We start from the raw sequence: 57,671 nt of genomic DNA, 5'->3' as shown, positions 1-57,671 counted from the left end.
GAAACCGGCCGCCTTGCCCGCCATCAGACCATCGAGAATCGGCTGCAGGCTGTCGCGCCCCGTGATCTGCTGCATGCAGGCGCGGTCCAGCGAATCGAGGCTCACGTTGATGCGGTCCACGCCCGCCGCGCGCAAGGCCACGGCGTGCTTGCCCAGTTGCGTGGCGTTGGTCGACAGCGACAGGTCCTGCAGACCGGGCAGCGCCGTCAGCTTGCGCGCCAGTTCCGGCAGATTGCGCCGCAACAGCGGCTCGCCGCCCGTCAGGCGCACGCGGCGCGTGCCGAGGCGAACGAAGATGGCCATCAGGCGCTCGATCTCGTCGAACGTCAGCCAGTCCTTCGGCTCCTCAAAGCCGCGAAAGCCCTTGGGCATGCAGTAACTGCAGCGCAAGTCGCAGCGGTCGGTGACGGACAGCCGCACATAATCGATCGAACGGCCAAAACGGTCCTGCAACTTGACGCTACCCATGACGCTACTCCTGATTCTTTCGTGATTGTAAAGGCTGGGGCACGATCTGGCTGTGCCCCAGAAGGCCTAGCGGCCTACGCCTTTCGGCCTACGCACTTCTACCTACTGAACCAGCGGACTGGCCGTGCCTTCGACGCTTGCACCTTCCAGTTCGATGCCCGCGATCTCGGCGCGCCCCACCAGCAAGTGCAGATACTGGTGCACGGCGCGCTGCCACGCGGCGCGCGACAGGCGGTCGGCGATCTGCGCCTGCACGGCCTCGTAGGCGATGGCCTGGCCTTCGACCCGGCGCAGCACTTGCACGATGTGGTAGCCGAAACGCGTTTCCAGCAAATGGCCGGCCAGCGCGCCCTCTTCCAGGCGGAACAGCAGCGCGTCGAATTCCGGCACACTCTGGCCCGGCGACAGTTGGCCCAGATTTCCTCCCAGGGCGCCCGACGGGCAGTTCGAATACTGCGCCGCCAGCTCGCCGAAGCGCTCGGGCGCCAGTTTCAAGGCGTCGAGCACGGCCTGCGCCGTCGTGCGCAGCAGTTCCAAAGGCGCCTCGGGCGTCACCTGGAACAGGATGTGGCGCGCCTCGACCAGCGCCCCGCTGCAAAACAGCTGCGGGCGCTGCGCATAAAAGGTGCGGCAAGCCGCATCGTCGGCGGGCGGCACGCGCACTTCCTGCGCGAACAGCGCTTCGATGCGGTCATCAATACTGCCGCCCTGCACGCCGAGGCGGTCGGCTTCGTCCAGCAGCAGCCGGCGCAGCACCAGTTCATGCACGGCCTGTTTCAACGGATTGCCGGCACCATCGTGATGCGGCAGTTCCTGCGCGATGTCGGCATCGTCGATATCGATGCCATTGACGGAGATTCCCATGATGTAGCTCCTTTCTTAGCGGCGGCGAACCAACTGGTAAGCGCGGCCCAGGTAACCGATGGCGCCAAAGCCGCTCCACACGTGCACCAGACGGGTGAACGGGAAGATGACGAACAGCGACATGCCCATGAACAGGTGCAGCTTGAACACCAGCGGTGCATCGACGATGAAGCTGGCCGCGTCGCCGCGGAAGGTCACGATGTGCTGCGCCCAGTTCATCAGCAAGACCATCATGTGGCCATCCATGTGCGACGCCGAGACAAAGATCGACGACAGGCCCAACAGCAAGGTCAGCAAAATCCACAGCATCACCAGCTTGTCGCCGGCCGTGGTGACGGCGCGCAGCCGGTCGTTACTGAAGCGGCGCACCAGCAGGATCAGGATGCCGACCAGGCACAGGCCGCCCATCACGCCGCCGGCCGCCATGGCCACGCCCTGCTTCAGGCTGTGGGACACGCCCAGCGTGTCCCACACCCAGACGGGGGTGAGCAAGCCGGCCGCATGGCCGAACAGCAGGCCGATGATGCCGAGGTGGAACAGGATATTGCCCAGGCGCAGGCTGCCGCGGTGCAGCAGCTGGCTGGAATCGGACTTCCACGTATATTGCTCGCGGTCGAAACGGATCAGGCTACCCAGGAAAAAGATGGCCAGCGCGATGTATGGATAAATGCCATACACAAATTGATGCAAATAATTACTCATGATGTACTCTCCTCATGCGGGCGCAAGCGGCCAATTAAGCAGCGCGCCGCGGCTGCGGGTGAAAATGCACGGGATGGACGCCGCCCGGAACTTGGCCCGGACCTTGGCGCAGCAACGGCTCGACGCCGTCCGCACCGGGACCGAAGGTTTCCAGCGCTTCGTCCATGTCGCGCACCGGCGGTTCGGCCAGCATTTCCGCCGCCACGGGGCTCAGGCGTTCGAGCACGGTGAAGACGGGCGCATACGGACTGCCGTTGGCCGTCAGCTTGCGGCCGATGTGCGCCAGCACGTGGACGGCGTCGCCCAGCAGCGGCGCCGAAACTGCCTCGTCGAGCTGCGCCAGGAATTCCAGGAACAGCGGCACGAAGTCGGGCAAGTCGTCGCCCACCATTTGCAGGCCGTGGCGCTTGTATTCCTCCATCAGGTCGACCATGGCCTGGCCCCGGTCACGCGATTCGCCGTGGATATGCTCGAACAGATGCAGCGAGTGCGACGGATTGCGGTCGAACGTGGCCACGTACTGCTGCTGCAGGTCGATCAGGCTGCTGCTTTCCAGGTGCGCCAGCAAGGGCCGCAGCAGCGCGTGCTGTTCCGGCACGGCCGCCAGCGCGGCGTCCAGCTGCGGCAGGTGGGCGATCAGCTCGGGCTCCGGATACAGCAGCAGGCGCGAGAGGATTTGGTAGTGATGCATAGCGTGTTCCATATCAGCTCCTTAAGCGCCTGGCGCCGTTTTGCGCGACTTCGGCATCTGCATGAAGATGGCCGAACCGTGTTTTTTCTTGCCGAACAAGGTCGGTTCGCTGGTGCCGTCCGAGCAGCCGTTGCCGAAGCTGAAGCCGCACGAACCCTTCTCGTTGAAGCTGTCCTCGGCCATTTCCTTGTGGCTGCTGGGGATGACGAAGCGGTCTTCGTAATTGGCAATGGCCATGATGTGGTACATGTCCTCCACCTGCGCCTTGCTCAAACCCACTTGCTTGAGCACCGTGAGGTTCTCCACCTTTTCAACCGTCTTGCTGCGCATGTAGGCACGCATGGCCAGCATGCGGTCCAGCGCCGTGACGATGGGCGGCTGGTCGCCGGCCGTCAGCAAATTGGCCAGGTACTGCACCGGAATGCGCAGGCTTTGGGTGTCCGGCAGCATGCCGTTCACGCCCAGCTTGCCCGATTCGGCGGCCGCCTGGATCGGCGACAGCGGTGGCACGTACCACACCATCGGCAAGGTGCGGTATTCGGGATGCAGCGGGAACGCCACTTTCCACTCGACGGCCATCTTGTAGACGGGCGACTTGACGGCCGCTTCCAGCCACAGGTCGGGAATGCCCTGGCGACGCGCCTCGGCGATGATGGCCGGGTCGTGCGGATCGAGGAACAGGTCGAGCTGCGCCTGGTACAGGTCCTGCTCCTGCGGCACGGAGGCGGCAGCCTCGATCTTGTCGGCGTCGTACAGCAGCACACCCAGGTAGCGGATGCGGCCCACACACGTTTCCGAGCACACGGTAGGCTGGCCCGCTTCGATGCGGGGGAAGCAGAAGGTGCACTTCTCCGCCTTGCCGGACGACCAATTGTAGTAAATCTTCTTGTACGGGCAACCGGAGATGCACATGCGCCAGCCGCGGCACTTGTCCTGGTCGATCAGCACGATGCCGTCGTCTTCGCGCTTGTACACGGAGCCGGATGGGCACGACGCCACGCACGTCGGATTGAGGCAATGCTCGCACAGACGCGGCAAGTACATCATGAAGGTGTTTTCAAACGTGCCGTACATCTCCTTCTGCATGTTGTCGAACAGTTTATCCTTGCTGCGCTGGGCAAACTCGCCGCCCAGGTCATCTTCCCAGTTCGGACCCCACTCGATTTTTTCCATCTTTTTCCCCGTCAGCACGGAGATCGGACGGGCCGTCGGCGGCGTCTGCGACAGCGGCGCGCTTTGCAGGTGCTCGTAGTCGTAGGTGAACGGCTCGTAGTACTCGTCGATGGCGGGCAGGTTCGGGTTGGCGAAGATGTTCGCCAGAATCTTCAGACGGCTGCCCTGGCGCGGCTCGATCTTGCCCGCATCCGTGCGGCGCCAGCCGCCGTTCCACTTGTCCTGGTTTTCCCACTGTTTCGGATAGCCGATGCCGGGCTTGGTTTCCACGTTGTTGAACCATGCGTACTCGACGCCGTCGCGGCTGGTCCATACGTTCTTGCAGGTGACGGAACAAGTGTGGCAGCCGATGCACTTGTCCAGGTTCAGCACCATGCCGATTTGCGCTCTGATTTTCATACTATGCTCCTTCTTCCTGCAACGGGCCTTCGAGCCAGTCAACCTTGTTCATCTTGCGCACCAATACGAATTCATCGCGGTTGGAGCCCACCGTGCCGTAGTAATTGAAGCCGTACGCCAGCTGGGCGTAGCCGCCGATCATGTGCGTCGGCTTGGGCACGGCCCGCGTCACCGAGTTATGGATGCCGCCCCGCTTGCCCGTCATCTCCGCGCCAGGCACGTTGATGATCTTTTCCTGGGCGTGATACATCATCGTCATGCCGGCCGGGATGCGCTGGCTGACGATGGCACGCGCCGTCAGGCTGCCGTTCACGTTGAAGACTTCGATCCAGTCGTTGTCGACGATGCCGGCCGTCTGCGCGTCCGTCTCCGACAGCCACACGTGCGGTCCGCCGCGCGACAGGGTCAGCATGCGCAGGTTGTCCGAATATGTGGAGTGGATGCCCCACTTCTGGTGCGGTGTGAGGAAGTTCAGCGCCAGTTCCTTGTTGCCGTTCGGCTTGGTGCCCAGCAGCGCTTCCGTCGTCTTCGTGTTGATGGCCGGCTTGTACACGCACAGTCCCTCGCCGAAATCGCGCATCCACAGGTGATCCTGGTAGAACTGCTGGCGGCCCGTCAGAGTGCGCCAAGGGATCAGTTCATGCACGTTGGTATAGCCGGCCGTGTAGCTGACTTCTTCGCTTTCCAGGCCCGACCACGTCGGCGAGGAAATGATCTTGCGCGGCTGCGCCTGCACATCGCGGAAGCGGATGCTGTCATGCTCGCGCGGCAGCGCCAGATGCGTGTGGTCGCGTCCCGTGATGGAGGACAGCGCGGCCCAGGCTTTCACGGCCACGTGGCCATTCGTTTCCGGCGCCAGCGACAGAATCATCTCGGCCGCATCGATGGCCGTATCGAGGCGCGGCTGGCCCTGCGACACGCCTTCTTCCAGCACCGTGCGGTTGATGCCGCGCAGGACGTCCACTTCATGCCCCGTTTTCCAGGAAATGCCCTTGCCGCCATTGCCGATGGTTTCCAGCAGCGGGCCGATCGAGGTGAACTTCTTGTACACGTCGCGGTAATTGCGCTCGACCACCGTCATGTTCGGCATGGTCTTGCCGGGGATGGCGTCGCATTCGCCGGCGCGCCAGTCTTTGGGATCGAAAGGCTGACCCAGTTCACCCGGAGTGTCGTGCATCAGCGGCGTGAGGATGATGTCTTGTTGGGTGCCCAGCAGCTCGCCGCCGATTTCCGAGAATTTCTCGGCCAGCCCTTTGTAGATTTCCCAGTCCGACTTCGATTGCCACAAGGGCTGCACGGCTTCGGACAGCGGGTGGATGAACGGATGCATGTCCGACGTGTTCAAGTCGTCTTTTTCGTACCAGGTGGCCGTCGGCAGCACCACGTCGCCATACAGGCAGGTGGTCGACATGCGGAAGTCCAGCACCACCAGCAGATCGAGCTTGCCTTCGGCGGCCGGGCGCACTTTCACCTGTTTCGGCGTGATGCAATCGTCTTCGTCGCTGAGCAAGCCATTCTGCGTACCGAGCAGGTACTTCAGGAAGTACTCGTGGCCCTTGCCCGAGCTGCCGAGGATATTCGAGCGCCAGACAAACATATTGCGCGGGAAGTTGGCCGGGTTGTCCGGGTCGTCGCACGAGAACTGCAACTGGCCCGCCTTGATCTGGTCGAGCGCATATGCGGCCGGCGCCTGCCCTGCCGCCTTGGCGGCCTTGGCCACTTCCAGCGGATTGGTTTGCAGCTGCGGCGCCGATGGCAGCCAGCCCATGCGTTCCGCCTTGGCGTTGTAGTCGAGCAGGGTCAGGTCGCCCGTGCCGCCGGCCGCCGATGGCGAGGCGATGTCGCCCGTTTCCAGCTTTTCGTGGCGCCACTGGCTCGTGTGGGCATAGAAGAACGAGGTGCCGTTCATCTGGCGCATCGGACGCACCCAGTCCTGGGCGAAGGCCAAAGGTGTCCAGCCCGTTTGCGGACGCAGCTTTTCCTGGCCCACGTAATGGGCCCAGCCACCACCGGACTGGCCGATACAGCCGCACATCATCAGCATGTTGATGATGCCGCGGTACGTCATGTCCATGTGGTACCAGTGATTCAGGCCGGCGCCCACGATGACCATGCTCTTGCCGCGTGTCTGGTCCGCGTTTTCCGCGAATTGGCGCGCCACGGTGATGACGTCGGCGCGTTTCACACCTGTGTGCTTTTCCTGCCATGCGGGGGTGTACGGCACGTCGTCGTCATAGCTTTCCGCGACATTGGCGCCGCCGAGGCCACGGTCGATGCCGTAGTTGGCCAGCGTCAGGTCGAACACGGTGGTGACGAGGCCCGTCGTGCCGTCGGCCAGGCGGATGGTTTTCACCGGCACCTTGCGCAGCAACATGTCGGACGCGTCCTTGCCGCCGAAGTAGGCGAAGCCCACTTCCGTGACGGCGTCGCTGTCGTTGATCATGGAGAGCATCGGCACGATGGGCGCGCCGCTGCCGCCGGCCTTCTGTTCCAGATTCCACTTGCCCGACTCGCCCCAGCGGAAGCCGATGGAGCCGGCCGGCGCGGTAATGGCGCCCGTGGTCTCGTCGATAACGAGGGTTTTCCATTCCGGATTGTTGGTTTCGTCGAGATTGTTGTCCAGGTGCGAAGCGCGCAGGAAGTAGTCGGGCACCAGAGTGCCGTTATGCTCCTTGAGCAGCACCAGCATGGGGAAGTCCGTGTACTGGCGCGCATAGTCGCGGAAGTAGGCGCTCTGCCCTTCCGAGTGGAATTCCTTGAGGATGACGTGGCCCATGGCCAGCGCCAGCGCGGCGTCCGTGCCCTGCTTCGGCGCCAGCCAGATGTCGCCGAACTTCACCATTTCGCCGTAGTCGGGCGAGATGGCGACTGTTTTGGTGCCCTTGTAGCGCACTTCCGTGTAGAAGTGGGCGTCCGGCGTGCGCGTCATCGGCACGTTCGAGCCCCACACCATCAGATAGGTCGAGTTGTACCAGTCGGCCGATTCCGGCACGTCCGTCTGCTCGCCCCACACTTGCGGGCTGGCCGGCGGCAAGTCGCAGTACCAGTCGTAGAAGCTCAGGGCCACGCCGCCGATCAGCGACAGGTAGCGCGTGCCGGAGGCATAGCTGACCATGGACATGGCGGGAATCGGCGAGAAGCCGACGACGCGGTCCGGGCCGTATTTCTTGATCGTCAGCGCATTCGCGGCGGCGATGATTTCATTCGATTCATCCCACGTGGCGCGCACGAAGCCGCCCAGGCCGCGGATGGATTTGTACTGCTGCGAGCGCACGGGGTCCTGGCTGATCCAGTCCCAGGCCGTGACGGGATCCATGGTCTTGCGCGCTTCGCGCCACATTTCCATCAGGCGGCCGCGCACCATCGGGTATTTCACGCGCTGCGCCGAATACACGTACCAGGAATAGCTGGCGCCGCGCGGGCAGCCGCGCGGTTCGTGGTTCGGCAGGTCGGGCCGCGTGCGCGGGTAATCGGTTTGCTGGGTTTCCCAGGTGATCAGGCCATTCTTGACGTACACCTTCCAGCTGCACGAGCCGGTACAGTTCACGCCATGCGTGGAGCGCACGATCTTGTCGTGCTGCCAGCGCTGGCGGTAGGCGTTTTCCCAGGTACGGTCTTCATCGACCACGGTGCCATGGCCGTTTGAAAACGGCTCGGCGGGCTTGCTAAAAAATTTCAGGCGGTCCAGAAAGTGACTCATGCTACCTCCACATTGCGCCGCCGACAGCGGCGCCAGGTCTTAAAAAACGCTGCAAGCAGGATGGCTCAAGCGTCGATACAAACAGTCTATCGATGCGCCGCGCCCGGCGGTATTGGCAAGAAGTCGGTTTCCGGCACCAGGAATGCATAGGCGCGTAGTCACCCGGATAGTCACTATTGCCTATGGGCGGCGCGGCGGAGCTGCGGTATACCTGTCGTCATCGTTCAACACAGAGAAAGAGCACCATGCCGATTACCGATTACGCCAGCCTGCTGAGCAGCGCCCGCAACCAGGAGCAGCCGCAACGCCTGCTGTTTACCTTTACCCAGGCGCAGGCCCAGCCTGGCGGCCAGGGCAAGTCCCTCACGCCCGTGATGTGCGCCGACAAGCTGCCCGAGGAACTGGACAGCTTCGAGACATTGAAGGAGGAGTCGAAACAGATGCAGACGCACTGGGACGTGGTCTTCGTGGCGGGACTGGCGGGCCGCGAGGGCCAGCCACCCGCGGCGCAGGAATGCGAAGCGCCCCTGCGCGCCATGGTGACGGCCATCGAGCAAGGCCGCATCGACAGCCTGCTGGCGTTTGACCGCAGCGGGGATTTGTTACGGTTCAGCTGAAGTAACGTAGGTCGGATTAGCGGGGCAACGCCACGCGTAATCCGACACATTGTTGACGGCGCCCTGTTGGATTACGCTACGCTAATCCAACCTACTTGCCCGCATCCGGCCAAGGACGCTCATGCAAATGCCGCGCCCTTTCTATCGGACAGACCAGCGGCAAAAACTGCTGCTGGCGCGCCGAATAGGCCATCAGCGCACCGCTGTCGATATCGAAATACCATCCATGCAATTTCAATAAGCCCTGCTCCACCCGGCGTTTCAGCCATGGGTAGGTGAGCAGGTTGTCCAGCGACTGCAATATGCTGGCCAGCTCGCACGCGTGGTGCTGTTCCGCCGACGAGCGGTGCGCCAGCTCGCGCCGCACCCTTTGCGCCACCGGTTCGGCGATGCGCATCCACTGTCCCACGAAGTCCGTTTCCTGCCCTTCCGCGCGCGGCTGCGGTTCCAGCAACGCGCGGATGCCGCCGCAGCGCGCATGTCCGAGCACGATGACCCTGGCCACTTCGAGCTTGCAGACGGCGAACTCGATGGCCGAACTGACGCCGGGCGGCGCGTCCGGGGTACACGGTGGCACCAGGTTGGCGATATTGCGCACGACGAACATGTCGCCCGGGTCGCTGCCCGTCAGCAGCATGGGGTCGACACGCGAATCGCAGCAGCCGATCAGCAGAGTCGAGGGCCGCTGCCCGTCGCGCAGGCTGTCGTACAGGGTTTGTGGCTCGCTGAAATACTGCTGCTGAAACAGGCTGAAGCCGTTGACGAATTTTTCCAGTTCTTCCATGACTACCTCTTACTGTGTTCAACGCCAGGCAAGCAGGACTCGCCCGGCGTTCTGACGCTAACTAGCAAGGCATAGCCGCATTCTTGCGCGCATAGCACCACCATGTGATCGCGATGCAGCTGACATAAAAGCCGATGAAGCACCACAGGGCCGCGTCGGGGCTGCCCGTCAGCGCAATCGAGGTGCCATAGCTTTTCGGGATGAAGAAGGCGCCATACGCGGCCACGGCCGAGGTGAAGCCCAGGACGGCGGCGCCTTCCTTGTTGGCGTCGACGATGGCTTGCTCCTGCACCGCCTTGCCCTTGCCGGCGGCAGCGCGCTGGTGTTCCGTCAAAAAGATCACGGGGATCATGCGGAAGGTCGACGCATTGCCGACGCCCGTGCCGGCGAACAGCAGCATGAACATCCAGAAGAAGCCATTGAAACTGCCACCCACTCCGCCTTGCGGCATGAAGTACAGCACGCCCAGCACGGCGGCTATCATCAGCAGGAAGGACCACAGGGTGACGCGGGCGCCGCCCAGTTTGTCGGAAATCACGCCGCCGGCCACGCGCGCCAGGGCACCGACCAGGGGGCCGAGGAAGGCGTAATCGAGCGGATTCACGTCGGGGAACTGGATCTTGATCAGCAGCGGAAACGCGGCCGAATAACCGATGAAGGAACCGAAGGTGCCCGTGTACAGCCAGCACATGAGCCAGTTGTGCTTGCGCTTGAAGATCACGGCCTGTTCGGAAAACGAGGCCTTGGCCGACGCCAGATCATTCATGCCGAACCAGGCCAGCAAGGTACTCAAGGCGATGAACGGCACCCAGATGAAGCCCGCGTTTTGCAGCCACATGTCCTTGCTCACGCCATTTTTCACCCAGGTGAGCGAATCGCCGCCCCAGGCGCCGAAGACGGCAAACGTGATCACCAGCGGCACGACGAACTGCACCACCGACACGCCCAGGTTGCCCAGGCCCGCATTCATGCCCAGCGCGAAACCCTTGCTTGCCTTTGGATAGAAAAAGCTGATGTTGGCCATCGACGAGGCGAAATTGCCGCCGCCGAAGCCGCACAGCAGCGCCAGGATCAGCATGGTCGGGTAGCCCGTATTCACGTCCTGCACGGCCAGGCCGATGCCGATGGCGGGAATCAGCAGCGAGCCCGTGGAAATGGCCGTCCAGCGCCGCCCGCCGAAGATCGGCACCATGAACGAATAAAAGATGCGCAAGGTGGCGCCGGACAGGCCCGGCAAGGCCGTCAGCCAGAACAGCTGGTTGTTACTGTAAGTAAAACCGATGTTGGGCAGGTTGACCACCACCACGCTCCACACCATCCACACGGCGAATGCCAGCAGCAGCGCGGGAATCGATATCCACAGATTGCGCGCGGCCGTGGCCTTGCCCGTGTTTTGCCAGAAGCTCGGGGTTTCCGGCTCCCAGGTATTGATCATGTAGCGGCTCATGCTTTAACTCCTGCAGGTTGAGGGATACTCGCCGCGCGCAGCGGCTTGAACGAGAAATACATCCAGACGAGGGAAACGCAGACGGTGCCGTACAAGAGCATGAAGGAGCTCGAACGCACGCCCGTGAAGTCCACCAGGGCGCCGAACATCACGGGCAGGATGAAGCCTCCCAGGCCGCCGGCCAGGCCGACCACGCCCGAGACGGCGCCGATGTTGTCGGAAAAGTCATCGCCGATGAACTTGAAGACGGACGCCTTGCCGACGGCCATGGCGATGCCGACGATGAACAGCAGCACGGTGAACCACAGCGGAGACAGGCCGATGTGGATGGCCAGCGGCCCCGTGACGGTCTCGATCACCATCTGCGTTTGCGGATACGACAGCAGGAAGAAGCACACCCAGCACACCCACATCACGGCCCAGGTGACTTTCGCCGCGCCGTATTTGTCGGAGATCCAGCCGCCAAACGCGCGCAGCACGCCGCCCGGCAGCGAGAAGCAGGCGGCCAGCAGCGCCGCGTGCTTCAAATCAAAACCGTATTCGGCCACGTAGTATTTCGTCATCCACAGCGCCAGCGCCACGTAGCCGCCGAACACCACCGAGTAGTACTGGCAATAGCGCCACACGCGCGGGTCCTTCAGCACCTTCATTTGCGCCGTAAAACTTTCGCCCGATGGCGCCAGGTGCGATTTGTCCGTGTACGAAAACAGCCAGAAGATGATGGCCGTGGCCAGCATGGCCACCGCATACACCTTGGGCAGCATCTGCCAGCCGAAGGCGGCGACGATGCCGGGCGCGACGAACTTGGTCAGCGCGGAACCGGAGTTACCAGCGCCGAAGATGCCCATCGCCAGACCGCGGCGCTCCTTTTCATACCAGCGCGCCACGTACGGCGTGCCGACGGAAAACGAGCCGCCCGCCAGGCCCACGAACATGCCCAGCACGAGGAAATGCCAGTAGGCGGTGGCGTAGGAGATCAGGTAGATCGGCACGACGCTGGCCAGCATCAGCCAGAAGAAGACGCGGCGTCCGCCGTATTTGTCCGTCCAGATGCCCAGCGGCACGCGCACGAGGGAGCCCGTCAGCACGGGCATGGCGGCCAGCAGGCCGAATTGTGTTTCAGTCAAGCCCAGGCTGGTCTTGATGGGGATGCCGAGCACGGCAAACATCATCCAGACTGCAAAGCAGATGGTGAAGGCGAAGGTGCTGCTGATCAGCACGGACGCCTGCTTGCGCCGCATGCCGGGTTCGACTGCCTTGTTACTACTGTTGTTCTTAGTGCCATCTAGGGTAGCCACGATGTTTCTCCATGAATGCACTGGCCGTCTGGCCAGCCGTCCCGACCAGCTTACGTGGCAGAGTCGAAAGGCACTATCGGTCACAGGGTGATTCTGGAAAGGCAATCTGGATAGCCGTATCGGCAAAAGTGACTAGATGAAGAGGTATGGACCTAGGCTGGATGGCGGGTGTTTTACAAACGCAGGTATTTTTGGCACACTCGGCGCCTGGAGAAAAGGAGCGGCATGCAGAACAATCACGCAACAGACACCATCATCACGCGCGCGGCGCTGCCGGGCGATGTGGCAGCCATGCTGGCCTGCGACGCCTACGCGCAGGCGCACGCCAGCCGGGGCGACGCCGTGCGCGCCGCCGTCGGCAAAGGTCAATGCCAGGTGGCCATCCGCGCTGGCCAGGTGGCCGGCTATGTCCTCACGCATGACGACTTCTTCGGCTACGGTTTTGTCTCGCTGGTGGTGGTCGCTGCCGGCCAGCAGCGGCGCGGCGTGGGTTTGCGCCTGCTGGCAGCCGCCGCAGACGCGTGCCGGACAGGGAAAATTTTCACGTCGACGAACCAGTCCAACCTGGCCGCGCAACAGCTGTTCGCCAGCGCGGGCTTCGTGCGCAGCGGCCGGATCGAGCATCTCGACGAGGGAGACCCGGAACTCGTGTATGTCAAATTCCTGCCTTAGGCCAGTCTCCTCCCGACGGTGTATGGCGCGGCGCGCCAAAGGCGGCTATGCTGGCGCCACCATCAATCAACGCCCACCACATCACGCATGGACTATCTGAGCCTCAAGCATTTCCACATGGGCTGCGCCGCCGCCAGCGGCTTTCTTTTCCTCTTGCGCGGCGCCTGGATGCTGCGCGCCTCGCCCGCCTTGCAGCAGCGCTGGGTAAAAATCCTGCCGCACCTGGTCGACACGGCCCTGCTGGCCAGCGCCATCACCCTGGCCGTGTGGAGCGGCCAGTCGCCGGGCAGCCAGCCCTGGCTGGCCGCCAAGCTGTGCGCGCTGGTGGCCTACATCGTGCTGGGCACCATCGCCCTGAAACGGGGCAAGACGCCAGCCGTGCGCGGCGCCGCCTTCGCGCTCGCCGTGCTGGTCTTCGCCTACATCATCGCCGTAGCCGTGACCAAACAGGCCTGGCCGCTCTGATGCAGCAAAAAATGTAACGCAGGGTCGCGCCTGCAGTACAGAGTGACGCGTGCGCGGCGCGACCTGCACGTGCTTATTTGGCGCGGTTTCTTTCCTGAATTTCCTTGCCAAGGGCGTCCTGTAGCCACCATTCACGCACCTCGAGCGCCTTGTTCTCGATGCTGGCATTGGCCAGCAAGGGATTTTTCTTCAGGTATGCGATATCTTCCTCGAAATTGTCGTGTATCGAAGCCACTTGCAGGGAACGGTTGGCATCCAGACGTCCCAGGTAGGTGACCTTGCCAGCAACGACGTCAAACTCGATCGGCTTCGGCGACGATTCGGAGTACCTGGACCTGAATCCATAGTCAAGCAGCCAGATGATGACGCTGTAGCGTCCCGGCGTCAGCTGCAGCGCAAAGGTGCTGCCCTTGCCCGTAGGCACTTTTGGCAAGACATTCTGCAAGGCGACCTGGCCGGCGGGAGCATGGCTGGATAACCACAGACTTTTTCCCTCGAGGGCGGCAGGGTCGCTGCTGACGATGCCGAACCTGGCGCCATGCGCCTCGAAGACGGAGCTCTCGAACACGGTGCCGACGACAACGCCCTTGGCAAGGTCGGGTGTCCTGTAGGTAAACGCAGGCGCGCTATTGCGGCCGGTGACGCAGGCCGACAACAGCGCCGGCAGCAAGACGGCGCACGCCAGCGCGCGCAGCATGGTGGTTCGGACAAACATGGATGATCCTGAATAAAATGAAGAAATGGGTCACAAGTGATGGGCAAAGGGCAAAGGACGGCAAGCGCGCCTGTGCCTGCATGAGTCCAGATAAATATTGCTAATTGGAAATATTTTCAGTGTATCCGCCTGGCCCGAAAATGTCTAGTTGACAAGTAGTCAAAGGACGCCATACGACTTCTGCGGAACGCGGCAAGCTGCACGGTAATGATAGTATTGGCAACTTCATCGACAAGGCAGCCACCGTGGCCGTGCCGCTCCCCTGAAAGGCAACCATGCTTTTATCCGAACTATTGACCAAGCTGACCTGCGGCGACCTGGAAGGCGAGGAACTCGACGACGCCGTCGCCGCCATCACCGAAGCTCCCTCCGCGCCGCGCGACGAGTGGATCGACAGCGATGCGCAAGCCTATGCGGTGGAAATGCTCTCGCAGCTGGCCGGCCATATGGCGTCGAGCGACAAGCTCGATGAACTGCACGAACAGATCCAGGACATGTTCGACGAATTCCCCGACTTCCCGTACGCGCTGCTCAAGGACAGCGGCGGTAGCGCGCTGCCCTATTTCGAGTGGCTGGACACGGAACTGGCGCAGCGCGCCGTGGACGAAGGCGGCTATGAGCTGATCCAGATCGACGGCAATGGCACCGATGAAATGGATGCGCTGGTCGTGTACCGGCGCGATACAAACGACATCATCCAGGCGGCGGCATTGATGGGCGTGACGATAGGACGGCCGCTCACCTACTATCGCGGCATCGAGGCGATGGTGGGCAAGCGGCCGTTCTGAGAAACCACGCCTATTGCATCGGCAAGGCCGCCACATCGACAGCCGGCGCCTGGCCCGTGGCCGGGCGCGTGAAGTTCTGGCCGGTTTTCACGTACTCGGCAAAAAAGCCGCCGTTGCGCAGATAGAACCTGCCGTTTTCCAGCCCGCCCGCATAATCCATGCGCTGCGCATTCGTGGCCGTGGCGTCGCCGGTGAACCTTCCCGCCGTCACTTCGGACCAGGTGCCCGATGCATTCCTGGCCCACTGGTTGCCGAACTGGACGCGGCGCTGCGTGTAGCCCAGGGTGTCGATGAAGTTCTCGAGGAAGGAATGCACGCGCGTCAGATACGTGGAAATCGCCGGCCGCTTCCAGGTGGCGATGTAGCGCCACTGGCCCGTTTCGGGCGCGAAGAACCAGGCCGAATAATCGCTGCCACCCTTGCCGTCGGGCCGCGCGCGCGTGATGAAGCGGTACGTGGTGCCGGCCGCCCAGTTGTACGACAGATAGGTCTGCCCGCCCGTGCCCTCGCCGCCGAAGGCATTGTCGATGACGCCCTCGCCCTTGCTGACCAGGGTGGTCTTGGCGCCATTGTCGGCGTCCCACACGGAGAACAAGATCCAGCGCTCGCTCGGTGATTTCACCTGGATGCCCATGTAGCCCTGGCCAAAGCCGTTGGCCATGAAGTAGGAACCGATGGCGTCCTGCCCTTTGGGGATCGTCATCTCGTTATAAAAATACTCGGTATTGGCCGGCACCGTGTAGCCCATGTGCACGGACGGCCCGCGCCGCGACCAGTAGTAATTGGCGGGATCGCTGGCGTACGTTAGCGCAGCGTTCGACGTCACCTTCAGCGCCGCGACGTCGCCGAACGTGGCCTTGGCGCGCGAGATTCCCTGCAAGTCCACCCTCACATAACCGGCCGCCGGCACGTTCACCGTGCCCACGGCATAGGTCTTGCGGGCTTTGCCGGCCAGCTTGACGTCGAACGGCGCGCCATTGATTTTTACGCGGATGGTGCTGTTGCCGCCATCGGCCAGACTGGCGTCGAGCGCCACCTGGACGGGACCTGCTTCGGCCACGCGGAAATACGTGCTGGCGACGGCAGCCGGATTGCTCCAGCCGGCCAGGCCATGCTCGCCGATGACGGCGCCATCCTGCCCGCTGGTGATGAAGGCATTGCCTGCCAATTCCACGCTGGCGGGCGTCGCGTACGCCACGGGCGCGGCCACGCTGGCGGCCACGCAAGCGGCAAGTAAGGGCATGGCGGAAAGGACTGCGCAGAGCAATGAATTTGTGTGTTTCATCAACGTCTCCTGAATGGAAAAAACCCGCTACGGCGGCAGGCGCGGTAGCGGGTCGTCAAGGCTTAGTACTTGCCGTCGAGGGCGAAGATCGGCTTGCGCGATTTCCACTGCCCACCCGTGAAGTCCGGGAAGTCCAGGGTCTGGAAGTTGGCGGCGATCGATTGCTCGGACAGCGGCGTGATGGCGCTCCACGTCACGGCGTCGTAGATATCGATCGGCATCGGGGCGTTGGCCTTCAGCGCTTCGACAAAGGCGTGGATGACGAAGAAGTCCATGCCGCCGTGGCCCGCGCCTTCCGCTTGCGCCGCGTATTTGCGCCAGACCGGGTGCTCATACTTGTCCTGGTAGGCCTTGAAGTCGTCCCACTGGTGCGGCTTGCTGACGCCCTCGATGTGAATCGAATTGTTCAAATCCATCCACAGGCCGTCCGTGCCTTGCACGCGGAAGCCCAGCGAATATGGACGCGGCAGGCTCGTATCGTGCTGCAGGATGATGGTTTCGCCGTTCTCGCACGCCAGCGTGGTGGTCACCACGTCGCCCAGCTTGAATTTCACCTTGGCGTTCGCGTGCTGCGCGCCGCCCGGCTGCTTGACGATGTAGTCGTGCAAACCGCGTGCCTTGCTGGCGAAGGCGTTGATGCGCGTAAAACGGTTGCCGCGGTTGATGTTGGTGTACATGGCGCACGGGCCGATGCCGTGGCTTGGATACAGCTCGCCATTGCGCTCGACCGAGTGCTGCGTGCGCCAATGGGCTTCCGACCAGCCCTTCTCGCCGAATTCCACGCCGCCGCCATACGGTTTGGCCGGATTTCCGCTGTTGAATTTGACGGCGCGCAAATCATGCTGGTAGCCGCCCTGCAGGTGCAGCAGTTCGCCGAACAGGCCCGCGCGCACCATCTGCAGCGCGGCCATGACGTCGCGGCGGTAGCACACGTTTTCCAGCAACATGTAGGGCGTGCCCGTTTTCAGCTGGGTATTGAGGACATCCCAGTGGTCTTGCAGGGTGATGCCGGCCACCACTTCGCAACCGACGGGTATCTTTGCCTGCATGGCGGCGATCGCCATCGGCGCGTGGAATTCCCACGGCGTGGCGATGATCACGCCATCGAGGCCGCCCGCGTCCAGCATGCGCTTGTAGGCTTTCTGGTCGCGGTCTTCGCCATACGTGCGCGGACGCGGCTTGCCGGCCTTGGCCACCTGGCCCAGCGCGTGTTTCAGCATGATAGGTTCGATATCGCACAGGGCAACGACTTCCACGTCGTCGCGGCGCACCAGTTCAGCCAGCAGCACCTGGCCGCGCATGCCCGTGCCGATCAGGCCCAGACGAACCTTGTCGCGGCCGGCCGCAGGTGCGGCGCTGGCGTCGCCGGGCAGCAGTGCGCTGCCGGCCATGGCGCCACCGGCCAGCGCGGCGCTGGCGGACAGGAAATTGCGTCGATTGATTTGTGTCGTCATTGGTCTCTTCTCGCTTCCGTTGGTAATGATCGTCGCCGGCCCGCCGCATGGCAGACCGGCTGCAGTTTAATAGGTGTATTCAGCCGTGAAGCGCACGGAACGCGGCGCCGTGCGTCCATCAACCTGCAGGTAATTGCGGGAGATGGCGCCATGGTCTTCGCGCGTTTCGCTGTAGCGGGTCACGGTCTGGCTGTTGAACACATTGAAGACGTCCACTTTCAGGCTCAGGCCCTTGACGGCGCTGGGAGTATAGGCCACATTCATGTCCAGCTGGGCTTGCCACGGCAGGCGGCCCTGGCTGCCGCGAGGCGCCGGCTTGCCATTGCAATAGAAATAGGAATCACCGTAATCGTCCTCGAACCTCAGGTTGTCGGGCAGCGCGCCGATGCAGTTGCGCGGCGCACCCGAGGTCAGCGACAGGTTGGCGCCCACCATCACGTCCGGGATGACCTGCATAAAGCCGTAGGCCTTGAAGGCGTGGCGGTGGTCGCCCGGCAGGTAGCCATACGCGTTGTACATCAGTTCCTTGTGGTCGTCGCTGACCGTCAGGCCCACGTCGCCGCCGCCGATACTGTCCGTCTGGCCTTCCATATTGCCCTTCAAGCCGGACAAGGTGTAAGTCAGCTTGCCGTACCAGCCGTTCGTGTACGGGTGCTCGACGAACAGGTTCAGGGCGCGGTAGGTGCGTGCCGGTTTCGGATTGCCCCACTCTGCCGCCGAAATATCCACGCGGCGCAAGCCCTTGCCATCGTCGAAGTCCACCATCAGGCTGTTGTCGCGGCCCGGGTTGATGATGGCGCACTGGAAGCCGCTCCAGTTGCCCGTGTCGACGCCGTTGCGCGTGGCCCAGGCTTGCAACGGACGCGCGTCGCAGGTATCGTCGTTGGTGTCGTTCAGCTTGCGGTACAGGAAGCTGGCGCCCACCACCAGCTTCTTGCTCAGGGCGCGTTCGAAGCCGAGCGAGAATTCATCCTGCGACAGCGGCTTCAGGCCGACGGCCGTCACTTCGCGCGCATCGCGGCTCTGGCCATACGCGTTGTTGGCCGAATATGGCTTGCTGATGGCGTGCAGGCCCGTCGGCGCGCCCGTCACGGGATCAACGCCCGTATAGGTGTACATCTCGCTGGTGGCCAGGAAGGGGCTGGCCATATTGCTCGACAAATTCGATGGCACCGGCAAGTGGTAGCGGCCGCCGTTGGCGAAGAATTTCAGGGTGCCGTCGCCCAGGTAATCCCAGGTGGCGCCCAGGCGCGGGGCGATCATGTTGCGCTGCGAGATAAAAGCCACGCCATCGGTGCTGTAGTTGGTGAACTGCTCGCGGCGCAGGCCCAGGTCCAGCAACACCCGTTCCGTGACCTGGTAGTGATCCTGGATGTACTGCGCCGATTGCACGCTGGTCGGACGCGCCAGGTTGGCGTTCAATTCCTTGCTGACGTAATAGCCGTCCTTGCCGTAGCCCTGGCCCTGGGCCGGCGTTTCAAAGGCGCCGTTGATCGGCAGATTCGGATCGGTGGCCCGCAGGTAGTTCCAGCGGTAGCCGCCGGCCAGGCTCAGGCCCACTTGCGATTCCACGTCGATGCGGTCGATGCCGCCGCGCAGCGAATGCTTGCCCAGCTTGTATTCCAGGTCCAGGCGCTTGGCCTTCTGGCGGTCTTCCGAGGAAGGGTCAACCAGCGTACCGGTCACTGTTTGCGGATTCACGTAGACCAGGCCTGGCACTTGCGTCGACTGGATGGACCTGGTTTGCGCCAGGCTGGGGTCATAGCCTTCGGGCGTGCGGCGATGGCTGGTCCGCGACTGCCCCATCATGGCCGTCACCGTCAGATTGTCCGTCAGGTAGCCCGTATACTTGAAGATGTCGACGTTCGCGCCCGGCGCGGCCGACGAGCCGCAGCAGTTGAGGGTGGTCTCGCTCCCGCCGCCACGGACGTTGTTGCGTTTCAGGGTGGCATAGTCGAAGCCATAGCTCTGGCTATCCGTTGTCGTGCGGTCATACAGCTTGGTATATTCAAAGTGATGGTCGTCCGTCAGGTTGTAATCGAGCTTGGCCATCATGCGGTCTACCTTGCTCTTGCTCTCGCGCCAGCCGTTCGGCAACACCTTGTCCGAGTCGTCGCGCGCACCGGCGACGGCGCCGCCGTCCGTGCGCGTCTGTTCCAGCGCCACGAAGGCGAACAGCTTGTTCTTGATCAGCGGCCCGCTGCCATACAAGCCGACGACCTTGCTGGTGCTGCCGTTATCGCGGTTCCAGTACTTCAAGGTGCCATCCGTGTCCGGATTGGCGCCCGTGTTCGGGTAATGCCGGTTTTCCGTTGTGCCCTTCAGCGAACGGGGGATGATGGAGACCTTGCCGCCGAATTCGACCTTGTTGCCGCCACTCTTGGTCGTGATGTTGATCACGCCGCCTGTGGAACGGCCAAATTCCGAGCCGTAGCCGCCCGACAGCACCTGCAGGTTCGAGATCGCGCCAAACGGCAGTTCCGACGCGCCCACCTGGGTCAGGAGATTCGTGATGGGGAAACCGTTGACGTAGAACGCGTTTTCCGACTGGCCCGAGCCGCCGATCGATGGCGCATTGCCATACACGCTGTTGGTGCCGCGGGCCACGCCCGGCGTCAGCTGCACGATGGAAGCGACGTCATTGCCGACTGGCAGCGCTTTCAATTCCTTGGCCGTGAAGATCACGCCATTGTTCGTGTTCGATACGTCGATCGGATTGCGCGACGCCTTCACCACGACGGTCTGCTCCTGGCCCACTGTGCCTGCCGCGCTGGCCGGACCGAAGTTCGCTTCCGCACCGGCGCCGATCAGCGCTTCGACTTCCTGCGACGCTTCCACCGAACCGGCACGCAGCACGCGCACCGCATAGCGCCCTGGCGGCATGGAGTTGGCCACATAGCGGCCCGACGTATCGGGCGTCAGGCTGCGCTGCACGCCCGTCGCCAGGTTTTCCAGCACCACGGTGGCGCCGGCCGGCGCGCTTACTTCACCGAAAATGGTGCTGGTGGCGTTCGACTGTGCCCAGGCCTGGCCTGGCACGCCGGCCGCCAGGGCGATCACGATCGCGGCGGCGCGGCTGATGTCGCGCAATTTGAGTCGGGTGGTATGCATGCTGTGTCTCCGTCTATATCGAGGGTTATGCGCGCCCTCCCCGCTCCAGGGCGGAGCCGGGGGATGCAATTTTTATGGTGGTCGTCGGCCGGCGCAGCCAGGCAATTGCGCCTTCCGGGAAATCAGTCCGTATCGGCTGATTTTCGTTTTCTTGGGATTACTTTAAAAAGAAAAATAAGTATCGTCAACAAAAAGAAAGTTACAACGCAAATCTATCGCCAAATTCAGTAAATAAAGGCGTTTTATCTTTCGATTCAATCGGATATGCGTCAGATAACTTTCGTTATCGTGGTATGACGGATACACGCGTAGGTACGGAGATGGCCATGAGCACAGAACCGGCGCAAAAATCTGGGGATATCAACGCGAAAGCAGCCAGGGCAATCGCCTTTCACTTACGTTTATCTTTCGTATTGCACATTTAAGAATATTGTCTTTTCTTTTCGTGGCAATACCCCGGTCCGCCACCATGCCCGCTGGCGGGCCGGGGCATCGTCACGTGTTAAAAGAACTTGTAGCTGGCTGACAGGGCGAACTGGCGGCCGAACAGGTCCTGGCTATGGTTGTAGCCTTCCCAGCCGTTCGGGTCGTAGTAGGGCTGCTTGTTGAACGCGTTTTTCACGTTCAGGCCCACGTCCAGGTTCTTCATCGGCTTCCAGCTGAAGGCCAGGTTGACCGTCGTGTACGACGGCGCGCCCTTGCACTGGCCGGCCGGCAGCGCCACCGAGGCGGCGGTGCAGTTTTCCGGCGTGTTGTCCTTGTCCCAGGGACCGTAGGCCCAGCGCGTCTTGCCCGAGTAGTTGACGAAGACGCTGCTGACGAAGTTACGGTAGCTCCAGTCGGCATTCACGGTGGCGCGGTAGCGTGGCGAATCGTAGTAGCCGACGGTGTTGCCCTTGATGTCGCTGCCGTCCTCGCTGTCATGGGTGTCGCGCTTGCGGATGGTAGCGGCGATGCCGGTACTCAGCTTGCCCCAGTCGCCGAGCGCGAAGCGCGTGCGGGCGTCGATGTCCACGCCGTCCATCAAAGTGCGGCCGCGGTTCGAATACGAGTTGATCAAGCCGCCCAGGTTGCCCACCGAGTAGCCGGGCACGCCGCCCGCGCACACGCCAGCGTTGGCGGGATTGGCGCACATGGCCGCCACCGCCGCCACATTGCCCCGGTCCGTGTCCGTCAGGTCGTTGCGGATGGCGCTCGATGTGCCGGCCAGGGTCGGGCCGTACTTGCCCACCAGTTCCGTAAACAGCTCGTTGAAGTCCTGGCGCACGATTTCGTCGCGGCGGTTGATGAACCAGTAATCGATGGAGATGCTCACATCCTTGGCCGGCTGCAGCACCAGGCCCACGGTCGATATCTTCGCCTTTTCCGGACGCAGGTTCTGGTTCGGCGGCGTCAGGCCGCCCACCGTCGTGGAGCAGTTCGAATTGAGCAGGCTCTTGCCCAGGTCCGCATCCGTCGCTATTTTTGACTTCATCAGCGCGCGCGCCATGGCGTTCGTTTCATCGCAGCGCACCGTGTCGCGGATGCCGCCCACCTGCGCAAAGACGCCGCCCGTGCCCGATTCGGCCAGGTTGGGCGCGCGGAAGCCTTCCGAATACGTCCCGCGCAGCATCAGGTCAGGCCGCGCGCGCCAGATCACGCCCAGCTTGGGCGCCAGGTTGGCCGAGAAATGCGGGTATTTGTCCAGGCGTGCGGCCGCATTGACTTCCAGCGTGTCGCTGAGCGGCACCACCACTTCGCCAAACACGGCGGCGATGGTGCGCCGGCCATCGAACCAGGAACCGCCCTGCTGCGTGATCAGGCCATTGGCCGCATCCGCGTTGCCGGGCGTGAGAAAACTCTCACGCATCACGTTGGTGCCGACGGCGGCGCGCACTTCGCGCTCGCCCAGCTTGAACAGGGTGCCTTCCACTTTCGCATCCCAGGTCATCAGTTTGGTCCAGGATTCGATGGCAAACGTCGGATAGGCCGCACGCACCAGCGCCGCATTCGCCTCACTGATTTCGCCGAACTTGTAGGCGGGATTGTCGGCGATATACGTGCGGCCGCTGACGGGGTCTTTCGTGAACGGCCCGAATGCCTGCTCGAAGCCCTTGATGTTGATGTTCGCCGTCTGGAACAGGGTCGAATGGCTGCCCGCCACGCTGAGCGCCGTTTCAAAATCCCAGCCGCCGCCGATGCTGCCGCGCAGGCCGACGAGCGCGCGGTAGTTTTCATCGACGTTCTTCTGGCCGAAGTGGCCTTGTGCATCCTGCAGCAGGTAGTTCAAGCCGGCCGCGCCGCCCATCCTGGCCACCATGTCGGCATCGAGCTTGCCTTTCAGGTAGACGTTGTTGGGGCTCAGGAAAGGCGTGGCGAAGGTGTTCAGCGTATTGCCCGTATTGCGCGCAAACCAGTTGTTCGTGCTGCCGCTGTTGAAGCTGGACGGGCCATTTTCGCCGCGCATCTTGATGTGGGTGAAAGCGCCTTCCGCGAACGCTTCCATGTCGCCACCCAGTTTCAGCCTGCCGCTCAGGTAAGCCGTGGCCCGCTCCGAGGTGGGTCCCGTATCGAGCTGGTTGGGCAGCGCATTCCACACGCAGCGCGTGCCCGACGCTTCGGTGATGCTGTTGTTGCAGCCATTGACGGCGCGCTGGGTGCGCGCATTATTGTTCGCCTTGTCGAAGACAAAGAAGGTTCCGGGATTCACCGTGCCCGGTTCGCTGCCCACGCCCACGCGCATGTTCGGGATGAAATTGGGATTGTTCGCATAAAAATACGAAGGACGCTTGCGCCAGGTATCGGCCAGCGCAATGCGGTCGCGCTGATAAACGTTCACGGAACCGTAGATGTTGTAGCCGTCGCTGGCCAGGTCGCCCAGGCCATACAGCACGCTGGCCTGGCGTTCGCCATACGATTTCACGCTCGGTGAAAACTCGCCATTGGCGCGCGCTTCCAGGCCCTGGTACGACTTCTTGGTGATCACGTTGATGACGCCGGCGACGGCGTCGGAGCCATATATGGCCGACGCGCCATCCGTCAAAATCTCCATGCGCTCGATGGCGGCGGCGGGAATGGCGTCGATATTGACGAACATGGTCTGGAAGCCGGCCGGCGCGCCATAGAACGACAGGCGGCGGCCATTCAAGAGCACCAGCGTGCCCTGTGCGCCGAGGCCGCGCAAGTTCGCTTGCGAGCCGCCATCGGACCCCGTAAACATCGAGCGGAAATCCTGCTGCGCCGGGCGGGCGGCAGGCAGGTTGTCGAGCACTTGCAGCAAGGTGAGCGCGCCCATGTTTTCGATCTGCTTGGCGTTGATCACCTGCACGGGCGACGCCGTCTCCGCGTTGATGCGCTTCAGGCTGGAACCCGTCACTTCCACACGCTGCAGTTTTTCCTCCTCCGCCGCCAGCGCCGTTGAGGCCAACCCTACCGCCACCATGGCGGCCATCAGTTTTTTCAAGTGCATTCTCAACTCCCTTTTATAAGTGATTTGTTTTCGCAAGGCTGCAAGAGCCCCTCCCCGGTCCGAAGAGGGGCTCTTTGTTAGTGAAATGATGATGTGTCTAGCGCGGCTTGACGGTCGCGCCTTCCGTGCCGGTCAGCACGGCGTTGGCCCAGTTGCCGCACACCTGGGCCGGGTGGGCGCCGCGTGCGCCCAGGGTGCGCAAACTGAGCTGGCTCAGGCCGCGCACGTCGATTTCGGGTTTGACCACCCCGGGAGCCGTGACCAGGCCGCTGTCATACAGCAGCCGCTCACCGCTCCAGACCTGGAATTGCAAGCCGCCCGCGCCGCGGCAGCTATCGTCCACGCCCAGGTCGGCGCGCAGCAGATTCCAGTTGCCCGCCAGCTGCAAGTCGATGCGGCTGGCTGGTCCCACGCCGAGGCCCTTGCGGAACCACAGCCCGTTCATGCGCATGTCGGCCGCCTTGCCGGCTGGCCGGTCTTTCGCGATAGTCTTCGGCAGCGCCAGGTCCGACAGGTAGCGCTGCACTTCCTCGCCTTCGGCCACGCGGTGTTCGAGCACGCGGAATGCGGACAAGGTGACGGGCGCCACGTCAGTCGCCAGCGCCGCGTCGAACGCGCGTGCCACGGGAGCACCTTGCGCCGCCGTCACCATCGGGTCGGTGGACGCGGCACCATCGCCTTCCGGATTTTGCGTGCTCATGACGCGGAAGCGCAGCAAGCGCCCGGCCGTGGCGGGGAAGTTGATCGTCTGCCTGCCTTCCTGCAGCTTGAGGGTGCCGCGCGCAAGTGCCGCGCCCCATTCGCCATTGTTGTCGCCAATGTAGATTTCATAATCGCGCACTTGGCCATGCTTCCAGTGCTGGTCGTTGCGCGGCGCCAGTTCGATGCCGTCCACCAGACGGCGTTCCGTAAAGCCGATCACCCATTCGTGCGGACCGCTTTTCACGGACGGGCTGCGCACGGTGCGGAACCAGGTTTCCGGCTTGCCATCAAAGGTGTTTTCCAGCGGATAGCCGCTTTCCTCCGCAGGACGCGCCACCACCTGCATGGCGTCGGCCGGCAAGGCGCGGCCCGGCACGGGGGCGGCCGGGAAGTCGGCGTCGACTCTCGCCACGGCCAGCGCACCGGCGACCTGCAGAATCAAGGCCTGGCGGATATCCTGCGCCGCCACTTTCACGTGCAGGGTGCCTTGCCGGTCGGCTACGTCGAAATACCAGCCTTCGACCGCCTTGTCGTAAGCGGCGCGGTCGCCCGCTGCCGCGATCAGCCGTTCGCCAGCGCGCACGGTGGCCGGTGCATGACCCGCCAGCATGCGCAGCGCATAGCCGCGGCGCGCTTCCTGGCCCTGGTACTGGCCATCGACGGCGCCGATGTCGACCTGCACATCGCCGCCCGTCTGGCGCATGCGGATGACTTGCTGGCTGAAGGCGCCGCCCTGGTACTGGCGCGTGTTGCCGTCGTCCTCATACAGGGTGTAGTCGGAGTCGCCGTGCGGGTAGATATCGAGGGTCAGCTGGTCCTTCGGCTTCTGGCCGTCGTACAGCATTTCCGGATACATGGGCAGGATGGCGCCGGCGCGCACGAACACGGGCAGTTTATCGAGCGTCACCTGCATGTCCAGGTCGCGTCCTTTCGCGTCCGCCGTGGCCTGGCGGCCATCCCAGTAGTCGTACCACGTGCCCTGCGGCAGGTGGATGCCCTTGCGCCAGCCGCCGCTGACGGCCTGGCTGCGGTAGACGGGCGCCACCAGCATGTCGCGCCCCAGCAGGAATTGATATTTATACGCTTCCGTGTAGGCGGACGGGTCTTGCGGGTAATCCCACATCAGGCCGCGCACCAGCGGCGCACCCGATTGCTCCGCTTCGCGCACGAGGGTATACATATAGGGGGTAAGGCGCATCTTCAGCTTCAGATAGCGGCGGTTGATGTCGCGGTAGGGCTGCTCGAACCACCATGGATGCTTGCGCTCGGCCGCGGCCCAGCCGGACATGCCCATCAGGACTGGCGTAAAGCTTTTCCACTGCAGGTCGCGCAGATAGGTTTCCGGACTGCCGCCAAAGATGGCGTCCACGTCGCCCGACGCATACGCCTGGCCGGACAGTCCCGAGCCGATCAGGGTCGGGATGTGCCAGCGGATGTAGTCCCAGCTGGCGCTCTGGTCGCCCGTCCACGCCACGGCGTAGCGCTGGATGCCGGCCCAGCCCATCACCGTCCACAGGAAGGGGCGGCTGTCGGAGTTGTTCAGAATGCCGTCGTAGGCCGACTTGTTCGCATCCATGGCGAACTGGTATCCCTTGCCCGTCCACGCCACGTCGAGCTTTTGCACGCGGCTGCCCGCCTGGCCCACTTCCCAGGCGATCTTGTCGACGCCGTTTTCCGTCCACAGGCCCGTGCGAAAGCCATAGCCGGCCAGGCCCTTCACCGTTTCCGGCAGATTCGTGTAGCCGCAGCCGTAGCCGTCGTTGGGTAAAATCCAGCCGCCCGGCATGTCGTGTTCGCGGTATTTTCGCGCCACGCTTTCCACCACGTCCGGCGTCTTGCCCGTGGGACCGTCGCTCCAGCCCTTGGGCACGGAACCGGGCTTTTTCACGTTGTCGCCATCGTTGTAGCAATCGGCGTCGCCGTATTCCAGCGCCCAGCGGGGCAGCATGCGCGCGCGGCCCGTCAGGTCCGTATAGCGGGCGACGACGTCGCGCAGGTCCTTGCCGACGAAGAAATACGCATCGAAGCGCCCTTCCGCGTGCTGCAGCGAGATCTGCTGCGCATCGCGCAAGTCGTAGTTCCCGTCGGACCAGGTATTGCGCAGCATGCCCCATCCGCGTGAACTCATGAGGAATGGCGCGGGATTCGGCCGGTCGCCCTCTTCCCAGCCGCCCGAATACGACACGGGCACCTGCTTGCCCTTGAATTCGAAGCGGCCATTTTGCTGGCCGCCGCCAAAGTAACGCTCGCCTGGCAAGCTCGATAGCACCTGCACGCCCTGCTTGTCGTCGAGCGACAGCGGCTGCACCTCGCGCCACAGCGGCAGCGCATCGCCCGTGCGCAGCAGGGTAAAGCGCAACGGTTTGCGGTCGATGCGCAGGCTCAGGGCTTCGGTGCTGATCAGGATATGGTCAGGCTGTTCATGGATCTGGTATGCCACCTGCGCGGCCGGCTGGCCCACGACGATGGGCGCGGCCTTGTCGCCCGGCCCCGTCAAGCCCCCTTTTCCGCCGGCCTGGATGCGCAGCACGTCCACCTGCGGCAGGCTGATACGCAGCTGCATGCCAGTATCGCTGCGCAGATCCCAGCCCAGTGCCTCGCCCTTGGCCACGTCGGCCGCGTGCACGGCACTCACGCTGGCCAAGTTGCCGACAGGCGCGGCCTGCACGCTTTGCGCGGACAAGGTGGCAAGGGCAGCGAAGACACAGGCGGCAAGGACGCGGCGGGGAAGCGGGAGAGGTTTCATCTATCGGCTTTCAGAAGTGATTCGATGAAATACTTTAAGAAGAAAAATAAATATCGTCAATCAAAAGAAAGTTAAAGCGGCAATTTATTAATAAAATGCCCAGAATTGGCCAATTTTTCTTACGTTTCACCAAAATGTCACAAAACATACTTTCGTTATCGTGGCATTTCAGCGACAGGCCGCGCCGCCACGGGCTTTTACGCTGCACCGCAGCACGCTTCACCGCCGTTAAAACGACATTATTTCGCAAGACAGCAAACTATTTACTTTCGTTTTACTTTCGTATTTGACTTTTCGAAATTTAGTATTTATGCTTTCTCCAACAAACACTTTACTGAGCTCTCATGACTACCCTTCTTCAGCGTGACATTCAAACCTGGCGCGACATCGGCGGCCTGCACACGGCCGAGGAAATCGCCCACCAGCCAGCCATCTGGCGCGCGCTGGCCGGCATTTTGCGCAAGGAGCAAGCGGCACTGGCCGCCTTCCTCGGCGACGCGCTGTCGAATCCACAACAACGCGTCATTCTGACGGGCGCCGGCAGCTCGGCCTACGTGGGTGAAATCGTCGTCGATACCCTGAATGCGGCCTGGCCCGCGCAGATCCGCGCCATCGCCACCACAACCTTGCTGACGCACCACGAGCTGTACCTGGAAGCGGACGCGCCCACCCTGCTCGTCTCGTTTGCCCGCAGCGGCGACAGCCCGGAAAGCCTGGCGGCCGTGGAACTGCTGCGCCAGGTCGTGCCCGGCGCACGCTTCCTGAACATCACCTGCAACGCGGACGGCAAGCTGGCGCGCCAGGGCGCGAACGACAGCAATACCTATAACCTGCTGATGCCGGAAGGCAGCTGCGACCGCGGCTTCGCCATGACCAGCAGTTTTAGCAGCATGCTGCTGGCCGCCCTGTCGGTACTGGGCAAGGACGTCGATTTGACGCGCCTTGAGACCTTGGCGCAGCTGGGCGAGCAAGCCTTGCGCGACTGGTCGGCGCCCGTGGCGGACCTCGGTTCGACACCCGTGCAGCGCGTGGTATACCTGGGCAGCGGCCCGCTGGAAGCGCTGGCCAAGGAAGCGGCATTAAAGATCCTGGAATTGACGGGCGGCCGCGTGATGGCGATGGCCAATACACCGCTGGGCTTCCGTCACGGCCCGAAATCGGCCGTCACCACGGAATCGCTGGTGATCCTGCTGCGCAGCAGCAAGCCGCTGGCGCGCCAGTACGAAGACGACTTGCTGAAAGAACTGCAGCGCGACAGCGTGGCGCAGACGTGCCTGACCGTCGGTATCGGCGGTGACTTATCTGCCGATGCGCCGGCCTGGCCCGACGCCTGGCTGGCCCCATTGTGGCTGCTGATGGCGCAGCAATATGCGCTGTACCAGTCCGCGCTGCTGCAACTGCGCCCCGACAATCCATTCGCCGGCGGCATCGTCAACCGTGTCGTGCAGGGCGTCATCATCTATGGCCATGACCAATTCTAATCCCACCGCCGGCTACCACGGCATCGACATCGGCGGCAGCAAGATGGAACTGGTCGCCTTTGCCGACCGCGATGGCGCGCTGACCGAGGTGTTCCGCGAACGGGTGGCCACGCCGGGCGACGATTTTGCCGCTTTCGTGCAAGCCATCGTCGACCTGGTGGCGCGCGGCGACCTGGCACTGGGCACGACGGCGCCCGTCGGCATCGGCTTGCCCGGCGTGATCGACAGCGCCAGCGGCCGACAGCTCAGTTCCAACGTGCCGGCCCTGAATGGCCGCCTGGTGGCGCAAACCCTGCAGCAGGCCTTGCAGCGTCCTGTCGCCATCGGCAACGATTGCCAGTGTTTCGCCCTGTCGGAAGCGCAAGGCGGCGCGGCCGACAATGCCGCCAGCATGTTCGGCGCCATTCTCGGCACGGGCGCTGGCGGCGGCTATTGCGTGGGTGGCCAGCTGCTGCGCGGTTTCAACGGCGTGGCCGGCGAATGGGGCCACTGGAGCCTGCCCGCCACCCTGCTGGCGCAGCATGGCCTGGCCGATTACGCCTGCCCGTGCGGCAAGGCGGGCTGCCTGGAACGCTATGTCTCCGGCCCCGCCATGCGCAAAATCCACGCCCACTTTGGCGGCGACGGCGCGGAGCCTCTGGCGATCGTGGCGCGCGCCAACATGGGCGACGCCGTGGCCCAGCGTACGGTGGCCGTGCACCTCGACGTGCTGGGCCACGCGCTGGCCGGCCTGGTGCTGGTCTACGACCCGCACGTGATCGTGCTCGGCGGCGGCCTGTCCAAGCTGCCGCACCTGTACGACAAGCTGCCGGCCGCCGTCAAGCGCCATTTGTTCCCCGGCGTGCACGTGCCGCCGATACTGCCACCCCGCTTTGGCGATGCCGGCGGCGCGCGCGGCGCGGCCCTTTTGATACGACAACATACGAAGGCGTAACCATGATGAAGCAAGCGGAAAACCCGACTTTTACCCTGTCCCCGATCCAGCAAGTGATCAAGGCGCACCGCCGCGGCGAGCGCGTGGGCTTGTACGCCGTCTGCTGCAGCCACCCGAGCGTGCTGCGCGCCGCCATGCGCGTGGCCAGCGAGTACGACACGGTGCTGCTGGTCGAAGCGACGTCGAACCAGGTCGACCAGTTCGGCGGCTACACGGGCATGACCCCGGCCGTTTTCCGCGACACCATGCTGGCACTGGCCCGCGAACAGGGCTTCCCCGCCAGCCGCCTGGTGCTGGGCGGCGACCATCTGGGCCCGAACGCCTGGCAGCACCTCGATGCGGCCACCGCCATGGACCACGCCGAAACCCTGATCGCCGCGTATGCGGCCGCCGGCTTCCATAAAATCCACCTCGATTGCAGCATGCGCTGTGCCGACGATCCCTTGCAACTCGACGATGAAACCGTGGCCGCCCGTTCGGCGCGCCTGTGCATCGTAGCCGAAGAAGCGGCGGCGGCCGCCGGCTTCGCGCCGCCCGTCTACGTGATCGGCACGGAAGTACCGATTCCCGGCGGCGAAGCGTCGCTGGCGCAGGCCGGCGCCGTCACCAGTCCGCAGGCGGCGCGCCGTACGCTCGACGTGCACCGCCGCGCCTTCCTCGACAAGGAATTGCATGGCGCCTGGCGCCGTGTCATCGCCATGGTGGTGCAGCCGGGTGTCGATTTCGACCAGAGCAGCATCCAGCATTACGACGCGGATGCCGCCACCGAGCTGTCGGCCTTTGTCGCCGAGCAGCCTGGCCTCGTGTTCGAAGCCCATTCCACCGACTACCAGCGCGAAACGGCGCTGCACGCCATGGTGCGCGACCATTTCGCCATCCTGAAAGTGGGCCCGGCCGCCACCTTTGCCCTGCGCGAGGCGCTGTTCGCCCTGTGCCAGATCGAGGAAGAACTGCTGCCGGCGCACGCCACCTCGCAACTGATGCAGGTGCTCGACGACGTGATGGTGGCCAAGCCGAAGAACTGGATCAAGCATTACCTGGGCACGCCGGACGAGCAGCGATTGATGCGCCGCTACGGCTTGAGCGACCGTTGCCGCTATTACTGGGGCGAGCCGGAAGTGGCGGCCGCCGTCGCCAAGCTGCTGGCCAACCTGGACACGGTGGCCATTCCGCTGCCGCTGTTGAGCCAGCATTTGCCGGAGCAGTACCTGGCCGTGGTGCAGGGCAGCCTGCCAGCGCAGGCGCCGGCCTTGATCGAGCACAAGATCGGCAGCTTGCTGGCGCAATATGCGCGTGCCTGCAACCGCAATGCGGCAGTCCCCGTCATTGCCGAAGCGGCAATCTGTTAAGCTCGGTATTTTCATTTTTTACTGAGCCCGCCACCATGCGAAATACCAGCCAACGCCGTGAATCCATCCTCCAAATGCTTGCCCAGCAGGGCTCGGTGCAGGTGACCGATCTGGTGGAAAAGCTCGGCGTGTCCGCGGTCACCATCCGCAGCGACTTGAATGCGCTGGAAGCGCAAGGCATGGCCACGCGCAGCCATGGCGGCGCGACCCTCACGCGCACGCCCCCGCCTGAACACACGATACGCCAGAAGGACGCCATCAACCACGAGCAGAAGGAGCGCATCGGCGCCTATGCGGCGCGGCTGGTGGAACCGGGCGACAACATCATCATCGACTCGGGCACCACCACCATCTCGCTGGCGCGCCATTTGCGCGACGCCACAGGCGTGACGGTGGCGACGAATGGCCTGAACATCGCGTGGGAACTGGCCGACGCGCCCGGCGTGGACCTGATCCTGACGGGCGGCCTGCTGCGCAAGCAGTCGCTGTCGATCCAGGGCAGCCAGGCCGAAACCTGTTTGCAGGCGTACAGCTTCGACAAGCTGTTTCTGGGCGTGGACGGCTTCGACCTGCAGTTTGGCGTCACCACCCACCACGAAGCGGAAGCAAGCCTGAACCACAAGATGGTGGAACGGGCCAAGAAAATCATCGTCCTCACGGACGCCTCGAAGTTCGGCCGCGTCAGCCTGCACCGCATCGTGCAGCTGGACCGGGTCGATACCGTCATCACCGATGCCAGCATCAGCCAGGAGTACCGCGAAGGGCTGCAAAAGCTGGGCATCGAACTTTTTATAGCGGAATAACACATGCTGAGCGGCAGAATCCTTACCCCATCTGGCTGGATCACGGGCACCATTACCTTTGACCAGCGCATCGTCCAGATACAAGAAGACCCTGCCGCCGACAGCGCGCTGACCATCCTGCCCGGCTTCATCGACCTGCACGTGCATGGCGCGGCCGGCGTCGACATCATGGAAGGCGGAAACGCGGGCGCCACCGTGGCGCAAGTGCATGCGCGCCATGGCACCACGGCCCTGCTGGGCACCACGCTGACGGCGAAAGAGCCGTCGATCCTGCGCGCCCTGCAAGGCCTGGCCGGCGTCATCGCCGAGCGCCCCGCCAACGGCGCGCGCATGCTGGGCGTGCACCTGGAAGGCCCGTTTTTGAATTTGCACCGCCTGGGCGCGCAGCCGCCCGATGTGGTGCAGGCCAGCCTGGCGCTGGTGCAGCGCTTCCACGCCATCGCCCCCATCAAGGTCTTGACCATGGCGCCGGAAATCCCCGGCCACCTGGAACTGATCCCGCAACTGGCGGCGATGGGCATCCGCGTGCAGATCGGCCACAGCGCCGGTACGTATGACGAAGGCGTGGCCGCGCTGAACGCCGGCGTGTCCGGTTTTACCCACCTGTACAACGGCATGACGGGCATGACGCATTACGACCCGGGCATGGTGGGCGCGGCGCTGGCACATGCCGAATACGCGGAAATCATCCCCGACCTGCAGCACGTCGCCAAGGGCGCCCTGCGCGCGGCCTTGCGCGCCATTCCGCGCCTGTACGGCGTGACGGACGCCACCTCGGCCACCGGCATGCCCGATGGCGAATACGGCCTGGGCACGCAGCGCGTCTACAAATGCCTGGGCTGCGTGCGCCTGGCCACGGGTTCCCTGGCCGGCAGCGTGCTGACCATGGACCAGGCCCTGCGCAATTTCGTCGACCTGGGCCTGGACCTGGCCGACGCCTCGAACCGCTTGTCGCTGTACCCGGCCGACTACCTGGGCGAGTCCGAACGGGGCCGCCTGGCGCCGGGCGCCTGGGCCGATATCGTCGTCCTCGATCCCGCACTGCAGCCAGTGTCCGTCTTCGTCGAAGGCGCGGCCATCGATCTTTCCACCCGCTAGACCATCCCCCAACCTCAACCCCGTCCCGGAGTTACCATGCACGACACGTCACACAAGGCCCCCGTGTGGGCCATGCGCTACCTGCTATTTATTGCCGGCATGGGGGGATTGCTGTACGGCATAGACATCGGCATCATCGCCGGCGCCCTGCCCTATCTGGAATCGACGGCCTCGGTGGCCTGGAAACTGACGGCCCAACAGCTGAGCTTTATCGTCGCCGCCGTGCTATTGGGTTCGGTTCTGTCGTCGCTGTTCGCCGGCGCCCTGGCCGATATCATCGGCCGGCGCTGGGTGATGTTCCTGGCCGGCGCCCTGTTCAGCGCCAGCATCCCGCTGATCGCGCTGGCCGATGGCTACACGCCACTGCTGCTGGGCCGCCTGCTGCAAGGCATCAGCGGCGGCTTGATCGGCGTCGTCGTGCCCCTGTACCTGGCCGAATGCCTGCCCGCGCAACAGCGCGGACGCGGTGCCGCCCTGTTCCAGCTGCTGCTGACCATCGGCCTGGTGGCCGCCGCCCTGATCGGCCTGCTGCAGGCGCAGACGGTGGAAACGGCCACGCAGGCGGCGCAAGCGTTGCCGGAAGCGGGCCGCATCGCCGCCATCTTCACGGCCAAGGATCACGCGTGGCGCAGCATCTTCTGGGTCTGTTTGACGCCGGGCCTCGTGTTTACCGTCGGCGCCCTGCTGCTGGCCGAGTCGCCGCGCTGGCTGGCGCAACGGGGCCGCATCGAGCTGGCGCGCCAGTCGCTGCTGCGCACGCGCCTGCCCGCCGCCGCCGACATCGAGCTGCGCGAGATGCAAGATACGCCGGAAAATACGGCCAAGGCGAGCGGCAAGGCGAAAGATCCGCTGCTGAGCCGCCGCTACGTGCTGCCCTTCCTGCTCGCTTGTTTGATCCTCGCCTGCACGCAGGCCACGGGCATCAATTCCATCCTTGCCTATGTCGTCAATATCCTGAACCAGGCGGGCCTGTCGGGCGCCTCGGCCAACATGGCGGACGTGCTGCTGAAAGTGCTGAACGCCGTGATGACAGTGGTGGCCGTACTGCTGGTGGACCGCAAGGGCCGCAAGTTCCTGCTGATGCTGGGCACGGGCGGCATCGTCGTCTCGCTGCTGGCGGCCGGCCTGCTGTTCCGCGGCGCCGAAGCCCACCTGGCCGACGTGCGCCCCGCCATCGCCGCCCAGGTGCAAGCGGACGGCCTGTCCCTGCAGCTCGATGCGGCCACCTTGACGGCCCTGGGCGCGGCGGCCGACGGCACGCCGCAGCAGCTGACCATCGCCTACGCCTACGGCCCGTTCACGAACGTGAAAAGCCTGCGCAGCGACGATCCCGTGCTGCGCCAGGTGACCATCGCGCGCGACGACGCCGTGCAGCCTGACAGCGTGATCGGCGTGTTCTTCCGCAAGCTGCACCTCAATCCGTTTGCCGACCCGGCCGCCGGACGCGAAGCGCCGCTGCGCATCGAGAAGGCCAGCCTGGGCCCCGTGCCCTCGTCCACGCACGGCTGGCTGGTGGCGATTGCCATCTGCGTGTTCGTTTCCAGCTTTGCCGTGGGACCGGGCGTGTGCGTGTGGCTGGCCCTGTCCGAACTGATGCCGACGCGCATCCGCTCGAACGGCATGAGCATCGCCCTGCTGGTGAACCAGTTCGTCTCGACGGTGATCGCCGCCATCTTTCTGCCAACGGTGGGTTTGCACGGCTATTCGACCCTGTTCTTCTTCGGCGCCGGCTGCACCGTGCTGTACTTCCTGGCGGCGGCCTTCCTGCTGCCGGAAACCAAGGGCAAGACGCTGGAGGAAATTGAAGCGCACTTTGCCAAGTAAGTCAAAGTAACCAACTGTAGCAGTCTCCTTTCCAGCCCCGGCCCACATCCGGGGCTGTTTTTTTGCCTGCTGGACAAGTTTACAGGGCTGGCGCGCACGGCAACGTACGGTTTTCCTTCAGGAATCACGGGCGCGTGGGCTAGAATCTGGCTGCGTCGTGCTACTCACGAGGCGGCAATGGCGCCATGACAAAAACCACCAGGAGACACAGTGAGCTTATTTAGAACCAAGAATTTGGATGACATGATCGCCCACAGCAAGAAGCCAGGAGGCCTGGCCAAGGTGCTGGGGCCCTTCGACCTTGTCCTCATGGGCATCGGCGCCATCGTCGGCACGGGCATTTTCGTGCTGACCGGCACGGGCGCGCTGACGGCCGGCCCCGCGCTGTCGCTGTCGTTTGTCGTGGCGGCCGTCGCCTGCTGCTTCGCCGCCCTGTGCTACGCGGAATTCGCCTCCACCGTGCCGGTGGCCGGCTCCATCTACACCTACAGCTACGCCACCCTGGGCGAGCTGGCCGCCTGGATGATAGGCTGGGACTTGCTGCTCGAATACGGCCTGGCCGCGGCCGCCGTCTCCGTCGGCTGGTCCGGCTACTTCCAGTCGCTGCTGTCGGGCTTTGGCATCGCCTTGCCCGTGGCCCTGACGGCCGCGCCGGGCGCGCTGCCCGGCGTGACCACCTTCATCAACCTGCCGGCCCTCGTCATCATGCTGGCCCTGACGGCCATGCTAGGCTGGGGCGTGCGCGAATCGGCGCGCCTGAACAACATCATGGTGGCCATCAAGGTGGGCGTGGTGCTGCTGTTCATCATCTTCGGCGCGCGCCACGTGCAGCCGGCCAACTGGCAGCCCTACATGCCGTTCGGCTACCACGGCATGCTGAGCGCCGCCGCCCTCGTCTTCTTCGCCTTCATCGGCTTTGACGCCGTCACCTCGGCCGCCGAGGAAGTCAAGAAACCGTCGCGCGACCTGCCGATCGGCATCATCGGTTCCCTGGCCGTGTGCGCCGTGCTGTACGTGGTCGTCTCGGCCATCATGACGGGCATCGTGCCGTACCAAAAATTCCTCGGCGTCGACCATCCCGTCTCGCTGGCCCTGCAGTATGCGGGCGAAAACTGGATCGCCGGCTTCGTCGACCTGGGCGCCATCCTCGGCATGACCACCGTGATCCTCGTGATGGCTTTCGGCCAGACGCGCATCATCTTTGCCATGTCGCGCGACGGCTTGCTGCCCAAGCGCCTGTCGACCGTGCACCCGCGCTTCCACACGCCGTTCTTCGCCACCTGGCTGGTCGGCATCGTCTTCGGCCTGATCGCCGCCGTGATCCCGCTCAACATCCTCGCCGAACTGATCAACATTGGTACTTTGGCCGCCTTCACCATGGTGTCGATTGCCGTGGTGGTGCTGCGCAAGAAGCGCCCGGACCTGCCGCGCGCCTTCCGCTGCCCCGGCGTGCCCTACGTGCCGGCGCTGGCCGTGATCCTGTGCGTGGGCCTGATGACCTTCCTCAGCTGGGTCACCTGGCTGGCCTTTTCCATCTGGCTGGTGATCGGCCTGGTCATCTACTTCGGCTACGCGCGCCGCCGTTCGCTGCTGCACCCGCAACAGTAAAAAGTCCCCGGCAGCGACACATCCTGTCGCTGCCGCAGTTAAGATGGCGGTCTCGCAACCACCGCAGGCCGCCATCCATGCAACGTTCCCCCGACCTCATCGCACAACTGGACCAGAGCACTGACCAGCTCAAGCGCGCGCGCCTGCGCAACATGCAGTGGCTGGCCGTCGGCTTGCTGCTGCTGGCTGCGCTGGTCTTCGCCGTGGCCCGCTCGCAGCGGGACGGCCATCCCGCCTGGGGCTATGTGGAGGCATTCGCCGAAGCGGCCATGGTGGGGGCGATCGCCGACTGGTTCGCCGTCGTCGCCCTGTTCCGCCACCCGCTGGGCATCCCCCTGTGGCATACGGCCATCATCCCGAACAGCAAGGCGGACATCGGCCGCAGCCTGGGCGCCTTCGTGGAAAACCATTTCATTACCGAGCAAGGCATCGCCGAACGCATCGCGCAGGCCGATCCCGCCGCGCGCCTGGGTGCCTGGCTCGGTGACGAGGGGCACGCGCGGCAGCTGGGCATGGCCAGCGCCAGCGTCGCCAGACAGCTGCTGGCGATGGCCAACCACGAGCAGCTGGGACGATTGCTGCGCGAGCAAGCCAGCAACTACCTGGGACAATTGAATGTATCGGACGTGGCGGCCGACTGCATCGATGCGCTGATCGCCGACGGCAAGCCGCAGGAACTGCTGGACTTCCTGCTCGACCGCAGCGCCGCCTACCTCGACGACGAGGCGCATCACGCGGCCATCGGCGACTTCGTGCTGGGCGCTTTCCAGATCGAGAACGCACTCGTGAAAAAGGCCGTGAAAGCGTATGAACCGCGCATGATCGCCTCGCTGCAAAAATTCGCCCTCACCGTGCGCGTCGATCCGCAGCACCCGCTGCGCCAGCGCATCGCCGGCTGGATCGCCGACAGCGCCCTGCACCTGAAGGCCGACCCGCAGTGGCAGGAAACCGTGCGCCGCTACCAGTTGCAACTGATCGCCAGCGATACAGTGCAAGCCATGCTGGGCGACGTCTGGACCAACATCAGCACGCGTCTGCTGGCCGACCTGCACGCCGACCAGCCCTTGCTGGCGCAAGCCATCGCCAACGTGGCGCGCAACACGGGCAAGGTGCTGGAGGAGGATAAAGCTGCGCGGGAATGGCTGAACACCGCCATCGTCGCCGGCAGCGGTTCGCTGGTGCGCCGCTACCGGGGCGAGGTGGGCGCCTTCATCGCCGCCCGCCTGGACCTGTGGAGCAAGGACGAAATGAGCGAACGCATCGAACTGGCCATCGGGCGCGACCTGCAATTCATCCGCATCAACGGCACCATCGTGGGCGGCCTGGCCGGCTTGCTGATTTATTCAGTCAGCCAGGCGTTTTAGCGCCACTACCAGCGAAGAAGTTCCCCGGCCGGCACCGCATGCGAAGGAAAATGCGGCAGCACTTCCTGCGCCAGTTCCTGCAGCACCTCCGCGGCCGGGCGCTGGCCATGCTGGATGCCCAGCGCCGCGTGGTTGACGCCCGCCGCGCGCCATTCACCGAGCAGATCGATCAAGCCCTTGCGCCCCGTGCGCAGCACATAGCCGCTGCGCACCGGCGTGCGCGGGTAGTCGGGGTCGTCCACCAGGTCCAGCCACTCATTGCACATGTGGGGGCGGAAGCCGCCATCCGGGATGCACCGGCGCCAGGCGCGGATCTTGTCCGCCAGCCGGCGCGGCCCTTCCCGCGTATCCGTCGCTTCCGGATACGTCAGCCAGCCGTCCGCATGGCGCCCTATCCACTCAAGCGGCTGGCCCGAGGAACTCGTGACGACCAGGGGAATGGCGCCCGCCACGGGCTTGGGCAGCAGTTCCAGGCCCTCGATGCTGCCCAGCGGGCCGCTGACATGCACGGGACCAGGGCGCAGCAACTGGCGGAACAGCTGCACGGCCTGCGCATAGCGCTCGCCGCGCGTGGCGTACGGCACGCCATACGCGGGAAATTCGCTGGCGCGGTCGCCCGACGCCGTGCCCAGCACCAGGCGTCCTCCCGACAGCTGGTCGATGCTGGCGGCCGCCTTGGCCAGGTCGATGGGGTGGCGCAGGGTAAAGATGGCGCTACCCGTGGCCAGGGCCAGCGAGTCCGTACGCGCCGCCAGGTAAGCGAGGTAGGTCCACGGGTCGAACAGCTGGCCCGCATCGCCGAAGCGCGGGTCGAACAGGGGAATGTCGCGCACCCAGGCGGCGGCAAAGCCTTGCCTGTCCATGGCGGCGACCAGCTCGGCCTGGCCGGCCAGCGCCCGCATGTCGCCCTGGTAAAAGCGCAGCGGCAGATAAATGCCGAGAGTGAGCGCGCCGGGCGCGAACATGCGGCGGTAGCCGCGGTGCTGCGTGAAGGCTTGCGATGAAGCGCCTTGCGTGATGTCCATGCTCATATTGTTCCTTGATAAAAATCAGGCGCCCGTCGCGGGCGCGGGAATGGTGATACCCAGCTGCACGGCTGGACGTGCCGCCACGCGGGCGTACCAGGCGCTCACGTGCGGCCAGTCATCGAGCCTGAAGCCAACCAGGTCGGCGATATGCAGCCAGCCAAAGCTGGCGATGTCGGCGATGGAATAGTCGTCGCCGCCCAGGTAGGCGTGATCCGCCAGGCGGCCATCCATGCTGGCCAGCGCGGCGTCGCACAAGCGGCGAAAGTGCGCCGTGGCGGCCGCATTCGCACCCGCTTCGGCAATCTCGAAATGCACGCGCTGGCCCAGCATCGGTCCCATGCTGGCCGCGTGAAATTGCAGCCAGGTGATGGCGGCCCAGCGCTGCGCGGGCGCCTTCGGCAGCAAGCGCCCCGTTTTCCCGGCCAGGTACAGCAGGATGGCGGCCGATTCGAACACGGTGACGCCCGTGTCGTGGTCGACCAGCACGGGAATGCGTCCATGCGGATTGAGGGCCAGGAAAGCGGGCAAGCGGTGTTCGCCCTGATCGATGCGCACGTGGCGCAATTGGTAGGGCAAACCCAGTTCGGCCAGCGCAATGGTGGCTTTGAAACCGTTGGGCGAGCTGTCGGTGTAGAGTTCAAGCGAACCGGCCGGGGATGTGATGCTGTGCATGGAGTATCCTGTCGATATAGTTTTACTGAAGTACAATCAGCCTTGTAAACACCGCCATCCTCGTTGTTATCGTCAAAGAATGGAAACGATGATTTTTACTGTCTGGCTATAGAAAAACTATATCGATGAAGCATCCTTTACCACTCCAGGCGCTGCGCGCCTTTGTCGAGGTGGGCCAGCGCGGCAGCATCAAGGCGGCCGCCGAGGCGCTGCACGTGACGTCGGGCGCCGTCAGCCAGCAAATCCGCCTGCTCGAAGATCGGGTCGGCATGCCCCTGTTTACGCGCGAACGCCAGGGCCTGCGCCTGACCGAGGCGGGCGCCAGCGTGCATCCCACCCTGCTGGGCGCCTTCGCGCAGATCGCCGGCGCCAGCCAGGCGTTGGAAGACATGGGCGCGCGCCAGACGCTGACCGTCAGCACGGTCGCCACGTTTGCCGCCGCGTGGCTGGTGCCGAGGCTGGGCCGCTTCAACCAGCGCCATCCGCAGATCGAGGTGCGCGTGGAAGCGACATCGGCCCTCGTCGACTTGCGCCGCGACCGGGTCGACGTGGCTTTGCTCCACGGCTTGGGCGACTATCCGGGCTTGCAGGTGACGCGCTTGATGGCGCCCGTGCTGGTGCCCGTCGCCAGCCCCGCCCTGATGGCGGGCCAGCCGCCCATCGCCACGCCGGGCGATTGCCTGCGCTACCCGCTGCTGCACGATACGGACCGCGCCGACTGGACCCTGTGGCTGGCCGCGCACGGCGCGCCGGACGACAGCGAGGATGCGGCGCGGGCGCTGCGCGGCTCGGCCTTCGAAGATGATTTTCTGTTGATACGCGCGGCCGAGGCGGGCCAGGGCCTGGCCCTGGTGCCGCAGCTGTACGCGCAGGAGGAGATCGCCGCCGGGCGCCTGGTGCAAGTGCTGGACTTGCCCTGGCCCGCGCGCTTTGCCTACTATCTGGTGACGCGGCCCGACGCGGCCACGCGCCCCGCCGTGCAGGCCTTCATGGCATGGATCTGCGAGGAAGCGCAGGCAGCGCGCTAGAACGCATGCGCGCCGGCCGCGCACGACACCACGCCGCACATGGTGGAAAACAGCACCGGCACGCCGGCGCGCCCCGTGGCGATGCAGGCCGCGGCCGGCACCACGGCCAGCAACAGGGCCAGGTAGGCTATCGCCTTCAGGCGCCGCACGGACGCATGGCCGCCCGGCCCGTGCGGACGCCCCCTGCCCGCCTCTGCACTACTCCTTGCCGACATCCTCGTATGCATGTCCATCTCCTCTATCCACGGTTACTGGTCTGGCTTGGCTTTATTTTGCGACATAAATTAACCAAATACAATAAATAAATTCACGAAAAAAACGTTTTATCAGTACAACGGCAAGCGGCACGACGGGGAAAATATGCCACACCATAGGAGAAAATGGTGGATGAGAAGCGTTTTATGCCGTTCAGGCTTGAAGCTGTATGTGCGAAAAAACCAAATAAAATCATTTAAATCGCAATATTCGTTGAAATCAATTTTATTTGATGTATGATGATTTCCATGGAGAAATCAAAGCGGTGCAACAGCTATCGCAGCCTCGACCGCCCGGCAGCTCCGCCTTCTTTGCAGGGGACACGCACATGAACAAAATCCTGGCCTTGCGTCTGCTCGACGCCGCCGACGACGCCGCCGTCATCATCGATGCCGGCTCGCGCATCCGCTATGCGAACGAGGCCATGTATGCGCTGAGCGGCTATGCCGCGGGCAGCCTGCCGGGCCAGCAGATCGAGCCGCTGCTGCCCGACGCCGTGCGCGAACAGCATGGCGCGCGGATCGGCGCCTATCTGGCTGGCTACAAGAAGTCCAAGGTACTCGGCCACAAGCGCCATTTCGCCATACGCCACCACGACGGCTCGATGCTGCCCATCGTGCTCAAGGCCATGGACCTGGGCAAACTGGACGATGAAAACTACATGGGCGCCTTTTTCATCGACCAGCGCCATGAACGCGCCATCGAACAGCAGAATACGGCCCGCTGGCAGCAGTTGCAGCGCATCGCCCTGAGCGATCCCCTGACCCACCTGCCAAATCGCCGCGCCTTCGAGATCGATGCCGTGCGTGCGGCCGCGCGGGACCGGCGCGCGGGCAATCCGATGACCATCGGCATCGCCGACATCGATTTCTTCAAGAAGGTCAACGATCGGCATGGCCACGCGGCCGGCGACGCCGTGCTGCAAGCCATCGCGGCCGTGCTCCAGTCACAGGCGCGGGCATCGGACGTCATCGCCCGCGTGGGCGGCGAGGAATTCGGCATGCTGTTCCCACATACGGACATGAGCACGGCGCACCGCGTGGCCGAACGCATCCGCCTTGCCGTGGCCGCCACATGCGTCACCTTCGAGCAGACGTCCATCACGGCGACGATCAGCATCGGCCTGGCGCCGCTGCCCAACAACGGCGACTGGAAAGCCGGCTTCATGCAGGCCGACGCCGCGCTGTACCAGGCCAAGAACAAGGGCCGCAACCGCATCGAGCAGGCTTGAGCAGCACCCCGGGGATTTTCGCAGTTTCATGCATCACGCAGCACCTGACAGGAGCAAGCACATGGAAACGACCACGACACATGCCACAGCGGCGGGCCAACCTGCGCAGGCGGGCGCCCGGGAATTGCTGGTCTTCGGACTGGGCAAGGAGGAGTACGCGATCGATATCGCGCTGGTGCAGGAAATCCGCGGTATCGGGGCCGTGACCAGCATCGCCAATGCGCCCGCCTTCCTCATGGGCCTCATCCACCTGCGCGGCAGCATCGTGCCGCTGCTCGACCTGCGCATCGCGCTGGGCCAGACCGACCCCGCCTACGACGCCTCGACGGTGGTGATCATCCTCGTCTTCCCGCACGGCGCCACCGGCATCGTGGTCGACCGCGTGGCCGACGTGGTGCCGCTGGCGCCGGCACAGCTCAAGCCACCGCCGCAGCTGCACGGCTCGGCGATGGCCGGCCACGTGACGGCCATCGGCACCCTGGACGAGCGCATGCTGATCGTGCTCGACATGGACAGCCTGCTGGCGGGCCTGGGCATGCACGCTACGGACAAGCTGGCGGCCTGAGCCAGCCATCGCCGTCCCGCCCGCCACCTGACCGCACTGCGCCGGAGACACCATGAGCATCCTGATCGTCGATGACAACGACACCAACCTGAACCTGCTGGCGACTCTGGCCCGCAAGGCTAGCACCATCGAACCGGTCTGCATGAGCGATCCCATCGATGCCCTGTATTGGTGCGAATCGCACGTGCCGCAGCTGGTCTTGCTCGATTACCGGATGCCCAGCCTGTCGGGCAATGAATTCCTCAGCATTTTCCGCAAAATGCCGGATATGGCCGACATCCCCATCATCATGGTCACCACCGAAAACGACCGCGCCGTGCGCAAGCAGGCCTTTTCGCTGGGCGTGACGGAATTCCTCACCAAGCCCGTCGACACCATCGAGTTCAGTCTGCGCGTGCGCAACCTGCTGGCCCTGCGCACGGCGCAAACCTTGCTGGCCGACCGCGCCAGGCTGCTCGAACACGAAGTGGCCGAGGCCATCGCCAACGTCACGGCCAGGGAGATGGAACTGGTCACGCGCCTGGCGCGGGCGGCCGAATTCCGCGATCCCGAAACAGGCGGCCACATCATGCGCATGGCGCGCTACTCGGCGCTGATTGCCCGGGAACTGGGGATTGACGCGTCATGGCAGGCGCTGCTGCTCAAGGCGGCTCCCATGCACGACGTGGGCAAGCTGGCCACGCCCGACCATATCCTGCTCAAGCCGGGGCGGCTCGATCCCGAGGAGATGGCCATCATGCGCCAGCATGCGGAAATCGGTGGCCAAATCTTGGCCGGCAGCGATTCGCCAGTGATCCGGCTGGCCGAGGAAATCGCCTGCGGCCATCACGAAAAATACGACGGCAGCGGCTATCCGCGCGGCCTGGCGGGTGAACGGATACCGCTGTCGGCGCGCATCGTGGCCGTGGCAGACGTCTTCGACGCCCTGAGTTCGGCGCGCCCGTACAAGCCGGCCTGGCCGCTAGGGCAGGCGCGCCAGTACCTGGAGGAAAACCGGGGCGGCCATTTCTGCCCGCTGTGCATCGACGCCTTTCTGGGCGCCTGGGACGAGGTGCTCGCCATCAGCGACAGCCTGCCCGATCCCGTCCTTCATCACGCCCACCCACTGTAAGCGAGGAGCCTGTCATGCGCGTGCAACAACTGATCCTGAAAAACCATGCCGACATCGACGCCGCCCTGGCGCCCCTGGCCGCCATGGCGCCCGACCTGGTGCTGGTCTTCGGCGCCTGCGCCTACTTTACCGCGCCCGACCTGAGCGCGGCGCTGCGCCGCCAACTGCCCGGCGCCGTCATCGCCGGCTGCTCCACGGCCGGCGAAATCGCCGGCAAGCGCGTCTACGACGACAGCTGCGTCATCACCGCCATCCGCTTTGCCCGCACGACAGTGGCGATTGCCGACGCCATCATCTGCGACATGGCCGATTCGCGCGACACGGGCGAGCGCCTGGCGCAGGCGCTGCCGCAGGACGGCCTGACGGCCGTCTTCATGCTGGGCACAGGTGTGGCCATCAACGGCAGCGCCCTGATCGCCGGCCTGCAGGCGAACCTGCCGCCGGGCGTGACGGTGTCCGGCGGGCTGGCGGCGGACGGCGGCGCGTTTCGCCAGACATGGACCCTGGGCCCGCGCGGCGCGGCCGACAACACCGTCGTCGCCGTCGGCCTGTACGGCGACCATGTGCGCCTCGGCTACGGCAGCCATGCGGGCTGGGAAGCGTTCGGCCCGGCGCGCAAGGTGACGCGCTGCGTCGGCAACGTGCTGTATGGCCTGGACGGCGCGCGCGCGCTCGACATCTACAAGCTGTACCTGGGCGACCATGCGCGCGGCCTGCCCGGCTCGGGGCTGCTGTTTCCGTTTGAAATGCTCACGGCAGCGCATGAAAAAAGCAATATCTTCCGCACCATCCTCGCCGTCGATGAAGAACAGGGATCGCTGACCCTGGCCGGCGACATCCTCGCCGACGGTTACCTGAAATTGATGCATTCCAGCACCAACCGGCTGATCGACGGGGCCGAAACGGCGGCGCGCGGCGTACAGGCCCACGCCGACGCCGCGGGCGACCAGCTGGCCCTGCTGGTCAGCTGCGTCGGCCGCAAGCTGGTGATGGGCGACCGGGTCGAGGAAGAAGTCGAAGCCGTGGCCGACCTGCTGGGCGGCGCGGCCTGCATCGCCGGCTTTTACTCGAATGGCGAAATCGGCATCGCCCAGCCGCATGGCGCATGCCAGCTGCATAACCAGACGATGACCGTGACTATATTGAGCGAAGCATGAACCGCACCCTGGCACGCCAATTGAACCGCGTCTGCGCGATCGACTCGGACGCCGCCTGCGCCGCCTTGCTGGAACAGGCGCAGGCACAGTGCGGGCAAGCGGGCACGCCGCCCGAACTGGCCAGTTTCCTGGCCGGCCTGCCAGACCTGCTGCTGCGCGTCGACGGCGCCTACGAACAGTCCGAACGCGACCTGGACCTGCGCTCGCGCAGCCTGGAACTGAGTTCGAATGAACTGAGCATGACGAATGACCTGCTGCGCACGGAACTGGCCAGCCGCAACCGCGTGATCCAGTCGCTGCGCGTGGCGGCCGTGCGCCTGCTCGACAATGACGATTCCGGCCTGCACCTGCCGCAGGACGGCGATATCGAGGGCCTGTCGGCACTGTTGGCTGAACTGGTGGCGCAACAGGAGCTGCGCCGCATCGAACTGCAGAACCAGCGCTTTGCGATGGACCAGCACGCCATTATCAGCATCACCGATACGGCCGGCGTCATCATCTACGTCAACGACAAGTTCTGCGCCATCAGCGGCTTTGCGCGCGCAGAGCTGATCGGCCAGACGCACCGCCTGATCAATTCGCGCGCGCATCCAGACGCCTTCTTTGCGCAGATGTGGCAAACCATCGCGGCCGGCCAGGTGTGGCACGGCGAAATCTGCAACCATGCCAAGGATGGCGGGCAATACTGGGTCGACGCCACCATCGTGCCCTTCCTCGACGCGGCCGGCAAGCCGTATCAGTACATCGCCATCCGCACGGAAATCAGCGAAAGCAAGCGCATGGCCGAGACCATCGCGAAAAGCGAGCGCGAATACCGCAACGTCGTCAACAGCCTCAACGAGGTGGTCTTCCGCACGGACGTGCACGGCGCCTGGACCTTCCTGAACCCCGCCTGGCACACCATCACCGGCTTCGACGCCGCCGATAGCCTGGGCAAGAGCGTGCTGCAATTCATCGATGCGCGCGACCGCGAACGCGCCGCCGCCGGCCTGTACCAGCTGCTGGGCGGCCAGGTGGACAGCATGCGCCATGAAGCGCGCTATGTCACCAGCGACGGCAACGTGCGCTGGATCGACGTGTGCGCGCGCGCCGAGCGCGATGGCCTGGGGCGGCTGGCCGGCATCACCGGCAGCCTGACCGACATCACCGAGCGGCGCCTGGCGGCGCGCGAGCTGCGGCACAACCTCAACTTCGTCGATGCGCTGATCGAAACCATCCCCATCCCTTTGTACCTGAAGGACGTGCAGGGCCGTTACCTGCGCGCCAACCGCGCCTTCTGCGCCTTCTTCAACCTCCCTCAATCGGACATCCTGGGCCTGACGGTAGCCGACCTCCTGCAGCCGCAAGAGGCGCAGCAGGTGGCGCAGCAAGACCGGCGCCTGATGCTCGACAAGGGCAAGCAGACGTATGAAGACCGGCTCACTGTCGGCGGGCGGCAGGTCGACGTGCTGTTCAGTAAGGCGGCCCTGATGAGGTCCGATGGCGGCTTGAGCGGCCTGGTGGGCACCATCGTCGATATTTCCAGCCAAAAGGCGGCCGAGCGGGCGTTGCTGCTGGCCAAGGAAGTGGCCGAATCGGCCAGCCGCTCGAAGAGCGAATTCCTGGCCAACATGAGCCACGAAATCCGCACGCCGATGAACGGCATCCTCGGCATGACGGACCTGGTGCTCGATTCAGAACTCGACGCCCACCAGCGCAAATACCTGGAAGTCGTCAAGGCCTCGGCTGACGCCCTGCTGTGCATCATCAACGACATCCTCGACTTCTCGAAGATCGAGGCGGGCATGCTGAGCCTGGAAAGCATCCCCTTCGACCTGCGCCAGCTGCTGCAGGAAACCATGCGCGCGCACGCCATGCGGGCCCAGGCCAGCGGGCTGGAACTGGTGCTCGACGTCGATCCCGCCCTGCCGCACACCCTGCTCGGCGACCCGGGCCGGCTGCGCCAGGTGCTGACCAACCTGGCGGGCAACGCCATCAAGTTCACGCCGCGCGGCGAAGTCGCCGTCAGCGCCCGGCTGCGCGCCAGCGGCGATGGCGTAGCCAGCCTGCGCCTGAGCGTGCGCGACACGGGCATCGGCATCGCCGCCGACATGCAGGAGGCCGTCTTCGACGCCTTCCAGCAGGAAGACGGGTCGACGACGCGGCGCTTCGGCGGCACGGGACTGGGCCTGTCGATCACGCGCCGCCTGGTGACGATGATGGACGGCGGCATCGGTCTGTCGAGCGAACTGGGCAAGGGGAGCTGCTTCACCGTGGACCTGGCCCTGCCCATCGGCGAGCAGCAGACCTTGCCGCCGCCCGGCGCGTCCCTGGCCGGACGCAGCATCCTGCTGGTCGACGACAACCCCAGCAGCCTGACCATCCTGCGCCGGATCTTCGAGCGCAGCGGCGCCAGCGTCACCGCCTGCGCATCGGGCGAGGCGGCGCTGGACGGCTGCCGTGGCGGCCTGCCTGCGGACTGCATCATCATGGACTTCGCCATGCCCGGCATGAACGGCTTCGACACGGCCTCGGCCCTGGCCGCCCTGCCCCACTGGAGCCAGGTGCCCATCGTCATGCTGTCGTCGAGCGGCAGCCTGGGCGACGCGGCGCGCTGCCGCGAGCTGGGCATCGATGGCTACCTGCTCAAGCCGGCCAGCCCCGAGGAATTGCTGGCAGTCACCATGAGCGTGCTGGGCACCTGCCGCGGCATGCCCGGCGCCGCGCCCGTCGCCACGCGCCACCGCGTGGGCAAGGACATGCCCGGCCTGGACATCCTGCTCGTCGAGGACAACGCCATGAACCGCGAACTGGCCACCGTGCTGCTGTCGAATGCGGGACACCGGGTCACGCATGCGGCCAACGGCCGCATCGCCCTCGATTGCCAGGCCGCCGCGCATTTCGACATGATACTGATGGATTTGCAAATGCCGGAAATGGGCGGTTTCGACGCCACCGCGCAGATACGCGCGCGAGGCGCAGGGCATGCCGAGGAGCGTCATCATCGCCATGACGGCCAGCGCCTTTGAAGGCGACCGCGAACGCTGCATCGCCGGTGGCATGGACGACTACCTGTCGAAACCCTTTCGCACCGCCGCCTTCCACAGCCTGATCGAGCGGCATGTGCTGCAAATCAGCGAGCAAACGCCGCCCCGCTTCGATTACGGCGCCGCGCTGGCCGACCCCGACGCGGACGTGATCGGCATCATCGGCGCGTCGTTCCTGGCAGGCTTGCCGGCCCAGCTGGACGCCTTGCGCGCGGCCCTGCAGGCGGGCGACCGGCCCACCGCAAGCCGGCAGGCGCATACCCTGGCTGGCTTGCTGGCCAACTTCCAGGCGGCACCCGCCGTCGCCATCGCCGCCGCCATCGAGCGCGAGGCGGCCACGGCACCGCAGGGGGCGTTGCTGGCGCGGCTAGCTGCGCTGGAAGCGCAACTGCGGCTGTTTGTGCAGGAAACGGAGGTGGCCATCCAGGCGGCAAGCTGCCAGCTGCACGCATCCGGCCAAACTTGATGTAGATCATAATTTTTTGAACAAGCTCTTGCTATCCTGTAAAAAAATGACAGGAGCACCGGATGAGCAAGACGCAGCCGAGCGACGCGCAGCACAACGTGGAACATGAGCGCCTGGGCAGCGCCTGGCAAGGCGTGCCGGCGCCCGGTTATCCGGAAAGCGCACCCGAAGGCGCCACCCTCGACCTGCTGCTGAACGCCTGGCTGGGCAAGTTTACGGGCGGCATTTCGCCGGCCGCGCTGGGTAACGCGTATGCCGACTGGCTCGGCCACCTGGCGCTGGCGCCATCGAAGCAGCAAGCCCTGCTGGAGGAAGCGTGGAAGAAGATCGGCCGCTGGCAACAATACGCCATGCAATCGGCCCTGACCAGCGGCGACGCCAAACCGTGCATCGCGCCGCTGCCGCAGGACCGGCGCTTCGACGACCCGGCCTGGCGGCGCTGGCCATACAACCTCGTCTACCAGGGCTTTTTGCTGCAGCAGCAGTGGTGGCACCGCGCCACCACGGGCGTGCGCGGCGTCTCGCCGCACCACGAGGATGTCGTCACGTTCACCGTGCGCCAGTGGCTCGACATGCTGGCGCCGTCGAACTTCGTGCCGACCAATCCCGTGGTGCAGCAATCGGCCCTGGAAAGCGGCGGCGCCAGCCTGGCGCGCGGCGCAGCGCATGCGGCCGCCGACTGGCAGCGCGCCGCCATGGGGCCGTATGCGCCCGACACGCGCCGCTACCAGGTAGGCCAGAACGTGGCCGTCACGCCGGGCAAGGTGGTCTACCGCAACGACCTGATCGAATTGATACAGTACGCGCCCACGACGGCGACGGTGCATGCCACGCCGCTGCTGTTCGTGCCGGCGTGGATCATGAAGTTCTATATCCTCGACCTGTCGCCACACAATTCGCTGGTGCGCTACCTGGTGGACCAGGGCCACACGGTGTTCATGATTTCCTGGAAAAACCCGACGGAAGAAGACCGCGAGCTGTCGCTGGAAGACTACCGCCAGCTGGGCGTGATGGACGCGCTTGACGCCGTTGCCCGCATCACGGGCGCGCCGCAGGTGCACGCGGCTGGCTACTGCCTGGGCGGCACCCTGCTGGCGATCGCCGCCGCGACCATGGCGCGCGATGGCGATGCGCGCCTGGCCAGCCTCACCATGCTGGCGTCGCAGGTGGACTTCAAGGAACCGGGCGAACTGTCGCTGTTCATCGACGAGAGCCAGGTCAGCTTCCTGGAAGCGGCCATGTGGAAGCAGGGTTACCTCGACACGAAGCAGATGGCGGGCGCCTTCCAGCTGCTGCGCTCGAACGACCTGATCTGGTCACGCCAGCTGCGCCACTACCTGCTGGGACAAAACGAGCAGGACAGCGACCTGATGGCCTGGAACGGCGACGCCACGCGCATGCCCTGCCGCATGCATTCGGAATACCTGCGCCGCCTGTTCCTGCACAACGACCTGGCCGAAGGCCGCTACCGCACGGCCGGCCGCCACATCGCCCTGCCCGACATCGATGCGCCCATCTTTGCCGTCGGCACTCTGACGGATCATGTGGCGCCGTGGCGCTCCGTGTATAAACTGCAGCTGCTGACCGACACCGACGTCACCTTTTTGCTGACCTCGGGCGGCCACAATGCGGGCGTGGTCTCGCCGCCGGGCCAGCCGCGCCGCAGCTACCAGCTGGCCACGCACCGCCACGACGCGCCCTACATCGACGCGGACAGCTGGCAGCGCGACGTGCCGCAGCATGACGGTTCGTGGTGGCCCGCCTGGCAAGCGTGGCTGGAAGAACGCGCGGGCGCGCAAGTGGCGCCGCCGGCCATGGGGCCCGACCTGGGCGATGCGCCGGGCAGCTACGTGCTGCAAACCTGATCACCGACAACCGAGCGACAATCTAGCGACAACCGAGGAAAACGCCATGCCCTACACCACCCTGCTGGTCCACGTCGACAATTCGCGCCACTGCGCCCAGCGCATCCGCCTGGCCGTGCGCCTGGCCGTTGCCGACGGCGCCCACCTGATCGGCTCGGCCATGAGCGGCATCTCGCGCTACGCGTATGGCGGCGGCGTCAACGCGCTGCAGTTCGCGCCAGCGCAGATGCAGGCGCTGCGCACCCAGGCCAGCGAGGCCTTGCACGACTTCGAGCGCATCGCCCGCGAGGAAGGCCTGGGCAGTTACGAGACGCGCTTCGTCGACGACGACGCGCAAGGCGCGCTGCTGCTGCAGGCGCGCTATTGCGACTTGCTGATCCTGGGCCAGACGGATGCGCAGGATACGCCGTCGCGCGTCATCGCCGGCACGGCCGAATACCTGATGCTCCATTGCGGCCGGCCCGTGCTGATGGTGCCGCACGCGCCGGCCGCCGCGCCGGCGGGCATCGCGCAGCATCCGCTGCTGGCCTGGAACGGCAGCGCCGAAGCCCTGCGCGCCATCACCGATGCGCTGCCGCTGCTGCAAGGGGCGCGGCAAGTGACGCTGGCCGTCGTCAATTCGCACGCCCAGCCGGCCGCGCATGGCGAGCAGCCGGGCGCCGACCTGGCCCTGTACCTGGCGCGCCACGGCGTCAACGTCGAGGTGCTGCAGCACGACACGCCGCCGGGCCAGGACGTGGGCGCGGCCCTGCTGTCCATGGCCGCCCAGCGGCACTGCGACCTGGTCGTGATGGGCTGCTACGGCCACATGCGCCTGCGCGAAGCGCTGCTGGGCGGCGTCACGCGCACGGTGCTGCAGGACATGACCTTGCCGGTGCTGGTGTCGCACTAGCCGCATCAAGCCGCGCCGACGCCATGCAGGTGCCTGTACTGGCCCGGCGTCAAGCCCACGGCGGCGCGCAGCGCGCTGCCCAGGTGCGACTGGTGCGCGAAGCCGCATGCGAGGGCGATGTTGGCCAGCGGCGCGCCGGACTGGCGCAGCAAGACGCGCGCCGCCTGTACGCGCGTTTCCACGATATGCGCGTGCGGCGTCATGCCGGTGGCCCGCTTGAAATCGCGCAGCAAGCGCAGCACGGGCATGCCTTCGGCGGCGGCCAACTGCTCCAGGCTCAGGGGCTGGGCAAACTCACCGGCGATGCGTTCCAGCACCCGTGCCATGCACGGGCAGCCGGCAGGCGCTCTGGCCGGCGCCTGGCCCGGCCGCAAGGCCAGCAAGTCCAGCGCACCCTGCTCCAGCGCCAGGGCATCGGCCTGCGGCGCCAGCAGCAAGCTCCGCAGCTTGCGCGCCACGGCCAGCGCGGCAGCATGCCCCGCCACTTCCAGGCGCCGGGCCGCCATGGTCTCCTCGCCGGACCAGCGCAGTACCAGGTATTCGCCGCCGTGCGCCGATTCGGAAAACACGTCGACGCCGGCCGGCGTCTGGGCCAGCACGCCAGGATAGGTGTCGAAATCGCCGCGCCGGTCGGCGCCGATGGCATGCACGCCGCGCTGGCGCTGCAGCGACACGCCCAGGGAATGGACTTGCGCGGGATCGCGCGCGCTGTATGGCGCGCACGGCAACAGCAGCAGCAGCCAGCGGCCCGCCGCAAAGGCGACAGGCTGCACCGCCATGCCTGGCAGCTCCTTGCGCGCGCGATGATCCGACTGGTCCATGTGAAATTTCCTGATAGATGCCTGCGCCAGTCCTGGCGATACTGCATGTCCTCACATCAATCCATCCTGACGGAGACAAACATGCGCACAATCGGCCTGATCGGCGGCATGAGCTGGGAATCCAGTGTTGAATATTACCGCATCATCAACCAAGGCGTGCGCGCCCGACTGGGGCCGCTACGCTCGGCGCCGCTGCTGCTGTACAGCGTGGACTTCGGTCCTGTCGAGCAGGCCCAGCACGCGGGGCGCTGGCACGATGCATCGGCCATCCTGTGCGACGCCGCGCGCCGCCTGCAGGCGGGCGGCGCCGAGGCCATCGTGCTGTGCACGAATACCATGCACCTGCTGGCCGGGGACATCACGGCCGCCGTGCCGCTGCCCTTCCTGCATATCGCCGATCCCGTCGCCCGCACGGCCCGCCAGCAAGGCCTGCGCACGGTGAGCTTGCTGGGCACGGCCTTCACCATGCGGCAGCCATTCCTGCGCGCGCTCCTGGAAGCGCAGGCCCTGGCCGTGCTGGTGCCGCCGGAAGAAGAGCAGGACGCCCTGCACGACATCATCTACGCAGAACTGTGCGCGGGCATCGTGCGCGCGGCATCGCGCGACGTTTACCGCCGCGCCATCGATGCCCTGGCGGCGCGCGGAGCGCAAGCTGTCATCCTCGGCTGCACGGAAATCAGCCTGCTGCTGCAACAGGAGCACAGCGCCCTGCCGCTGCTCGACAGCACCCTGTTGCATGCGCAAGCGGCCATCGATTTCATCCTGGATGGCGAAGGCTGACGTGCGGCTGCCCCAGCATGGCCATCAGTTGCGGCGCCTGGCGCGTCTGGAAGTCCGGCCCGGCTGGATACTCGCTGGTATAGCCCCGGAAATCCCCGCAGCCCCGGCGATAGCGGGCACGCCCCTGGACGCGGCCACTTGCGCAGACAGCACGATCATCCCGTTCGCATCAATCATGCGCCGCCCAGCAGTTCGCAAAAGCGCTGCATGTCGACATTGCCGCCGCTGATCAGAATACCCACGCGCTTGCCGTGCAGCTGCTCCTTCATCTGCAGGGCGGCAGCGAAACCCAGGCAGCCCGTCGGTTCAATCACCAGCTTCATGCGCGAGGCGGCAAAGCCCATGCGCTCAACCAATTCCGCGTCGCTGACCGTCAGCACGTCGTCGACGTCGCGCCGGATGATCGGGAAGGTGATGTTCCCCAGGTGCTGCGTCTGCGCGCCGTCGGCGATGGTTTTTGGCGTATCGATGTGCACGATCTGCCCCGCGCGGAACGATTGCTGGCCATCGTTGCCCGCCTCCGGTTCCACGCCATACAGCTTGCAGGCTGGCGACAGCGCGCGCGTGGCGAGGGCCGAACCGGCCAGCAGGCCGCCGCCGCCCAGGCACACGAAGAAGGCATCGAGCGGCCCGACTTCCTCGAACAGTTCCTTGGCGGCCGTGCCCTGACCGGCGATCACGTGGGGATGGTCGTACGGCGGAATCAGGGTCATGCCGTGCTGTTCGGCCAGATCGCGGCCGATCTGCTCGCGGTCCTGCGTGTAGCGGTCATACAGCACCACGTTGCCACCATAGCCGCGCGTGGCGGCGATCTTCGCGGCCGGCGCATCGTGCGGCATGATGATGGTGGCGGGGATATTGAGCAGCTGGGCCGACAAGGCGATCGCCTGGGCGTGGTTGCCCGACGAAAAAGCCACCACGCCGGCGCGGCGCTGCTGCAAGTCGAACTGCGACAGCGCGTTGTAGGCGCCGCGGAACTTGAAAGCGCCCATGCGCTGCAGGTTCTCGCACTTGAAAAAGACTTCGGCGCCAAACTCCGCGTCGACGGTGCGCGACGTAATGACGGGCGTCGTGTGGGCGTGGCCCGCGATGCGTCCGGCGGCGGCCACCACGTCGGCATAGGTGGGAAGAGTCAGATTCTGCATGCCGTGTGCCTTTCAAAAAGTGAAGACTGGCCTTACCACGGCCAGGAAATCTCGGTGCCGCTGCCGGCCGCCAGCGCCTGGCGGTGGATCAGGCGCGCCACCGTCAGGTCTTGCAGGGCCAGGCCGGTCAGATCGAGCACGGTGATGTCGCTCGCGTGCCGCACCAAGCTGGCGCGCCCGTCGAGCAAGTCGCCCAGGCTCTGGCAGGGAATCTGCGGCGCCCATTGCGCTTCGCCGATGCTGCGCGCCTGCGCCACGTCGTCGACCACTATGCGCGCCATCGCCAGCAAGCCTTCGGGCAGTTCGCGCTTGCCGCGCGTGTCGGCGCCAATGGCACTGACGTGGGTGCCCTGCCGCACGGCGTTTGCGCTGAACAGCGGTGCGCGCCCCGGCGTGGCAGTGATCACCACATCGCTGGCGGCGACGGCCTCGTCGGCGTCGGGCGCGTGGGCGATGGCGATGCGCCCGGCAAACATGGCCTCGAAGGCGGCATGCGGCTGGCCGCTGGAGCTGACATAGCGCAGCTGGTGCAGATGCGGCAACACGCGCAGCGCGTACTCGGCCTGCACCGTGGCTTGCACGCCCGTGCCGAATACGCACAGTGACACACTATCGGGCCGCGCCAGCTGCCGCAGGCCCAGGGCTCCGGCCGCGCCCGTGCGCGCCGTGGTGATCGCGTTGCCGTCTATGATGCACACGGGGCGCCCCGTGGCCGGATCGAGCAGCATGATGGTGGCCTGGTGCGGCTCGCCGCCGACGGCGCGGTTGGCGGGCCAGAAACCGGCCGCCTTGAAGCCCAGCAGGTTCTCGGCCGGCACGTCGCCAGCCTTGATGCCGAACACGCCGCCCGTCGCCAGCGCTTCGCGGATGACGGGAAAGACGCGGCCCTGCTGGCGGCTGTGCAGCACGAAAGCCTCGCGCACGGCGGCCAGCACGTCGTCCGCCTGCAGGTGGGCGGCGACAGCGGCCGCATTGAGCAGCAGCAGGCGCGCCGCCGACGGATGGGTATCAGGGAAAGTGGGCATGGGCTTACCTGGTGTAGGTGTAGGTGTAGACGGCGGCGCGCGAGACGCCAAGATGTTCGGCGATGATTTCCATGGCGCGCCGCACGTCGAGCAGGCCGGCCGCGCGCAATTCCTGCAGCAAGGCGCGGCGTGCCGGGGTTTTCAGGGTGCGCGGCGAGGCGGCCAGGCGCGCCGCGAACTGGTCGATGCGGGCGCGGATGGCGTCGGCGCCCGCCGGATCCAGCGATTCCCGCGGCGCGGCGCCCGCGTCGACGGCAACGAACTGGTTCATCGCGCTTTGAAAACTTTGGAACAGGGTCAGGTCCACGTTCAGGCACAGGGCCGCGATGTACTGGCCCTCGCCATCCTTGATGCCGATTGAGGTGCTTTTCGCTTGCCGCCCGTCGGCGAATTTGTTGGGGTAGTTGGCCACCACCTGGGCATACTCCGGATCGAGAATGCGCGCCAGGCCCAGTTCCGTCGCCGGCTCGCCGACGGCGCGCCCGGACAAATTGTTGTGGATGGCCAGCACCGCATGTTCGGGTGCCAGCAAGTCGTGCACCACCACTTCGCAAAATGGCGCAAAAGTGCGCGCCAGGCCGTCGGCCACCTGCTTGATCTGCTCCAGCAGCAGGACTTGTTCGGCGTTGCGGGCGATGGCGGCGGGGGCGGCAGGTTTTTTCATGCAGACAGATTATCCAGTTCTGGAAAAAATGTCAAAGACTTTGGCTATGTCACCATCAGATGTGGGAACGTGCCCAGGTTGGCTCTGAGCAGGCTTGCAGAGGACAGTATTCTTTTGGCATCGAGTATCTAGGCGTTGAAGGTTTTGCCGCAAGGCACGCAGCGATAGCGTTGCAGGCCATGGGCCAGGCCGTGCCGGTGGAAGTGCTTCGCATGATTGCGCCCGTCAACCAGGAACGCATGGCGGCGCGCCTGGCGCTCGCAAGGTCATCCCCCTGGAGCCAGCCATGCCTCGCTCGCTTCGCGTCCCGCCGAGGTGGCGGCGCTGATACTCGAAGCGGCCGGGGCGGTGCAAGAGGAATAGGCAAAAAAAGGCTCCTGGAAACTAGGAGCCTTGTGGCGCCGGATACGCGGTGTTGTCCAGGCTGGCGCCTCTGGGGTGGCGGCGCCGGCAGGAAACGGTATCCGCGCCAAGGAGGTCTTGCAGCAGCCTTGGACGCTTGATTTCATCGTAGCAGCTAATTCGGCGGCAATACTCGCCAATGTTTGCATGGCGGCCGCGTGTGTGCCCTACAGCCACCCCTCGCGCTTCAATCGCCGGTGCAGCCAGTAGCAGCCGGCGATGATGACGACGATCACAGCCGGATAGCTGCCGCGCCACTTCAGTTCCGGCATGAATTCAAAGTTCATGCCGTACAGGCTGAAGACCATGGTGGGCACGGCCAGGATGGCGGCCCAGGCGGCCAGGCGCTTGACGACCTCGTTCTGGCGGATCGAAATCTGCCCCAGCGCCACCTGCATGGCCGAATTGACCAGCTCGCGCATCTGACCAGCCGTATGCGTGACCCGTTTGACGTGGTCGAGAATGTCGCGGTAATAAATGCGGGTCTGCTCCGGTATCAAATCGCCATGGAAGCGCAGCAGCTGGTTGCAGATGTCATGCAGCGGATGGGCCGCCGCGTCCAGCTTCAGTATCTCCGTTTTCAAATTGTAGAAGTCTTCCAGCTTGTCTTCTTTTAAATTCGGCTTGAACAGGTCCTGCTCATACCGGCTAAAGCGGGCCTGCAGATGGTCGATGCACGGCAGATACTGGTCAACGATAAAGTCGAGGATGGTATAGAGCACATAACCGGGACCGCTGGCCAGCTTGTCCGGGACGGTTTCCTTGCGCTCACGCAACTTGGCATATCCCACCGACGGTCCGTGACGCACGGTAATGATGAAGCTGGCACCGAGGAAGACGTGGGTTTCTCCATACTCGATGCGGCCGCCGTCCAGGCTTGCCGTGTGCAGCACCATGAACAAGGTATCGCCATATTCGTCCAGCTTGGGCCGCTCATGCGCCAGTTCCGCATCCTCGACGGCCAGTTCGTGCAAGCCAAATAGGGACTGGACGCGTTGCATGGTGCCACGGTCCGGCTCGAATAGGCCGATCCAGACGAAGGTTTCAGCTTCCTGCAGCAGTTCGACCACTTTTTCCACCGCAATATCGTCGATCTTGTGCCCCTTGCGATAGGCAGTGCAGTTCACGACAGCTTTATTATTATTCAAATCCATGCGCATTCCAGAAGTAAATCGGCTCAAGGCACCATCTTGCCAGAAAGAACCGCAACCACCGTGAAATGCGACACACAAGTGCAAGGCTGGCAACACAGGGGGGGCAAACGAGGCGCTGCGTGCGCGTGCCACCCGTCCAATGCCAGGGGCTGGCGCAGCGTTCAATTCAAGGAAATACGATCGCCGGTTTTCGGGCGGGCGTAGCTGACGTATACCTCAACCCTGCGGTTAGGCACATTGCATTGCTCGACTTGATGGGCTGTCGTCTGTTGATCCAATGGGCAATTTACCCGTGGCTCATGGCTGCCCGCACTTTCTGACGCCATGCTGGGTTTGTCGGCAATCAACAGGGATGTAAGTAACTCGGCAACTGCCTCTGCCCGCAATTTCAACA

General features: G+C 64.8%; 46 protein-coding genes and 3 pseudogenes (2 of these 49 only partly in view). 24 read left to right on the top strand and 25 right to left on the bottom strand.

Annotated elements, in window-relative coordinates:
- From moaA to FG13_RS03375, 6 genes are all read right to left on the bottom strand, one after another.
- Positions 1–468 carry the 5' portion of a GTP 3',8-cyclase MoaA gene (gene moaA / locus FG13_RS03400; protein ID WP_035818403.1) on the bottom strand. The gene continues 519 nt to the left of window position 1, outside the view, so 468 of the gene's 987 nt are visible here — the first part of the coding sequence; its start codon is at positions 466–468; its stop codon lies off the left edge, out of view.
- Between the two features lie 102 nt (positions 469–570).
- A complete protein-coding gene (locus tag FG13_RS03395) occupies positions 571–1,332 on the bottom strand; it encodes a peptidylprolyl isomerase (protein WP_035818400.1) in 762 nt (253 codons plus the stop codon).
- Between the two features lie 15 nt (positions 1,333–1,347).
- A complete protein-coding gene (gene narI, locus FG13_RS03390; protein WP_035818397.1) occupies positions 1,348–2,034 on the bottom strand; it encodes a respiratory nitrate reductase subunit gamma in 687 nt (228 codons plus the stop codon).
- A gap of 34 nt (positions 2,035–2,068) precedes the next feature.
- Positions 2,069–2,737 (bottom strand): nitrate reductase molybdenum cofactor assembly chaperone, encoded by a 669-nt coding sequence (gene narJ / locus FG13_RS03385; RefSeq protein WP_235211653.1) that lies wholly within the window; start codon positions 2,735–2,737, stop codon positions 2,069–2,071.
- A gap of 9 nt (positions 2,738–2,746) precedes the next feature.
- Entirely contained in the window at positions 2,747–4,297 is a 1,551-nt protein-coding gene (narH, locus tag FG13_RS03380; RefSeq protein ID WP_034751243.1) for a nitrate reductase subunit beta, read from the bottom strand.
- 1 nt (position 4,298) lies between these two features.
- On the bottom strand, positions 4,299–7,997 hold the full coding sequence (locus FG13_RS03375) for a nitrate reductase subunit alpha (RefSeq protein WP_035818391.1): 3,699 nt from the start codon (positions 7,995–7,997) through the stop codon (positions 4,299–4,301).
- Between the two features lie 245 nt (positions 7,998–8,242).
- Between FG13_RS03375 and FG13_RS03370 the strand changes: the two genes are divergently transcribed.
- On the top strand, positions 8,243–8,614 hold the full coding sequence (locus tag FG13_RS03370) for a hypothetical protein (protein WP_034751248.1): 372 nt from the start codon (positions 8,243–8,245) through the stop codon (positions 8,612–8,614).
- Positions 8,615–8,705: 91 nt separating this feature from the next.
- On the opposite strand, the gene FG13_RS03365 is transcribed toward FG13_RS03370, so the two are convergent.
- The 3 genes from FG13_RS03365 to FG13_RS03355 all read right to left on the bottom strand — a co-directional run bounded on the left by FG13_RS03365 (position 8,706) and on the right by FG13_RS03355 (position 12,086).
- Positions 8,706–9,398: a carbonic anhydrase gene (locus FG13_RS03365; RefSeq protein WP_035818389.1), complete on the bottom strand. Its 693-nt coding sequence runs from the start codon at positions 9,396–9,398 to the stop codon at positions 8,706–8,708.
- 61 nt (positions 9,399–9,459) lie between these two features.
- A complete protein-coding gene (locus FG13_RS03360) occupies positions 9,460–10,845 on the bottom strand; it encodes a NarK family nitrate/nitrite MFS transporter (RefSeq protein ID WP_035818388.1) in 1,386 nt (461 codons plus the stop codon).
- Entirely contained in the window at positions 10,842–12,086 is a 1,245-nt protein-coding gene (locus tag FG13_RS03355) for an MFS transporter (RefSeq protein ID WP_035818386.1), read from the bottom strand. The genes FG13_RS03360 and FG13_RS03355 overlap by 4 nt, the downstream gene beginning before the upstream one ends.
- A 282-nt stretch (positions 12,087–12,368) precedes the next feature.
- On the opposite strand from FG13_RS03355, the gene FG13_RS03350 reads away from it, so the two are divergent.
- Both FG13_RS03350 and FG13_RS03345 read left to right on the top strand, forming a co-directional pair.
- Positions 12,369–12,815, top strand: a complete 447-nt coding sequence (locus FG13_RS03350) for a GNAT family N-acetyltransferase (protein ID WP_035818383.1) — start codon at positions 12,369–12,371, stop codon at positions 12,813–12,815.
- Between the two features lie 87 nt (positions 12,816–12,902).
- Positions 12,903–13,280 carry a SirB2 family protein gene (locus tag FG13_RS03345; RefSeq protein WP_035818381.1) on the top strand — a complete coding sequence of 126 codons (378 nt, stop codon included), beginning with the start codon at positions 12,903–12,905 and terminating at the stop codon, positions 13,278–13,280.
- Between the two features lie 73 nt (positions 13,281–13,353).
- Here the strand turns inward: FG13_RS03345 and FG13_RS03340 are convergent, their stop codons facing one another.
- Complete coding sequence (locus FG13_RS03340; RefSeq protein WP_152598659.1) at positions 13,354–13,995, bottom strand: hypothetical protein; 642 nt, start codon at positions 13,993–13,995, stop codon at positions 13,354–13,356.
- Positions 13,996–14,270: 275 nt separating this feature from the next.
- Between FG13_RS03340 and FG13_RS03335 the strand changes: the two genes are divergently transcribed.
- The gene (locus tag FG13_RS03335; protein WP_152598658.1) at positions 14,271–14,783 is read left to right on the top strand and encodes a hypothetical protein; all 513 of its coding nucleotides are present in this window, start codon (positions 14,271–14,273) and stop codon (positions 14,781–14,783) included.
- A gap of 10 nt (positions 14,784–14,793) precedes the next feature.
- On the opposite strand, the gene FG13_RS03330 is transcribed toward FG13_RS03335, so the two are convergent.
- From FG13_RS03330 to FG13_RS03310, 5 genes are all read right to left on the bottom strand, one after another.
- Positions 14,794–16,068: a DUF3472 domain-containing protein gene (locus FG13_RS03330; RefSeq protein WP_035818373.1), complete on the bottom strand. Its 1,275-nt coding sequence runs from the start codon at positions 16,066–16,068 to the stop codon at positions 14,794–14,796.
- Between the two features lie 62 nt (positions 16,069–16,130).
- Positions 16,131–17,522 carry a Gfo/Idh/MocA family protein gene (locus tag FG13_RS03325; protein WP_200880248.1) on the bottom strand — a complete coding sequence of 464 codons (1,392 nt, stop codon included), beginning with the start codon at positions 17,520–17,522 and terminating at the stop codon, positions 16,131–16,133.
- A 66-nt stretch (positions 17,523–17,588) separates the two neighbouring features.
- A complete protein-coding gene (locus FG13_RS03320) occupies positions 17,589–20,633 on the bottom strand; it encodes a TonB-dependent receptor (protein ID WP_035818371.1) in 3,045 nt (1,014 codons plus the stop codon).
- Between the two features lie 502 nt (positions 20,634–21,135).
- Positions 21,136–24,081, bottom strand: coding sequence for a TonB-dependent receptor plug domain-containing protein (locus FG13_RS03315; protein ID WP_035818368.1), 2,946 nt, complete (start codon positions 24,079–24,081; stop codon positions 21,136–21,138).
- A 97-nt stretch (positions 24,082–24,178) separates the two neighbouring features.
- A complete protein-coding gene (locus FG13_RS03310; RefSeq protein ID WP_035818366.1) occupies positions 24,179–27,529 on the bottom strand; it encodes a TIM-barrel domain-containing protein in 3,351 nt (1,116 codons plus the stop codon).
- Positions 27,530–27,873: 344 nt separating this feature from the next.
- On the opposite strand from FG13_RS03310, the gene FG13_RS03305 reads away from it, so the two are divergent.
- From FG13_RS03305 to FG13_RS03270, 8 genes are all read left to right on the top strand, one after another.
- Entirely contained in the window at positions 27,874–29,010 is a 1,137-nt protein-coding gene (locus FG13_RS03305) for an SIS domain-containing protein (RefSeq protein WP_035818363.1), read from the top strand.
- Positions 28,997–29,944: an ROK family protein gene (locus FG13_RS03300; protein WP_035827041.1), complete on the top strand. Its 948-nt coding sequence runs from the start codon at positions 28,997–28,999 to the stop codon at positions 29,942–29,944. Before FG13_RS03305 ends, FG13_RS03300 begins: the two co-directional genes overlap by 14 nt.
- Before the next feature lie 5 nt (positions 29,945–29,949).
- A complete protein-coding gene (locus FG13_RS03295) occupies positions 29,950–31,293 on the top strand; it encodes a D-tagatose-bisphosphate aldolase, class II, non-catalytic subunit (protein ID WP_200880358.1) in 1,344 nt (447 codons plus the stop codon).
- Positions 31,294–31,328: 35 nt separating this feature from the next.
- Positions 31,329–32,096: a DeoR family transcriptional regulator gene (locus FG13_RS03290; protein ID WP_034781637.1), complete on the top strand. Its 768-nt coding sequence runs from the start codon at positions 31,329–31,331 to the stop codon at positions 32,094–32,096.
- Positions 32,097–32,099: 3 nt separating this feature from the next.
- Positions 32,100–33,194: an N-acetylglucosamine-6-phosphate deacetylase gene (locus FG13_RS03285; RefSeq protein WP_035818361.1), complete on the top strand. Its 1,095-nt coding sequence runs from the start codon at positions 32,100–32,102 to the stop codon at positions 33,192–33,194.
- A 36-nt stretch (positions 33,195–33,230) separates the two neighbouring features.
- Complete coding sequence (locus tag FG13_RS03280) at positions 33,231–35,018, top strand: MFS transporter (protein ID WP_035818359.1); 1,788 nt, start codon at positions 33,231–33,233, stop codon at positions 35,016–35,018.
- 210 nt (positions 35,019–35,228) lie between these two features.
- Positions 35,229–36,626, top strand: coding sequence for an amino acid permease (locus FG13_RS03275; protein WP_081922399.1), 1,398 nt, complete (start codon positions 35,229–35,231; stop codon positions 36,624–36,626).
- 77 nt (positions 36,627–36,703) lie between these two features.
- The gene (locus FG13_RS03270) at positions 36,704–37,990 is read left to right on the top strand and encodes a DUF445 domain-containing protein (protein ID WP_035818357.1); all 1,287 of its coding nucleotides are present in this window, start codon (positions 36,704–36,706) and stop codon (positions 37,988–37,990) included.
- Positions 37,991–37,995: 5 nt separating this feature from the next.
- On the opposite strand, the gene FG13_RS03265 is transcribed toward FG13_RS03270, so the two are convergent.
- Both FG13_RS03265 and FG13_RS03260 read right to left on the bottom strand, forming a co-directional pair.
- Positions 37,996–39,015, bottom strand: a complete 1,020-nt coding sequence (locus tag FG13_RS03265; RefSeq protein ID WP_235211829.1) for an LLM class oxidoreductase — start codon at positions 39,013–39,015, stop codon at positions 37,996–37,998.
- A 24-nt stretch (positions 39,016–39,039) separates the two neighbouring features.
- Positions 39,040–39,690 carry a glutathione S-transferase family protein gene (locus FG13_RS03260; protein ID WP_035818351.1) on the bottom strand — a complete coding sequence of 217 codons (651 nt, stop codon included), beginning with the start codon at positions 39,688–39,690 and terminating at the stop codon, positions 39,040–39,042.
- Positions 39,691–39,815: 125 nt separating this feature from the next.
- Between FG13_RS03260 and gcvA the strand changes: the two genes are divergently transcribed.
- Positions 39,816–40,718, top strand: coding sequence for a transcriptional regulator GcvA (gene gcvA / locus FG13_RS03255; protein WP_035818349.1), 903 nt, complete (start codon positions 39,816–39,818; stop codon positions 40,716–40,718).
- Here the strand turns inward: gcvA and FG13_RS29860 are convergent.
- Positions 40,715–40,945: a hypothetical protein gene (locus FG13_RS29860; RefSeq protein ID WP_152598657.1), complete on the bottom strand. Its 231-nt coding sequence runs from the start codon at positions 40,943–40,945 to the stop codon at positions 40,715–40,717. The genes gcvA and FG13_RS29860 overlap by 4 nt on opposite strands.
- A 304-nt stretch (positions 40,946–41,249) precedes the next feature.
- On the opposite strand from FG13_RS29860, the pseudogene FG13_RS31220 reads away from it, so the two are divergent.
- From FG13_RS31220 to FG13_RS03215, 9 genes and pseudogenes are all read left to right on the top strand, one after another.
- Positions 41,250–41,366, top strand: a pseudogene (locus tag FG13_RS31220) (hypothetical protein); the annotation flags it as partial.
- Complete coding sequence (locus FG13_RS28705; protein ID WP_442905215.1) at positions 41,320–42,204, top strand: diguanylate cyclase; 885 nt, start codon at positions 41,320–41,322, stop codon at positions 42,202–42,204. The pseudogene FG13_RS31220 and the gene FG13_RS28705, both read left to right, overlap by 47 nt.
- Positions 42,205–42,265: 61 nt before the next feature.
- Positions 42,266–42,769: a chemotaxis protein CheW gene (locus tag FG13_RS03245; RefSeq protein WP_035818347.1), complete on the top strand. Its 504-nt coding sequence runs from the start codon at positions 42,266–42,268 to the stop codon at positions 42,767–42,769.
- 52 nt (positions 42,770–42,821) lie between these two features.
- Positions 42,822–43,880: an HD domain-containing phosphohydrolase gene (locus FG13_RS03240; protein ID WP_035818345.1), complete on the top strand. Its 1,059-nt coding sequence runs from the start codon at positions 42,822–42,824 to the stop codon at positions 43,878–43,880.
- A 14-nt stretch (positions 43,881–43,894) separates the two neighbouring features.
- On the top strand, positions 43,895–45,037 hold the full coding sequence (locus FG13_RS03235) for an FIST signal transduction protein (protein ID WP_035818343.1): 1,143 nt from the start codon (positions 43,895–43,897) through the stop codon (positions 45,035–45,037).
- Complete coding sequence (locus FG13_RS28700) at positions 45,034–48,045, top strand: PAS domain S-box protein (protein ID WP_051958438.1); 3,012 nt, start codon at positions 45,034–45,036, stop codon at positions 48,043–48,045. The genes FG13_RS03235 and FG13_RS28700 overlap by 4 nt, the downstream gene beginning before the upstream one ends.
- A complete protein-coding gene (locus tag FG13_RS03225) occupies positions 48,002–48,529 on the top strand; it encodes a response regulator (protein ID WP_081922398.1) in 528 nt (175 codons plus the stop codon). The genes FG13_RS28700 and FG13_RS03225 overlap by 44 nt, the downstream gene beginning before the upstream one ends.
- A gap of 62 nt (positions 48,530–48,591) precedes the next feature.
- Positions 48,592–50,394: a PHA/PHB synthase family protein gene (locus FG13_RS03220; RefSeq protein WP_081922397.1), complete on the top strand. Its 1,803-nt coding sequence runs from the start codon at positions 48,592–48,594 to the stop codon at positions 50,392–50,394.
- A gap of 46 nt (positions 50,395–50,440) precedes the next feature.
- A complete protein-coding gene (locus tag FG13_RS03215) occupies positions 50,441–51,286 on the top strand; it encodes a universal stress protein (RefSeq protein ID WP_035818338.1) in 846 nt (281 codons plus the stop codon).
- Between the two features lie 5 nt (positions 51,287–51,291).
- Here FG13_RS03215 and FG13_RS03210 read toward each other — a convergent pair whose 3' ends face one another.
- Positions 51,292–52,107: a helix-turn-helix domain-containing protein gene (locus FG13_RS03210; protein WP_235211652.1), complete on the bottom strand. Its 816-nt coding sequence runs from the start codon at positions 52,105–52,107 to the stop codon at positions 51,292–51,294.
- A gap of 81 nt (positions 52,108–52,188) precedes the next feature.
- Between FG13_RS03210 and FG13_RS03205 the strand changes: the two genes are divergently transcribed.
- Positions 52,189–52,887, top strand: coding sequence for an aspartate/glutamate racemase family protein (locus FG13_RS03205; RefSeq protein WP_035818335.1), 699 nt, complete (start codon positions 52,189–52,191; stop codon positions 52,885–52,887).
- Between the two features lie 173 nt (positions 52,888–53,060).
- On the opposite strand, the gene FG13_RS03200 is transcribed toward FG13_RS03205, so the two are convergent.
- From FG13_RS03200 to FG13_RS31215, 4 genes and pseudogenes are all read right to left on the bottom strand, one after another.
- Positions 53,061–54,032 carry a threo-3-hydroxy-L-aspartate ammonia-lyase gene (locus FG13_RS03200; protein ID WP_035818332.1) on the bottom strand — a complete coding sequence of 324 codons (972 nt, stop codon included), beginning with the start codon at positions 54,030–54,032 and terminating at the stop codon, positions 53,061–53,063.
- A 32-nt stretch (positions 54,033–54,064) separates the two neighbouring features.
- Entirely contained in the window at positions 54,065–55,057 is a 993-nt protein-coding gene (locus tag FG13_RS03195; RefSeq protein ID WP_035818329.1) for an ornithine cyclodeaminase family protein, read from the bottom strand.
- A 4-nt stretch (positions 55,058–55,061) separates the two neighbouring features.
- Positions 55,062–55,721, bottom strand: a complete 660-nt coding sequence (locus FG13_RS03190) for a helix-turn-helix transcriptional regulator (protein WP_051958436.1) — start codon at positions 55,719–55,721, stop codon at positions 55,062–55,064.
- Between the two features lie 131 nt (positions 55,722–55,852).
- Positions 55,853–55,936 (bottom strand): annotated as a pseudogene (locus tag FG13_RS31215) (IS1/IS1595 family N-terminal zinc-binding domain-containing protein); the annotation flags it as partial.
- Between FG13_RS31215 and FG13_RS31210 the strand changes: the two are divergent.
- Positions 55,931–56,084: pseudogene (locus FG13_RS31210) on the top strand (alpha/beta hydrolase); the annotation flags it as partial. The pseudogenes FG13_RS31215 and FG13_RS31210 sit on opposite strands and share 6 nt — an antisense overlap.
- Before the next feature lie 206 nt (positions 56,085–56,290).
- Here the strand turns inward: FG13_RS31210 and corA are convergent.
- Positions 56,291–57,277, bottom strand: coding sequence for a magnesium/cobalt transporter CorA (gene corA, locus FG13_RS03185; RefSeq protein ID WP_035827020.1), 987 nt, complete (start codon positions 57,275–57,277; stop codon positions 56,291–56,293).
- A gap of 161 nt (positions 57,278–57,438) precedes the next feature.
- Positions 57,439–57,671, bottom strand: partial view of an OmpA family protein gene (locus tag FG13_RS03180; RefSeq protein ID WP_081922396.1) — the 3' end only. 1,303 nt of this gene lie beyond the right edge of the window; the window shows 233 of its 1,536 coding nt (coding positions 1,304–1,536); its start codon lies beyond the right edge, outside the window; it ends in the stop codon at positions 57,439–57,441.

Origin of the sequence: Janthinobacterium sp. RA13 (assembly GCF_000745325.1) — a bacterium.
GTDB lineage: Bacteria > Pseudomonadota > Gammaproteobacteria > Burkholderiales > Burkholderiaceae_D > Janthinobacterium > Janthinobacterium rivuli.
Note: the sequence above shows the minus strand (reverse complement) of the source record. Positions and strands in the feature narration are given on the sequence as shown.

What these genes read in the sequence shown, in the direction of transcription:
- FG13_RS03395 (WP_035818400.1), bottom strand. Translation starts at nt 1,332, where the DNA reads ATGGGAATCTCCGTCAATGGCATCGATATCGACGATGCCGACATCGCG.
- narI (WP_035818397.1), bottom strand. Translation starts at nt 2,034, where the DNA reads ATGAGTAATTATTTGCATCAATTTGTGTATGGCATTTATCCATACATC.
- narJ (WP_235211653.1), bottom strand. Translation starts at nt 2,737, where the DNA reads ATGGAACACGCTATGCATCACTACCAAATCCTCTCGCGCCTGCTGCTG.
- narH (WP_034751243.1), bottom strand. Translation starts at nt 4,297, where the DNA reads ATGAAAATCAGAGCGCAAATCGGCATGGTGCTGAACCTGGACAAGTGC.
- FG13_RS03375 (WP_035818391.1), bottom strand. Translation starts at nt 7,997, where the DNA reads ATGAGTCACTTTCTGGACCGCCTGAAATTTTTTAGCAAGCCCGCCGAG.
- FG13_RS03370 (WP_034751248.1), top strand. Translation starts at nt 8,243, where the DNA reads ATGCCGATTACCGATTACGCCAGCCTGCTGAGCAGCGCCCGCAACCAG.
- FG13_RS03365 (WP_035818389.1), bottom strand. Translation starts at nt 9,398, where the DNA reads ATGGAAGAACTGGAAAAATTCGTCAACGGCTTCAGCCTGTTTCAGCAG.
- FG13_RS03360 (WP_035818388.1), bottom strand. Translation starts at nt 10,845, where the DNA reads ATGAGCCGCTACATGATCAATACCTGGGAGCCGGAAACCCCGAGCTTC.
- FG13_RS03355 (WP_035818386.1), bottom strand. Translation starts at nt 12,086, where the DNA reads ATGCGGCGCAAGCAGGCGTCCGTGCTGATCAGCAGCACCTTCGCCTTC.
- FG13_RS03350 (WP_035818383.1), top strand. Translation starts at nt 12,369, where the DNA reads ATGCAGAACAATCACGCAACAGACACCATCATCACGCGCGCGGCGCTG.
- FG13_RS03345 (WP_035818381.1), top strand. Translation starts at nt 12,903, where the DNA reads ATGGACTATCTGAGCCTCAAGCATTTCCACATGGGCTGCGCCGCCGCC.
- FG13_RS03340 (WP_152598659.1), bottom strand. Translation starts at nt 13,995, where the DNA reads ATGTTTGTCCGAACCACCATGCTGCGCGCGCTGGCGTGCGCCGTCTTG.
- FG13_RS03335 (WP_152598658.1), top strand. Translation starts at nt 14,271, where the DNA reads ATGCTTTTATCCGAACTATTGACCAAGCTGACCTGCGGCGACCTGGAA.
- FG13_RS03330 (WP_035818373.1), bottom strand. Translation starts at nt 16,068, where the DNA reads ATGAAACACACAAATTCATTGCTCTGCGCAGTCCTTTCCGCCATGCCC.
- FG13_RS03325 (WP_200880248.1), bottom strand. Translation starts at nt 17,522, where the DNA reads ATGACGACACAAATCAATCGACGCAATTTCCTGTCCGCCAGCGCCGCG.
- FG13_RS03320 (WP_035818371.1), bottom strand. Translation starts at nt 20,633, where the DNA reads ATGCATACCACCCGACTCAAATTGCGCGACATCAGCCGCGCCGCCGCG.
- FG13_RS03315 (WP_035818368.1), bottom strand. Translation starts at nt 24,081, where the DNA reads ATGCACTTGAAAAAACTGATGGCCGCCATGGTGGCGGTAGGGTTGGCC.
- FG13_RS03310 (WP_035818366.1), bottom strand. Translation starts at nt 27,529, where the DNA reads ATGAAACCTCTCCCGCTTCCCCGCCGCGTCCTTGCCGCCTGTGTCTTC.
- FG13_RS03305 (WP_035818363.1), top strand. Translation starts at nt 27,874, where the DNA reads ATGACTACCCTTCTTCAGCGTGACATTCAAACCTGGCGCGACATCGGC.
- FG13_RS03300 (WP_035827041.1), top strand. Translation starts at nt 28,997, where the DNA reads ATGACCAATTCTAATCCCACCGCCGGCTACCACGGCATCGACATCGGC.
- FG13_RS03295 (WP_200880358.1), top strand. Translation starts at nt 29,950, where the DNA reads ATGAAGCAAGCGGAAAACCCGACTTTTACCCTGTCCCCGATCCAGCAA.
- FG13_RS03290 (WP_034781637.1), top strand. Translation starts at nt 31,329, where the DNA reads ATGCGAAATACCAGCCAACGCCGTGAATCCATCCTCCAAATGCTTGCC.
- FG13_RS03285 (WP_035818361.1), top strand. Translation starts at nt 32,100, where the DNA reads ATGCTGAGCGGCAGAATCCTTACCCCATCTGGCTGGATCACGGGCACC.
- FG13_RS03280 (WP_035818359.1), top strand. Translation starts at nt 33,231, where the DNA reads ATGCACGACACGTCACACAAGGCCCCCGTGTGGGCCATGCGCTACCTG.
- FG13_RS03270 (WP_035818357.1), top strand. Translation starts at nt 36,704, where the DNA reads ATGCAACGTTCCCCCGACCTCATCGCACAACTGGACCAGAGCACTGAC.
- FG13_RS03265 (WP_235211829.1), bottom strand. Translation starts at nt 39,015, where the DNA reads ATGGACATCACGCAAGGCGCTTCATCGCAAGCCTTCACGCAGCACCGC.
- FG13_RS03260 (WP_035818351.1), bottom strand. Translation starts at nt 39,690, where the DNA reads ATGCACAGCATCACATCCCCGGCCGGTTCGCTTGAACTCTACACCGAC.
- gcvA (WP_035818349.1), top strand. Translation starts at nt 39,816, where the DNA reads ATGAAGCATCCTTTACCACTCCAGGCGCTGCGCGCCTTTGTCGAGGTG.
- FG13_RS29860 (WP_152598657.1), bottom strand. Translation starts at nt 40,945, where the DNA reads ATGCATACGAGGATGTCGGCAAGGAGTAGTGCAGAGGCGGGCAGGGGG.
- FG13_RS03245 (WP_035818347.1), top strand. Translation starts at nt 42,266, where the DNA reads ATGGAAACGACCACGACACATGCCACAGCGGCGGGCCAACCTGCGCAG.
- FG13_RS03240 (WP_035818345.1), top strand. Translation starts at nt 42,822, where the DNA reads ATGAGCATCCTGATCGTCGATGACAACGACACCAACCTGAACCTGCTG.
- FG13_RS03235 (WP_035818343.1), top strand. Translation starts at nt 43,895, where the DNA reads ATGCGCGTGCAACAACTGATCCTGAAAAACCATGCCGACATCGACGCC.
- FG13_RS28700 (WP_051958438.1), top strand. Translation starts at nt 45,034, where the DNA reads ATGAACCGCACCCTGGCACGCCAATTGAACCGCGTCTGCGCGATCGAC.
- FG13_RS03225 (WP_081922398.1), top strand. Translation starts at nt 48,002, where the DNA reads ATGCCGAGGAGCGTCATCATCGCCATGACGGCCAGCGCCTTTGAAGGC.
- FG13_RS03220 (WP_081922397.1), top strand. Translation starts at nt 48,592, where the DNA reads ATGAGCAAGACGCAGCCGAGCGACGCGCAGCACAACGTGGAACATGAG.
- FG13_RS03215 (WP_035818338.1), top strand. Translation starts at nt 50,441, where the DNA reads ATGCCCTACACCACCCTGCTGGTCCACGTCGACAATTCGCGCCACTGC.
- FG13_RS03210 (WP_235211652.1), bottom strand. Translation starts at nt 52,107, where the DNA reads ATGGACCAGTCGGATCATCGCGCGCGCAAGGAGCTGCCAGGCATGGCG.
- FG13_RS03205 (WP_035818335.1), top strand. Translation starts at nt 52,189, where the DNA reads ATGCGCACAATCGGCCTGATCGGCGGCATGAGCTGGGAATCCAGTGTT.
- FG13_RS03200 (WP_035818332.1), bottom strand. Translation starts at nt 54,032, where the DNA reads ATGCAGAATCTGACTCTTCCCACCTATGCCGACGTGGTGGCCGCCGCC.
- FG13_RS03195 (WP_035818329.1), bottom strand. Translation starts at nt 55,057, where the DNA reads ATGCCCACTTTCCCTGATACCCATCCGTCGGCGGCGCGCCTGCTGCTG.
- FG13_RS03190 (WP_051958436.1), bottom strand. Translation starts at nt 55,721, where the DNA reads ATGAAAAAACCTGCCGCCCCCGCCGCCATCGCCCGCAACGCCGAACAA.
- corA (WP_035827020.1), bottom strand. Translation starts at nt 57,277, where the DNA reads ATGGATTTGAATAATAATAAAGCTGTCGTGAACTGCACTGCCTATCGC.